Annotated in this window: 36 protein-coding genes and 1 pseudogene; 17 read left to right on the plus strand and 20 right to left on the minus strand. The window is 56.3% G+C overall.

Annotation, left to right across the window (positions count from 1 at the left end):
• Positions 1-7 precede the first annotated feature (7 nt).
• The 3 genes from URZ40_RS19885 to URZ40_RS19895 are packed head-to-tail and all read left to right on the plus strand — an operon-like array spanning position 8 to position 2,315.
• Positions 8-661, plus strand: a complete 654-nt coding sequence (locus URZ40_RS19885) for a hypothetical protein (RefSeq protein ID WP_407065518.1) — start codon at positions 8-10, stop codon at positions 659-661.
• 17 nt (positions 662-678) lie between these two features.
• Positions 679-936: a PAAR domain-containing protein gene (locus tag URZ40_RS19890; protein WP_039024331.1), complete on the plus strand. Its 258-nt coding sequence runs from the start codon at positions 679-681 to the stop codon at positions 934-936.
• Complete coding sequence (locus URZ40_RS19895) at positions 936-2,315, plus strand: hypothetical protein (RefSeq protein ID WP_320721030.1); 1,380 nt, start codon at positions 936-938, stop codon at positions 2,313-2,315. Before URZ40_RS19890 ends, URZ40_RS19895 begins: the two co-directional genes overlap by 1 nt.
• Positions 2,316-2,328: 13 nt before the next feature.
• On the opposite strand, the gene URZ40_RS19900 is transcribed toward URZ40_RS19895, so the two are convergent.
• Together URZ40_RS19900 and araC are read right to left on the minus strand one after the other, a co-directional pair.
• Entirely contained in the window at positions 2,329-3,096 is a 768-nt protein-coding gene (locus tag URZ40_RS19900) for a DedA family protein (protein WP_320721031.1), read from the minus strand.
• A gap of 128 nt (positions 3,097-3,224) precedes the next feature.
• Positions 3,225-4,070: an arabinose operon transcriptional regulator AraC gene (gene araC / locus URZ40_RS19905; RefSeq protein WP_116342460.1), complete on the minus strand. Its 846-nt coding sequence runs from the start codon at positions 4,068-4,070 to the stop codon at positions 3,225-3,227.
• Between the two features lie 337 nt (positions 4,071-4,407).
• On the opposite strand from araC, the gene araB reads away from it, so the two are divergent.
• The 6 genes from araB (at position 4,408) to rluA (ending at position 14,512) form a co-directional block, all read left to right on the plus strand.
• Positions 4,408-6,117 carry a ribulokinase gene (gene araB, locus URZ40_RS19910; protein WP_316379704.1) on the plus strand — a complete coding sequence of 570 codons (1,710 nt, stop codon included), beginning with the start codon at positions 4,408-4,410 and terminating at the stop codon, positions 6,115-6,117.
• Positions 6,118-6,127: 10 nt separating this feature from the next.
• The gene (gene araA / locus URZ40_RS19915; protein ID WP_045369353.1) at positions 6,128-7,630 is read left to right on the plus strand and encodes an L-arabinose isomerase; all 1,503 of its coding nucleotides are present in this window, start codon (positions 6,128-6,130) and stop codon (positions 7,628-7,630) included.
• A 47-nt stretch (positions 7,631-7,677) separates the two neighbouring features.
• Positions 7,678-8,373 carry an L-ribulose-5-phosphate 4-epimerase gene (gene araD / locus URZ40_RS19920; RefSeq protein WP_025758012.1) on the plus strand — a complete coding sequence of 232 codons (696 nt, stop codon included), beginning with the start codon at positions 7,678-7,680 and terminating at the stop codon, positions 8,371-8,373.
• Between the two features lie 74 nt (positions 8,374-8,447).
• Positions 8,448-10,805 carry a DNA polymerase II gene (gene polB, locus URZ40_RS19925; protein WP_320721032.1) on the plus strand — a complete coding sequence of 786 codons (2,358 nt, stop codon included), beginning with the start codon at positions 8,448-8,450 and terminating at the stop codon, positions 10,803-10,805.
• Positions 10,806-10,933: 128 nt separating this feature from the next.
• A complete protein-coding gene (gene rapA, locus URZ40_RS19930; RefSeq protein ID WP_166710094.1) occupies positions 10,934-13,840 on the plus strand; it encodes an RNA polymerase-associated protein RapA in 2,907 nt (968 codons plus the stop codon).
• Between the two features lie 12 nt (positions 13,841-13,852).
• Complete coding sequence (rluA, locus tag URZ40_RS19935; protein ID WP_192981975.1) at positions 13,853-14,512, plus strand: bifunctional tRNA pseudouridine(32) synthase/23S rRNA pseudouridine(746) synthase RluA; 660 nt, start codon at positions 13,853-13,855, stop codon at positions 14,510-14,512.
• Positions 14,513-14,542: 30 nt separating this feature from the next.
• Here rluA and djlA read toward each other — a convergent pair whose 3' ends face one another.
• Positions 14,543-15,358, minus strand: a complete 816-nt coding sequence (djlA, locus tag URZ40_RS19940) for a co-chaperone DjlA (protein WP_163330299.1) — start codon at positions 15,356-15,358, stop codon at positions 14,543-14,545.
• Positions 15,359-15,597: 239 nt separating this feature from the next.
• Between djlA and lptD the strand changes: the two genes are divergently transcribed.
• The 6 genes from lptD to apaH are packed head-to-tail and all read left to right on the plus strand — an operon-like array spanning position 15,598 to position 22,327.
• Complete coding sequence (gene lptD / locus URZ40_RS19945; RefSeq protein WP_166710090.1) at positions 15,598-17,949, plus strand: LPS assembly protein LptD; 2,352 nt, start codon at positions 15,598-15,600, stop codon at positions 17,947-17,949.
• Positions 17,950-18,002: 53 nt separating this feature from the next.
• The gene (gene surA / locus URZ40_RS19950) at positions 18,003-19,289 is read left to right on the plus strand and encodes a peptidylprolyl isomerase SurA (RefSeq protein WP_116342448.1); all 1,287 of its coding nucleotides are present in this window, start codon (positions 18,003-18,005) and stop codon (positions 19,287-19,289) included.
• A complete protein-coding gene (gene pdxA / locus URZ40_RS19955) occupies positions 19,289-20,275 on the plus strand; it encodes a 4-hydroxythreonine-4-phosphate dehydrogenase PdxA (protein WP_163330298.1) in 987 nt (328 codons plus the stop codon). The genes surA and pdxA overlap by 1 nt, the downstream gene beginning before the upstream one ends.
• Positions 20,272-21,093, plus strand: a complete 822-nt coding sequence (rsmA, locus tag URZ40_RS19960) for a 16S rRNA (adenine(1518)-N(6)/adenine(1519)-N(6))-dimethyltransferase RsmA (RefSeq protein ID WP_316379708.1) — start codon at positions 20,272-20,274, stop codon at positions 21,091-21,093. Before pdxA ends, rsmA begins: the two co-directional genes overlap by 4 nt.
• 3 nt (positions 21,094-21,096) lie before the next feature.
• Positions 21,097-21,474: a Co2+/Mg2+ efflux protein ApaG gene (apaG, locus tag URZ40_RS19965; protein WP_014882505.1), complete on the plus strand. Its 378-nt coding sequence runs from the start codon at positions 21,097-21,099 to the stop codon at positions 21,472-21,474.
• A gap of 4 nt (positions 21,475-21,478) precedes the next feature.
• Positions 21,479-22,327, plus strand: coding sequence for a bis(5'-nucleosyl)-tetraphosphatase (symmetrical) ApaH (gene apaH / locus URZ40_RS19970; protein ID WP_116342444.1), 849 nt, complete (start codon positions 21,479-21,481; stop codon positions 22,325-22,327).
• Between the two features lie 81 nt (positions 22,328-22,408).
• Here the strand turns inward: apaH and folA are convergent, their stop codons facing one another.
• From folA to URZ40_RS20035, 13 genes and pseudogenes are all read right to left on the minus strand, one after another.
• Positions 22,409-22,888, minus strand: a complete 480-nt coding sequence (gene folA / locus URZ40_RS19975; protein ID WP_008502023.1) for a type 3 dihydrofolate reductase — start codon at positions 22,886-22,888, stop codon at positions 22,409-22,411.
• Positions 22,889-23,002: 114 nt separating this feature from the next.
• Positions 23,003-24,868, minus strand: a complete 1,866-nt coding sequence (kefC, locus tag URZ40_RS19980; protein ID WP_192981971.1) for a glutathione-regulated potassium-efflux system protein KefC — start codon at positions 24,866-24,868, stop codon at positions 23,003-23,005.
• Positions 24,861-25,391 carry a glutathione-regulated potassium-efflux system oxidoreductase KefF gene (gene kefF / locus URZ40_RS19985; RefSeq protein ID WP_320721033.1) on the minus strand — a complete coding sequence of 177 codons (531 nt, stop codon included), beginning with the start codon at positions 25,389-25,391 and terminating at the stop codon, positions 24,861-24,863. The genes kefC and kefF overlap by 8 nt, the downstream gene beginning before the upstream one ends.
• Positions 25,392-25,494: 103 nt before the next feature.
• The gene (locus URZ40_RS19990; protein ID WP_116342438.1) at positions 25,495-25,728 is read right to left on the minus strand and encodes a YgdI/YgdR family lipoprotein; all 234 of its coding nucleotides are present in this window, start codon (positions 25,726-25,728) and stop codon (positions 25,495-25,497) included.
• A gap of 139 nt (positions 25,729-25,867) precedes the next feature.
• Positions 25,868-29,092 carry a carbamoyl-phosphate synthase large subunit gene (gene carB, locus URZ40_RS19995; protein ID WP_008502028.1) on the minus strand — a complete coding sequence of 1,075 codons (3,225 nt, stop codon included), beginning with the start codon at positions 29,090-29,092 and terminating at the stop codon, positions 25,868-25,870.
• 18 nt (positions 29,093-29,110) lie between these two features.
• Complete coding sequence (carA, locus tag URZ40_RS20000; RefSeq protein WP_010427050.1) at positions 29,111-30,259, minus strand: glutamine-hydrolyzing carbamoyl-phosphate synthase small subunit; 1,149 nt, start codon at positions 30,257-30,259, stop codon at positions 29,111-29,113.
• Positions 30,260-30,713: 454 nt separating this feature from the next.
• The gene (gene dapB, locus URZ40_RS20005; RefSeq protein WP_320721034.1) at positions 30,714-31,535 is read right to left on the minus strand and encodes a 4-hydroxy-tetrahydrodipicolinate reductase; all 822 of its coding nucleotides are present in this window, start codon (positions 31,533-31,535) and stop codon (positions 30,714-30,716) included.
• 205 nt (positions 31,536-31,740) lie between these two features.
• A complete protein-coding gene (gene ispH, locus URZ40_RS20010) occupies positions 31,741-32,691 on the minus strand; it encodes a 4-hydroxy-3-methylbut-2-enyl diphosphate reductase (protein ID WP_316379709.1) in 951 nt (316 codons plus the stop codon).
• 1 nt (position 32,692) lies between these two features.
• Positions 32,693-33,142, minus strand: coding sequence for an FKBP-type peptidyl-prolyl cis-trans isomerase (fkpB, locus tag URZ40_RS20015; protein WP_003856450.1), 450 nt, complete (start codon positions 33,140-33,142; stop codon positions 32,693-32,695).
• Positions 33,143-33,194: 52 nt separating this feature from the next.
• On the minus strand, positions 33,195-33,695 hold the full coding sequence (gene lspA, locus URZ40_RS20020; RefSeq protein ID WP_028015470.1) for a signal peptidase II: 501 nt from the start codon (positions 33,693-33,695) through the stop codon (positions 33,195-33,197).
• Positions 33,695-36,511, minus strand: a complete 2,817-nt coding sequence (gene ileS, locus URZ40_RS20025) for an isoleucine--tRNA ligase (RefSeq protein WP_320721035.1) — start codon at positions 36,509-36,511, stop codon at positions 33,695-33,697. Before ileS ends, lspA begins: the two co-directional genes overlap by 1 nt.
• A gap of 45 nt (positions 36,512-36,556) precedes the next feature.
• The gene (gene ribF / locus URZ40_RS20030; protein ID WP_116342430.1) at positions 36,557-37,483 is read right to left on the minus strand and encodes a bifunctional riboflavin kinase/FAD synthetase; all 927 of its coding nucleotides are present in this window, start codon (positions 37,481-37,483) and stop codon (positions 36,557-36,559) included.
• 7 nt (positions 37,484-37,490) lie between these two features.
• Positions 37,491-37,709, minus strand: a pseudogene (locus tag URZ40_RS20035) (DUF2575 domain-containing protein).
• Between the two features lie 101 nt (positions 37,710-37,810).
• Between URZ40_RS20035 and rpsT the strand changes: the two are divergent.
• Positions 37,811-38,074, plus strand: a complete 264-nt coding sequence (rpsT, locus tag URZ40_RS20040; RefSeq protein ID WP_003856458.1) for a 30S ribosomal protein S20 — start codon at positions 37,811-37,813, stop codon at positions 38,072-38,074.
• 57 nt (positions 38,075-38,131) lie between these two features.
• Here the strand turns inward: rpsT and nhaR are convergent, their stop codons facing one another.
• The 4 genes from nhaR to dnaK all read right to left on the minus strand — a co-directional run bounded on the left by nhaR (position 38,132) and on the right by dnaK (position 43,585).
• A complete protein-coding gene (nhaR, locus tag URZ40_RS20045) occupies positions 38,132-39,031 on the minus strand; it encodes a transcriptional activator NhaR (RefSeq protein WP_176608739.1) in 900 nt (299 codons plus the stop codon).
• Between the two features lie 58 nt (positions 39,032-39,089).
• Entirely contained in the window at positions 39,090-40,265 is a 1,176-nt protein-coding gene (nhaA, locus tag URZ40_RS20050) for a Na+/H+ antiporter NhaA (protein WP_116342428.1), read from the minus strand.
• 173 nt (positions 40,266-40,438) lie between these two features.
• The gene (gene dnaJ, locus URZ40_RS20055) at positions 40,439-41,584 is read right to left on the minus strand and encodes a molecular chaperone DnaJ (protein ID WP_008502040.1); all 1,146 of its coding nucleotides are present in this window, start codon (positions 41,582-41,584) and stop codon (positions 40,439-40,441) included.
• 87 nt (positions 41,585-41,671) lie between these two features.
• Positions 41,672-43,585: a molecular chaperone DnaK gene (dnaK, locus tag URZ40_RS20060; RefSeq protein WP_163330292.1), complete on the minus strand. Its 1,914-nt coding sequence runs from the start codon at positions 43,583-43,585 to the stop codon at positions 41,672-41,674.
• 296 nt (positions 43,586-43,881) lie between these two features.
• Here dnaK and satP point away from each other — a divergent pair, with 296 nt between their 5' ends.
• Positions 43,882-44,448: an acetate uptake transporter gene (gene satP, locus URZ40_RS20065; protein WP_061099280.1), complete on the plus strand. Its 567-nt coding sequence runs from the start codon at positions 43,882-43,884 to the stop codon at positions 44,446-44,448.
• The last annotated feature ends 108 nt before the right edge of the window (positions 44,449-44,556 follow it).

Below are 44,556 nucleotides of genomic sequence, written 5' to 3' on the forward strand. Positions count from 1 at the left end.
TGCTGTACTGATGGCTTCAGGCTGTCAGGCGAAAGAGCCGCCGACGCAGGTGGTTTATCGCTTTGATGACCATCGTTATCTGGAACTGAAAGGCTGGGACTGTGAAGGCGAGCTCTGGTACACCGATACGCAGCGGGGGATTCATTCTGAAGTGGTCAGTCAGTTCTATCGTATTTTTACTAAAAAATACGTCCATCCGTCAGAGCGCTATATAGCGATTCCGACCTGGCATTCCCCTGGCTCTATGGTATCAAAGGATTATGGCAAAACCTGGTATCCGTCCTCATTCTCGCCCGGCGAAAATGAACCTAATGGAGACAATGCCCCTCCCTATGACGACATTCTTTCTTTCACAGTAGTGAATGACCAGGGCTTTCTGCAGACAAAGCACCGCCTTTATATGTCCTCCAGGCCGTTTGATGACCCCCGTCTATTGCCCGGTGGTAAGGGTATTCATTACGAACTTCAGGATGGGGTGCAGGGCGATATTACAGCAGGAACGGGTGGCTGGGCGTGGGGAATGGTTTATATGACGAAGCAAGGCCTGAAGGACACCGTACAGTCATTGCAGACTAATTGGAAAGACCAACCCGATAAGGTCCCTGAAGTGAAAGGCTACACCGGCTGGGACCATATGCGCTGTGACATGGATGCGCGATAAACGACTAAGGATAAACAATGAACGGCGTAATTCGCTTAGACGATCCGCTGGCGAACGGTGGAAAAGTGACTTCAGCTTCAGGGGCCAATTTCATGGGTAAACCCGTGGCGCTAAAAGATGACATCGTTGAATGCCTGCTGCACAAAGGGAAATACCCGATTACAGAGTGCCATCCACGCTGGACGATGCTCGGACGAGGCGTGGTTGTCGACCGGTGTAAAGCGGCGTGCGGGTGTGAAATAAGGACAACGCTGCCAACGGCGGGGGCTATATAATGGAGTGGTGGTTATATTCGAAGCAGAAAGATGCCGACGTAAAAATGCCGACGCTAGCGATCGTTGCTGTGTATATCGTCGCTGTTGTCATGGGGATCATTCTTGAGATTTTTACCTGGCCTCAGAATAAACATGTGACGCTCTTTTTTTTCTTGCCGTCCGTACTGCTACCGCTCAGCCTGGTAACGTGTCTGGTATTTGCGCTGAAAATGATAATAAGTACCTCTGTAAACTATGCAGAAACTCGCAAATATATTGCAAAAGAGAGGGCTATCAGGCTCAAACGTTTTGCGCGTCAGAACATCACCATTGCAGCCTGGTCGGCCCTCTCTCCGGTCGATCAACTGGCGCTGAATATGCTAAAGCTTGAAGGTGAGTTTCCGCTGGCGCCCAAAACGCCGCTAAAAATTGAGGCAACCGAAGCGTTTGACCAGACTCCGGACGAAGCCGTCTTTTCGCGCCTGCTCGCGCCGATGGCCGATAAGCTCAAAATGAGTGCGTATCAGCGAAGGGATACATACGTCTGGGTTCGCGGGGGCGATGCGAACTGTGTTGAGGATCTGAGACGAGCGCTGGAAAATCTGAAGTTACACAGTGCGCACGGCGGCAAAATTCAGTTTATCAGCGAGTGCCCTGACTACTCGCTCATCGGGGAGTGGATAGCGGCAAGCGACAAATTCATCGTTAACAGGCTGCTGATCGTCGTCGATATCCATGGTGAAGACGGTGACAGTAAGAGAATGGAAAACGCCTGCGCTTTTCTCTTCACTAACCAATACGTGCATGCAGAAGGAGAGAAACCGGTTTATCTGTACCAACCGATGAGTAAGATCACGGACGTAGAAGAAACGATGCCGGTTTATCTGGATGTTGGCCCTGTGACGGCCCCAAAAGCGCTCTGGTACAGCGGATTATCCCGTACGGAAAAATATCCTTTGATGCAGGCGCTGGATGCTAAAAACGCTGTTATGGAAAGGCTGGAAATGGAATCCTCGCTCGGGGAAAAGAGCGAGGGATACAGATGGCTGGCGCTGGCGCTTGCTGCCGATGCGGTAAAGTATGCGCAGGGAGCTCAGCTGGTGGCGAATTCAGCAATGAATAAATTCTCCGTCACCGCCCTTTCCTCGCAGGAAATTCATGTACCCGAAATCTGCCGATGGGACGTTTGGCTGCTTCCTTTTGTTAATGGGGTAATGACGGGGCTATTTTTATTATTCTCGTTATTTTTCATTATGATGATAACAAATAAGCCCGGTGAGATGCCTTCCATACTGGCATTAGCGGCAAGCATAATACTCTCTGTTCTGGTTCCAGCGGTGACAGGCGCTTTCCTGTCTATCACCAGCTCAAACCGGGCTTACAGAGATATGGGGTTCTAGAGCGGGAAACAGATTAACGGCTTACCACCTTCAACAGGATCTCGCCGTACACCGGCATCAGCGGGTGACGAATCAGCGCGACCAGGGCCACCACCGCAACGCCCAGCGTCAGCGGGGCCAGCCACAAAAGACGAGAGCGCGGAAGAAAGCGCGTCAGGCGATCGACGCTGGCTTTCGCGCTGCGCCATAGCCGCCAGCAGAGCCAGGTCGCCAGCCACAGCAGCACAGCCGTGCCCAGCAGCAGCCACTTAAACTCACCGCTTTGCATGCCGTCAGGGATATCAATCGCCGCGCCGGCGAGGATCCCCGGCAGGAAGTAAAACGGCGGCCAGAAGACGCAGCCGATAATGTTCGGCACCACGAACTTCGCGACCGGAAGGTCCAGCATCCCCGCCACCATCGGCACCAGCGGACGCGTTGGCCCAACGAAGCGGCCTACCAGAATGGTAAACATGCTGTGCTGATGCAGGGCATGCTCGGTTTTATCCAGCAGCGCTTTGTTCTTTTTCATAAAAGACCAGCGGTGCAGCGGCTTCTTAAAGCGCCAGCCCAACCAGAAGGAGATCCAGTCCCCCATCAGGCAACCGATAATCCCGGCCAGCCACGCCTGCCAGAAATTAACCTCGCCGCTGCCGATCAGCGCGCCAAGCCCCGCCATCATCACGGTTCCGGGCAGGATCAACCCAACAAGCGCCAGCGATTCCAGAAACGCCACCAGCGCCACGGCGATGAGCGAGTACATAACGGACTGGGTAATAAAGTGTTCCAGCAATGCCTGCATAACTATTCCGGTCAGAAAACGAATCAGCGATTCTGCTTAGCGCCCCGCACCGCGTCAAGGCAACAATTGTCTGAATAGTTTACAGGTTGCTTTCCGCATTCACCTGCTTGTTTATCTTTTTTTACCGTTTATTCACATCCCGCGCGGAATTCGCTCGGGCTCGCGCCGGTGCATTTCTTAAACACGCGAGAGAAATAGAGCTGATCTTCAAATCCCACGTTGCGCCCAACGGTAGCAATCGGCATTCGGGTGGTGCTGAGCAGCAGCTTCGCCTGACTGATGCGCTGATCCTCACGCCAGCTCAGAACGCTGACGCCCAGCTGCTGGCGGAACAGATGCGACAGCCGCGACGGCGACAGACAGACGTGTTGGGCGACGCTGGCGATATCAAACTGGCTGTCGGCCAGATGGTCGCTAATGTACTGGCAGGCGTCGCGGACGCGGTTATCCAGCGGTGGGTTAAGCGATTCGTTGATGGCCTCCATGCGGCGCAGCAGCACCTGCTCAAGCAGGTTTATCGCCAGCAGTTCAGCATAGCGCCCGCCGGCCTGCCCCGCCTCAATAATCTGCGCGAACAGTTCGCGAAACTGCGCCAGATGAACCTCATCCGGGCGATAAAAGCCGGTATGCGCAAAAATAGCCGGCCACGAAAGCCACTCCTGCCAGTAGGCGCGCGGGCGAAAATAGACCCACTGGTGATACCACTCTTTAGCATCCGGATGACGCCCGTAGTGGTGGATCTCTCCCGGCGGAAACAGCAGGATATCGCCGGGACGGCAGACAAACTGCTGGTCACCGTTCTTGATGATCCCTTCCCCCCGCACGGTCAGGTTGAGAATATACCCTTTCATCCCGAGCGGTCGGTCGACGTAAAAATCGAGATATCCCTCAGCCTCGATAGGGGTCAGTCCCGCCACAAGGTGCGCGTTAAACGAGTATCCCGGCAACAGGGGATCGTTTTGCGTTTCGGCCATAGATTCAGTTCTCCCAAGGGTCCTGAAGGAAACCAATTGTCCATATCACTAAAAGCAGTATAAAAATGGCCTGCGAAAAGATCCAAAAAGCATCACGCCTCTTTTACGTCCGCCATGTTTCAGCCTTTCCCCCTGATTTCTCCGCCAGTACAGGCAGATAAGCAGTAACAAAAGTGTCTATAAGTGCGGCAGAAATGTCCACATTGAATATTTGCACGGCGTCACACTTTCCGTCGTAACAGCAATTTAGTCCATAAGATTAGCGGATCCTGCCTGACGATTTTCGCCCCCAGTCTCTAATGTTCTTCCATACCTGTTTTTTGGATGGAGCAACACCATGGCAATTGCAATTGGCCTCGATTTTGGCAGCGACTCGGTTCGCGCGCTGGCAGTGGACTGTACTTCCGGCCAGGAGATAGCAACCAGCGTTGAGTGGTACCCGCGCTGGCAGGAAGGGCGCTACTGCGATGCGGCGAACAACCAGTTCCGTCATCACCCGCGGGACTACATTGAGTCGATGGAAGCGGCAATCAAAACCGTACTGGCCGAACTGACGGACGCCCAGCGGGCCGAGGTCGTGGGGATTGGCGTCGACAGCACCGGCTCCACGCCTGCCCCGGTGGATGCCGAAGGCCGCGTGCTGGCACTGCGCCCGGAGTTTGCCGACAACCCGAACGCCATGTTCGTGCTGTGGAAAGACCATACTGCCGTGGAAGAGGCCGAAGCCATCACGCGCCTGTGCCATCAGCCGGGTAAAACAGACTACTCGCGCTACATCGGCGGGATTTACTCCAGCGAATGGTTCTGGGCCAAAATCCTCCACGTCACCCGCGCCGACGCAACCGTTGCGCAGGCCGCAGCGTCCTGGATTGAGTTGTGCGACTGGGTGCCTGCCCTGCTCTCCGGCACCACCCGGCCACAGGATATTCGCCGCGGGCGTTGCAGCGCCGGGCATAAATCCCTGTGGCATGAAAGCTGGGGCGGCCTGCCTCCGGCCGCGTTCTTTGATGAACTCGACCCAATCATCAACAAGAATCTCAAATACCCGCTGTTTACCGACACCTTCACCGCCGATATTCCGGTCGGCACGCTTTGTGAAGAGTGGGCGACGCGTCTCGGCCTGCCGCAGAACGTGACCATCTCCGGCGGCGCGTTTGACTGTCATATGGGCGCCGTGGGCGCGGGCGCGCAGCCCAACACCCTGGTAAAAGTTATCGGTACTTCGACCTGCGACATTCTGACGGCAGATAAAGCCAGCGTCGGCGACCGCGCGGTGAAAGGCATCTGCGGCCAGGTTGACGGCAGCGTGGTGCCGGACTTTATCGGCCTGGAAGCCGGTCAGTCCGCGTTTGGCGATATTTACGCCTGGTTTGGCCGCGTGCTGGGCTGGCCTCTGGACCAGCTGGCAGCGGCGCATCCAGAGCTGAAAACCCAGATTGCCGACAGCAAAAAGCAGCTCCTGCCGCAGCTCACCGAAGCCTGGGCCAAAAATCCGTCTCTCGATCACCTCCCGGTGGTGCTGGACTGGTTTAACGGTCGCCGCACGCCGTTTGCCAACCAGCGTCTGAAAGGGGTGATTACCGATCTCAACCTGGCGACAGACGCTCCAGCGCTGTTCGGCGGCCTGATTGCCGCAACGGCCTTCGGTGCCCGCGCCATTATGGAGTGCTTCACCGAGCAGGGCATCGACGTGAACAACGTGATGGCGCTGGGCGGCATCGCCCGTAAAAACCCGGTGATTATGCAGGCCTGCTGCGACGTGCTGAACCGTCCGCTGCAGATTGTGGCTTCCGATCAGTGCTGCGCGCTGGGCGCGGCGATTTTCGCTGCCGTGGCCGCAGGCGTGCATTCCGATATCCCGACCGCACAGCAGCATATGGCGAGCGCCGTCGAAAATACGCTCCAGCCGCGTGCCCGGCAGGCACAACGCTTTGAACAGCTTTATCAGCGCTACCAGCAATGGGCAAAAAGCGCCGAACTTCACTATCTCCCTGTCGCCGCCCCGGCCAAAAGCACCGCGGACACTACGGCAACCCTGACCCATTAAGGACACGATGATGACCATTTTTAATAACTATGAAGTGTGGTTTGTGATTGGCAGCCAGCATCTGTACGGACCGGAAGCGCTGCAGCAGGTGACGAAACACGCGGAGCACGTGGTTAATGCGCTGAACGCGGAAGCCAAACTGCCGTGCAAACTGGTACTGAAACCGCTGGGCACCACGCCGGACGAAATTACCCACATCTGCCGCGACGCGAACTACGACGATAAATGCGCAGGTCTGGTGGTGTGGCTGCATACCTTCTCTCCGGCCAAAATGTGGATCAACGGTCTGTCTATCCTCAACAAACCGCTGCTGCAGTTCCATACCCAGTTCAATGCCTCCCTGCCGTGGGACAGCATCGACATGGACTTCATGAACCTGAACCAGACCGCGCACGGCGGCCGTGAGTTTGGCTTCATCGGCGCGCGCATGCGCCAGCAGCACGCGGTGGTCACCGGCCACTGGCAGGATGGCAAGGCGCAACAACGTATCGGCTCCTGGATGCGACAGGCGGTCTCTAAGCAGGATACCCGCCACCTGAAAGTGGTGCGTTTCGGCGACAACATGCGTGAAGTGGCGGTCACCGACGGCGATAAAGTCGCTGCGCAGATCAAATTCGGCTTCTCCGTAAATACCTGGGCAGTGGGCGACCTGGTGCAGGTGGTAAACGACATTAGCGATGGCGACGTGAGCGCGCTGGTGGATGAATACGAAAGCAGCTACCGCCTGACCCCTGCGGCACAAATCAACGGCGACAAGCGCCAGAACGTGCTTGATGCGGCGCGCATCGAGCTGGGCATGAAGCGCTTCCTGGAACAGGGTGGCTTCCACGCTTTTACTACCACTTTTGAAGACCTCCACGGCCTGAAACAGCTGCCGGGCCTGGCGGTACAACGTCTGATGCAGCAGGGCTACGGCTTTGCAGGCGAAGGCGACTGGAAAACTGCCGCTCTGCTTCGCATCATGAAGGTGATGTCGACCGGTCTGCAGGGCGGCACCTCCTTTATGGAGGACTACACCTACCACTTCGAAAACGGCAACGACCTGGTGCTCGGCTCCCACATGCTGGAAGTGTGCCCTTCTATCGCCGTCGAAGAGAAACCGATCCTCGACGTGCAGTATCTCGGCATCGGCGGCAAAGCCGATCCGGCGCGTCTGATCTTCAACACCCGCACCGGCCCGGCCATCAACGCCAGCCTGATCGATCTGGGCGATCGTTTCCGCCTGCTGGTGAACTGCGTCGATGCGGTTGAAACGCCACATTCGCTGCCGAAACTGCCTGTCGCCAACGCCCTGTGGAAAGCGCAGCCGGACCTGCCGACCGCGTCAGAGGCGTGGATCCTGGCCGGCGGCGCGCACCACACGGTGTTCAGCCACGCGCTGGATCTGAACGACATGCGTCAGTTCGCCGAGCTGCACGATATCGAGCTGACCGTCATTGATAACGATACCCGCCTGCCTGCCTTTAAGGACGCGCTGCGCTGGAACGAAGTCTATTACGGTTCAAAACGCTAAGTACGGAATGCCCGGTGGCGCTACGCCCACCGGGCAGGGAGACAACAATGTTAGACGATCTCAAACGTCAGGTGCTCGAAGCCAACCTGGCGCTGCCGAAACATAACCTGGTGACCCTGACCTGGGGCAACGTCAGCGCCGTTGACCGGGAAAAAGGCGTGTTCGTGATCAAGCCTTCCGGCGTGGATTACACGGTGATGACCGCGGACGATATGGTGGTGGTCAGCATCGAGACGGGTGAAGTGGTGGAAGGTAACAAAAAACCGTCATCCGATACGCCCACTCACCGCCTGCTGTACCGGTCATTCCCGACCATCGGCGGCATTGTGCATACCCATTCTCGTCACGCGACCATCTGGGCGCAGGCGGGCCAGTCGATCCCGGCGACCGGCACCACCCACGCGGACTACTTTTACGGCACCATTCCCTGCACGCGTCTGATGACCGATGCAGAGATCAACGGTGAGTACGAGTGGGAAACGGGTAACGTAATTGTCGAAACCTTCGAAAAACAGGGAATCGACGCGGCACAGATGCCCGGCGTGCTGGTGCACTCCCACGGCCCGTTTGCCTGGGGTAAAAACGCGGAAGATGCGGTGCATAACGCGATCGTGCTCGAAGAGGTGGCCTATATGGGGATCTTCTGTCGCCAGCTCGCGCCGCAGCTGCCGGATATGCAGCAAACCCTGCTGGATAAACACTACCTGCGCAAGCACGGCGCGAAGGCCTATTACGGACAATAAACTGTATATATCTCCAGCATAAAACATTCAACCAGGCTATAATCAGGCCTGGTTTTGTTTTATGGGATAGCGGCGTGGCACAGGCGCAACAAGGCTTTTTACTGACCCGACACTGGCGGGATACCCCTCAGGGCACCGAGGTCGCGTTCTGGCTGGCGACGGACAACGGCCCGCTGCACGTTGCGCTGCCGCCGCAGGAGTCCGTGGCATTTATCCCTGAAACGCACGTCGAAAAGGTGAAGCAGCTGCTGCGCGACGAAAGCGGCTGGCGCATTACCCCGCTTGAACTGAAAGATTTCCACCGCCAGCCGGTTTACGGCCTTTACTGCCGCGCCCATCGTCAGCTGATGCGCTATGAAAAGCTGCTGCGCGAAGCGGGCGTGACGCTCTACGAAGCGGATATCCGCCCGCCGGAACGCTTTCTGATGGAGCGGTTTATAACCGCGCCCGTCTGGGTAGACGGCGCAGAGCAAAACGGCACCCTCATCAACGCTCGCCTGAAGCCGAATCCGCATTATCGTCCACCGCTGAAGTGGGTCTCCCTGGATATAGAAACCACCCGTCATGGCGAACTGTACTGCATCGGTCTTGAAGGCTGCGGGCAGCGGGTTGTGTATATGCTCGGGCCGCCGAACGGCGATGCGTCCGCGCTGGATTTTCAGCTTGAGTACGTCAGCAGCCGCCCGCAGCTGCTGGAGAAACTTAACCAGTGGTTTGCCGAGCACGACCCGGACGTGCTGATCGGCTGGAACGTGGTGCAGTTTGACCTGCGCGTGCTGCAAAAACACGCCGAGCGGTATCGCATCCCGCTGATGCTCGGGCGCGGAAATACGGAGCTGGAGTGGCGCGAGCACGGCTTTAAGAACGGCGTGTTCTTTGCGCAGGCCAACGGTCGACTGATTATCGACGGCATCGAGGCGCTGAAATCCGCTTTCTGGAATTTCTCCTCCTTCTCTCTGGAAGCGGTAGCGCAGGAATTGCTCGGTGAAGGCAAATCCATCGACAATCCGTGGGACCGCATGGACGAGATCGACCGGCGCTTCAACGAAGACAAACCCGCGCTCGCTACCTATAACCTGAAAGACTGCGAGCTGGTGACGCAGATTTTCCATAAAACCGAGATCATGCCGTTCCTGCTGGAGCGGGCGACGGTAAACGGCCTGGCGGCAGACAGGCACGGCGGCTCGGTAGCGGCCTTTAGCCACCTCTATTTCCCACGAATGCACCGTGCGGGCTATGTTGCGCCCAACCTCGGAGACGTGCCGCCGCAGGCCAGCCCCGGCGGCTACGTGATGGACTCCCGGCCTGGACTGTATGACTCGGTTCTGGTGCTGGACTACAAAAGCCTCTACCCGTCGATTATCCGCACCTTCCTGATCGATCCCGTCGGGCTGGTAGAAGGCATGGCGCAGCCGGACGACGCCCACAGCACCGACGGTTTCCTCGGCGCCCGTTTCTCGCGGGAAAAGCACTGCCTGCCTGAAATCGTGGGGAACATCTGGCACGGCCGCGATGAGGCCAAGCGCCACGGCAACAAGCCGCTCTCGCAGGCGCTGAAAATCATTATGAACGCCTTTTACGGCGTGCTGGGGACCAGCGCCTGCCGCTTCTTTGATCCCCGTCTGGCCTCGTCCATCACTATGCGCGGGCACGACATCATGCGCCAGACCAAAGCGCTGATTGAATCGCGGGGCTATGACGTTATCTACGGCGACACGGATTCCACCTTTGTGTGGCTTAAGAGCGCACGTACAGAAGAGGATGCCTCGCGAATCGGCAAAGAACTGGTCGCTTTCGTGAACGCCTGGTGGCAGGAACATTTGCAAAAAGAGCGGTTAACCAGCGCATTAGAACTGGAATTTGAAACCCATTTTGCCCGCTTTTTAATGCCCACCATTCGCGGTACCGATCAGGGCAGCAAGAAGCGCTACGCCGGGCTGATTCAGGAAGGAGATAAGCAGCGTATGGTCTTTAAAGGCCTGGAAACGGTGCGCACCGACTGGACGCCGCTGGCACAGCAGTTTCAGCAAACCCTTTACCTGCGGGTGTTTCGCAACGAGCCGTATCAGGATTACGTGCGTGAAACCATCGCCAGCCTGATGGCGGGCGAACTGGATAACCAGCTGGTCTACCGCAAACGCCTGCGCCGCCCGCTGGCGGAGTACCAGCGTAACGTTCCTCCACACGTGCGCGCCGCGCGTCTGGCGGATGAAGAAAACGTGCGCCGCGGACGTGCGCCACAGTATCAAAATCGGGGTACCATTAAGTACGTCTGGACGATTAACGGCCCGGAACCCGTTGATTACCAGCAGTCTCCGCTCGATTACGATCACTATCTTACGCGTCAGCTTCAGCCCGTCGCCGACGGAATTTTGCCCTTCATTGACGACGATTTTGCTACACTAGTGACAGGGCAACTTGGCCTATTTTGACGCGTGACGAAATGGCTGCCATCCAGTACCATAGCGCCCTTTCCATTCCCGGACCCATTTTTCGATGACCGTCTTTTTTGACGGGGGTCGAACTATTGCCTGCAATTAAAGATTAGAGCCGAACAACTATGCCTTTTACACTTGGTCAACGCTGGATCAGCGATACAGAAAGCGAACTTGGATTAGGAACCGTCGTTGCCGTTGATGCGCGCATGGTTACCCTCCTCTTCCCTGCCACCGGTGAAAACCGCCTGTACGCCCGCAATGACTCCCCTGTAACCCGCGTGATGTTTAATCCGGGTGACACCGTGACCAGCCACGACGGCTGGCAACTGAAGGTTGAAGACGTAAAAGAAGAGAATGGACTGCTCGCCTACATCGGGACGCGTCTTGATACCGACGAGACGAATGTCATCCTGCGTGAAGTGCTGCTCGACAGCAAACTGGTGTTCAGTAAGCCGCAGGACCGCCTGTTTGCCGGGCAAATTGACCGCATGGATCGTTTCTCCCTGCGCTACCGCGCGCGCAAGTTCCAGAGCGAGCAGTACCGTATGCCGTGGAGCGGCCTGCGCGGCCAGCGCACCAGCCTGATCCCCCACCAGCTGAATATCGCCCATGACGTGGGCCGTCGCCACGCGCCGCGCGTGCTACTGGCTGATGAAGTGGGCCTGGGTAAAACCATTGAAGCTGGCATGATCCTGCATCAACAGCTGCTTTCCGGCGCAGCCGAGCGCGTGCTGATCGTGGTGCCAGAAACCCTGCAGCACCAGTGGCTGGTCGAGATGCTGCGCCGCTTTAACCTGCGCTTCTCCCTGTTCGACGACGAGCGCTATGCCGAAGCGCAGCACGATGCCGACAATCCGTTTGAAACCGAACAGCTGGTGATCTGCTCCCTGGACTTCGTGCGCCGCAGCAAGCAGCGTCTTGAACACCTGTGTGACGCCGAGTGGGATCTGATGGTGGTCGATGAAGCGCACCATCTGGTCTGGAGCGAAGACGCGCCGAGCCGCGAATATATGGCGATTGAACAGCTTGCCGAGCGCGTGCCCGGCGTCCTGCTGCTGACCGCAACGCCGGAGCAGCTCGGTCTGGAAAGCCACTTCGCCCGCTTGCGCCTGCTCGATCCAAACCGTTTCCACGACTTCGCGCAGTTTGTGGAAGAGCAGAATAACTACCGTCCGGTTGCGGATGCCGTCGCGCTGCTGCTGGCGGGAAAACGTCTCTCAAACGACGAGCTCAACACCCTGAGCGATCTGATTGGCGAGCAGGATATTGAACCGCTGCTGCAGGCCGCGAACAGCGACAGCGAGAACGCGGAATCCGCGCGCAAAGAGCTGATCGACATGCTGATGGACCGCCACGGCACCAGCCGCGTGCTGTTCCGTAACACCCGTAACGGCGTGAAAGGGTTCCCGAAACGCGAGCTGCACACCATCAAGCTGCCGCTGCCAACCCAGTATCAAACGGCGATTAAAGTCTCCGGCATTATGGGCGCGCGCAAAACCCAGGAAGAGCGCGCCCGCGATATGCTCTACCCGGAACAGATTTACCAGGAATTTGAAGGCGATACCGGCACCTGGTGGAACTTCGATCCGCGCGTAGAGTGGCTGATGGGCTACCTGACCGCGCACCGCTCCCAGAAAGTGCTGGTGATCTGCGCCAAAGCGGCCACCGCGCTGCAGCTGGAGCAGGTCCTGCGCGAGCGCGAAGGCATTCGCGCCGCCGTGTTCCACGAAGGGATGTCCATCGTCGAGCGCGACCGCGCGGCGGCCTGGTTTGGCGAAGAGGACAGCGGCGCCCAGGTGATGCTGTGCTCTGAAATCGGCTCCGAAGGCCGTAACTTCCAGTTCGCCAGCAATCTGGTGATGTTCGATCTGCCGTTCAACCCGGATCTGCTGGAGCAGCGTATCGGCCGCCTGGATCGTATTGGTCAGGCGCATGATATTCAGATCCACGTCCCATATCTGGAAAAAACCGCCCAGTCCGTGCTGGTGCGCTGGTTCCACGAAGGTCTGGATGCGTTTGAACATACCTGTCCAACCGGCCGCACCATTTACGATCGGGTGCACGGCGATCTGATTGGCTTCCTGGCCGCGCCGGAAAACACCGACGGCTTTGACGATCTGATCAAGTCCTGCCGCGAGCAGCACGACGCGCTGAAAGCGCAGCTTGAGCAGGGCCGCGACCGCCTGCTGGAGATCCACTCCAACGGCGGTGAAAAAGCACAGGCGCTGGCTGAGAGCATTGAAGAACAGGATGACGACACTAGTCTGATTAGCTTCTCCATGAACCTCTTCGACATCGTCGGGATTAACCAGGACGATCGTGGCGAGAATCTGATTGTCCTTACCCCGTCAGACCACATGCTGGTCCCGGATTTCCCGGGCCTGCCGGAAGACGGCTGTACCATCACCTTCGAGCGTGATGTGGCGCTGTCCCGCGAAGATGCGCAGTTCATTACCTGGGAGCACCCGCTGATCCGCAACGGGCTGGATCTGATCCTCTCCGGCGATACCGGCAGCAGCACCATCTCCCTGTTGAAAAACAAGGCGCTGCCCGTAGGCACGCTGCTGCTGGAGCTGATCTACGTTGTGGAAGCGCAGGCGCCGAAACAGCTGCAGCTCAACCGCTTCCTGCCGCCAACGCCGGTGCGTCTGCTGCTGGATAAAAACGGTACGAATCTCGCAGGACAGGTTGAGTTCGAAAGCTTTAACCGTCAGCTGAGCGCGGTGAACCGCCATACCGGCAGCAAGCTGGTCAATGCGGTGCAGCAGGACGTGCACGCTATTCTTCAGCAGGGCGAAACCCAGATTGAAAAAGCGGCCCGAGAACTGATTGACGCTGCGCGCAATGAAGCCGACGAGAAACTGTCTGCCGAGCTGTCCCGTCTGGAAGCGTTAAAAGCGGTCAATCCGAACATCCGTGACGACGAGCTGGCGGCGATTGAAAGCAACCGTCAGCAGGTGCTGGAAAGCCTGAATCAGGCGGGCTGGCGCCTGGATGCCCTGCGTCTTATCGTTGTGACGCATCAGTAAACGGAGCGCAAGATGGTGATGGAGCCGTATAATCCGCCGCAGGATCCCTGGCTGGTCATTCTGTATCAGGATGAACACATCATGGTGGTCAACAAGCCGAGCGGCCTGTTGTCCGTGCCGGGGCGCCTGGACGAGCACAAGGACAGCGTGATGACGCGCATTCAGCGCGATTTTCCGCAGGCAGAGTCCGTCCATCGCCTGGATATGGCCACCAGCGGCGTGATTGTGGTGGCGCTGAATAAAGCGGCGGAGCGTGAGTTGAAGCGCCAGTTCCGCGAGCGCGAGCCGAAAAAGCAGTATGTCGCCCGCGTCTGGGGCCATCCGGCGCAGTCGGAAGGGCTGGTGGATTTGCCGCTGATATGCGACTGGCCGAACCGGCCAAAGCAGAAGGTGTGTTATGAAACCGGCAAGGCCGCGCAGACCGAATATGAAGTGCTGGAGTACGCGCCGGATAATACCGCGCGCGTCCTGCTTAAGCCGATTACCGGACGTTCGCACCAGCTGCGCGTGCATATGCTTGCGCTGGGTCATCCGATTCTGGGCGACCGGTTTTACGCCCCGCCGGAAGCGCTGGCGTTAGCGCCACGTCTGCAACTGCACGCGCAGACGCTCACCATCACCCACCCGGCCTTCGGTAACGCGATGACGTTTAAAGCCCCGGTGGACTTCTGAAAAAAAAGCCCGACGCTGTCGGGCTTTTGCTTATTTGAAACCTTTCTTCTCTTTAATCAGCTCGTACGCTTTCTGGATTTCCTGCGCTTTTTGCTTCGCCATCTCCATCATTTCCGGCGGTAAGCCTTTCGCGACCAGTTTGTCCGGGTGGTGTTCACTCATCAGCTTACGGTAGGCACGTTTAATTGTGGTTTGATCGTCCGTGGGCTTCACGCCAAGCACGTTGCAGGCATCTTCCAGCGTCGGGCCACGCTGCGCCTGCTGCCAGCCGCCACCGGACGACTGCTGGTGATAGCCGCCGCCAAACTGTGCCCCGCCCTGCATCATGCGCAGGAACTGGTCAAACTGCATACGGGAGATGCCCAGCTCTTCCGCAATGACGTACAGCACATCACGTTCATTAGGGTGAAGTGAACCGTCGGCAAATGCCGCCTGGATTTGGATTTCCAGAAACATCCGAATTAAATCAAAACGTCCGAAGCAGATGCTGCGGAACTGGCGCATCTTTTCACGCAGCGGATAGTTATCGGATTTACCGATGCGAAACGCATTTTGCGCAGCCACACGAGATTCACCGTGCAGATTCATGCGATCCATGAATACGCTGGCAATCTGAATATCGGCTTCTGTGACACGCCCTTTGGATTTGGTTAAGTGCCCCATAACCTCAAAGGTGGTGGAGAAAAAGAGTGACTGACGCTCGCGCTGATTGGCAAACCAAGCCATTTTGCGGCTGCGCGCCTTATCAAACATGTGGCCGATAATAAGCCCAAGCACAATCCCCCAGAACCCGGCACCCATGATGATGGCGAACGCAACGCCGATTATTTTACCCCAATACTGCATATACTCCCCGGATAGTCATATTCCTGGCCGACGCAACGTCATCATCACTGTGTTCAAGTCACGGTCAATTGAAGGACATCGCCTATAATTTGCTTTATCATACTCGTCATTCGATAGCGAGCCTAACACTCTGGCACGCAAACGGGCAGGATTAACGCTGGTACTGCGCAGATGAGTAAGATAGTCTCTGAGCGTTTGTAAGCCGTAGCCACTGATGACGGAACAATAAAATATAACGTATGAAAAAACGTATCCCCACCCTCCTGGCCACAATGATTGGCTCCGCCCTTTACAGTCAACAGGGGCTGGCGGCCGATCTCGCCTCGCAGTGTATGCTTGGCGTCCCAAGTTATAATCGCCCACTGGTGGAGGGCGATACAAATAGCTTGCCGGTAACCATTACTGCCGATAGCTCCAAAGGTACTTATCCTGACAATGCCACGTTTACGGGTAATGTGGATATTAACCAGGGCAATAGCCGCCTGCAGGCGGATGAAGTGCAGTTGCACCAGAAGCAGCCGGAAGGCGCGGCCGAGCCGGTACGAACGGTGGATGCGCTGGGTAATGTGCACTATGACGATAATCAGGTCATCCTGAAAGGTCCGAAAGCCTGGTCAAACCTGAATACCAAAGACACTAACGTCTGGGAAGGTGATTACCAGATGGTGGGTCGCCAGGGACGCGGTAAAGCGGACCTGATGAAGCAGCGCGGTGAAAACCGCTATACGATTCTGGAGAATGGCTCCTTTACATCCTGTCTGCCGGGTTCAAATACCTGGAGCGTGGTCGGGAGCGAAGTTATCCATGACCGTGAAGAACAGGTCGCGGAAATCTGGAACGCCCGCTTTAAGCTCGGCCCAGTTCCGGTTTTCTACAGCCCTTACCTGCAGCTTCCCGTGGGTGACAAGCGTCGCTCAGGTTTCCTGATCCCCAATGCCAAATACAGCACCTCGAATTACTTTGAGTTCTACCTGCCGTATTACTGGAACATCGCGCCCAACATGGACGCCACGATCACGCCGCACTATATCCACAAGCGCGGCAACATCATGTGGGAGAATGAGTTCCGCTATCTGACTCAGGCCGGGGCTGGCCTGATGGAGTTGGATTATCTGCCGTCAGATAAAGTGTTCCAGGATGAGCATCCAACGGAAGGTGATAAACACCGCTGGTTATTCTACTGGCAGCATGCCGGGGTGATGGATCAGGTGTGGCGCTTTAATATTGACTACACCAAAGTTAGCGACTCATCTTATTTTAACGATTTCTCGTCCAAATACGGTTCGAGCACGGATGGCTATGCCACGCAGAAGTTCAGCGTTGGCTACGCGGTGCAGAACTTTGATGCCACCGTCTCAACCAAGCAGTTCCAGGTATTCTCTGACCAGTCCACGCCTACCTATGGCGCAGAGCCGCAGCTGGACGTTAACTGGTATCAGAATAACGTAGGTCCATTCGACACCCGGGTTTACGCTCAGGCAGTACATTTCGTGAACACGGATTCGGATATGCCGGAAGCCACGCGTGTTCACCTTGAGCCGACGATCAATCTGCCGTGGTCTAACGACTGGGCAAGCCTGAATACCGAAGCCAAGCTGATGGCGACTCACTATCAACAAAAAAATGTTGATAATTACAATGCCACCCGAAATGCGCATCTGGAAGAGTCGGTAAACCGAACGCTCCCGCAGTTCAAAATGGACGGCAAGTTGATCTTCGAACGTGATATGGCCTTGCTGGCGGATGGTTATACCCAGACGCTTGAACCGCGTATGCAGTATTTGTACGTGCCGTATCGCGATCAGAGCAATATCCAGAACTACGACTCTTCTTTACTGCAGTCTGACTACAGCGGCCTGTTCCGTGACCGTACTTATGGCGGTCTGGACCGTATCGCATCCGCTAACCAGTTAACGACCGGCGTCACAACGCGCGTTTATGATGATGCCGCCGTTGAACGTTTTAACGTTTCTGTTGGTCAAATCTACTATTTCACCGAGTCACGTACCGGTGATGACAACATTAACTGGGAGAAAGACAACAAAACGGGATCGCTGGTTTGGGCAGGTGATACTTACTGGCGCATGACTGACCGCTGGGGTCTGCGCGGTGGTGTGCAGTATGACACTCGCCTCGATAATATCGCCACAAGTAGCGCGGCTATTGAGTACCGCCGCGATGAAGACCGGATGATGCAGTTGACGTATCGTTACGCCAGCCCGGAATATATTCAGGCAACATTGCCTTCCTATGCTGGCAATGAACAGTATAAAGACGGCATCTCGCAGGTGGGTGGCGCAGCAAGCTGGCCTATCGCCGACCGCTGGTCAATCGTAGGCGCTTACTACTTTGACACTAACGCGAATAAGCCAGCGGACCAGATGGTGGGTCTGCAATATAACTCCTGCTGTTACGCGCTGCGCGTCGGTTACGAGCGTAAGCTTAACGGCTGGGACAGTGAAAACAATCAGGGCAAATACGATAACGTGATTGGCTTTAATGTCGAACTGCGCGGCCTGAGCTCCAACTACGGCCTTGGCACGCATCAGATGCTGCGTTCGAACATTCTGCCGTACAGTAGCTCTTTGTAATGTGCTTGATTTACAACGTAATCCGCTTTGCGGTTAATTGAAATGGAAAAAGTATGAAGAACTGGAAAACGCTGCTGCTCGGTGTCGCTATGGTTGCGAATACCAGCTTCGCGGCCCCCCAGGTTGTTGATAAGGTCGCGGCTGTCGTTAACAACGGCGTCGTGCTCGAAAGTGACGTTGACGGTCTGATGAAATCCGTGAAGCTCAATTCGGGCGAAGCAGGCCAGCAGCTTCCGGATGATGCCACGCTGCGCCATCAGATCCTGGAGCGTCTGATCATGGATCAGATTATCCTGCAGATGGGTCAGAAAATGGGCGTGAAGGTGACTGACGAGCAGCTCGATCAGGCCATCGCTAACATTGCAAAGCAGAACAATATGACGCCAGATCAGATGCGCAGTCGTCTGGCTTATGACGGTATCAGCTACGCCACCTACCGCAACCAAATCCGTAAAGAGATGCTGATTTCGGAAGTGCGTAACAACGAAGTGCGCCGCCGCGTCACGATCCTGCCGCAGGAAGTAGACGCGCTGGCAAAGCAGGTGGGCAACCAGAACGATGCGAGCACAGAGCTGAACCTGAGCCACATTCTGATCCCACTGCCAGAGAACCCAACGTCCGATCAGGCTGCGGAAGCAGAAAGTCAGGCACGTTCTATTGTCGACCAGGCGCGTAACGGCAGCGACTTTGGCAAGCTGGCTATCACCTACTCCGCTGACCAGCAGGCGCTGAAAGGCGGCCAGATGGGCTGGGGACGTATTCAGGAGCTGCCTTCCATCTTTGCTCAGGCGCTGAGCACGGCGAAGAAAGGCGATATTGTGGGTCCAATCCGTTCAGGCGTTGGCTTCCACATTCTGAAAGTGAACGATCTGCGTGGTCAGAGCCAGAACATCTCCGTGACTGAGGTTCACGCTCGCCACATTCTGCTGAAGCCGTCACCGATTATGACTGACGATCAGGCGCGTGCGAAGCTGGAGCAGATTGCCGCGGACATTAAGAGCGGTAAAACCTCGTTTGCCAATGCAGCGAAGGAGTTCTCTCAGGATCCTGGCTCTGCGAACCAGGGCGGCGATCTGGGCTGGGCTGCTGCGGACATTTACGATCCTGCCTTCCGCGATGCGCTGATGAAGCTGAATAAGGGCCAGCTCAGCGCCCCGGTTCACTCTTCATTTGGCTGGCATCTAATCGAGCTGATGGACACACGCAACGTGGACAAAACGGATGCGGCGCAGAAAGACAGAGCCTACCGTATGCTGTTTAACCGTAAGTTCTCTGAAGAAGCGGCAACCTGGATGCAGGAACAACGCGCCAGTGCTTATGTGAAAGTGCTGAGCAACTAATGAAACAGCATCGTGTTGTTATCACGCCCGGCGAACCCGCCGGGATTGGGCCTGACCTCGTTGTCCAGCTCGCCCAGCGCAGCTGGCCGGTAGAACTGGTTGTCTGCGCTGATGCAACACTGTTACAAGACCGGGCGAAGCTGCTCGGTCTGCCTTTAACGCTCATCCCTTACGATGAAGGCCAACAGCCCGCACCACAGCAGGCCGGTACGCTCACGCTGCTCTCTGTCCCCCTTCGTACACCCGTTGTTCCAGGCCAGCTCAGCACGGAAAACGGCCATTACGTCGTTGACACCCTTGCTCGCGCCTGCGACGGTTGCCTGAAGGGCGAATTTGCCGCTCTGATCACCGGCCCCGTCCACAAAGGCGTCATCAACGAAGCGGGCATACCGTTTACCGGGCATACGGAGTTCTTCGAAGAGCGCTCGCACAGCCCGAAAGTGGTGATGATGCTGGCGACGGAAGCGATGCGCGTTGCGCTGGTGACAACCCATCTGCCGATCAAAGCCATTCCTGACGCGATCACCCCTGAACTCCTGCGCGAGATCATCGGGATTTTGCACCACGATCTGCAGACAAAATTTGGGATCCCGCAGCCCCACGTGCTGGTCTGCGGCCTGAATCCGCACGCCGGAGAAGGCGGGCACATGGGCACCGAAGAGATCGACACCATTATTCCGGTGCTCAATGAAATGCGGGCGAAGGGGATGAATCTCAGTGGACCGCTGCCTGCGGACACCCTTTTCCAGCCGAAATACCTGGATAATGCCGACGCCGTGCTCGCGATGTACCACGATCAGGGCCTGCCCGTGCTAAAATACCAGGGCTTTGGCCGCGGGGTGAATATCACCCTCGGTTTACCCTTTATTCGAACATCCGTTGACCACGGCACTGCGCTGGATCTGGCAGGCCAGGGGAAAGCGGATGTCGGCAGTTTTATTACGGCGCTTAATCTCGCCATCAAAATGATTGTTAATACTCAATGACTAATCGAGTCCATCAGGGCCACTTAGCCCGTAAACGCTTCGGGCAAAACTTTCTCAACGATCAGTTCGTGATCGACAGCATCGTGTCTGCTATTAATCCGCAGAAAGGTCAGGCTATGGTCGAAATCGGCCCGGGTCTTGCCGCGCTGACCGAGCCGGTAGGCGAACGCCTCGACGAGCTGACCGTTATCGAACTGGACCGCGACCTGGCCGCACGCCTGCAAACGCACCCGTTCCTCGGACCAAAGCTGACCATCTACCAGCAGGATGCCATGACCATGAACTTTGGCGAACTGTCGGAAAAAATGGGCCAGCCGCTGCGCGTGTTCGGCAACCTGCCGTATAACATCTCCACGCCGCTAATGTTCCACCTCTTTAGCTATACTGATGCCATTGCCGACATGCACTTCATGTTGCAAAAAGAGGTTGTTAACCGTCTGGTTGCAGGGCCGAACAGTAAAGCGTATGGTCGTTTAAGCGTGATGGCACAATATTACTGCAACGTGATCCCGGTACTCGAAGTACCGCCGTCCGCGTTTACGCCACCGCCGAAAGTAGATTCTGCGGTTGTGCGCCTGGTGCCGCACAAAATAAAACCTTATCCGGTTAAAGATCTGCGCGTACTCAGCCGCATCACAACAGAAGCGTTCAACCAGCGCCGTAAAACGATCCGTAACAGCCTGAGCAATTCGTTTACCGTTGAGGTGTTAGCAGAGCTGGGGATCGACCCGGCAATGCGTGCGGAAAACATTTCCGTAGAGCAGTACTGCAAGCTGGCTAATTACATCAGCGAAAATGCGCCGCCGAAGGAGAGTTAAGCCATGATTGATTCGCCCCGCGTATGTGTCCATGTACAAAGCGTCTATGTTGAATCGCAATCCTCGCCGGATGAAGAGCGTTTTGTCTTTGCCTACACCGTGACCATTCGCAATCTGGGGCGGATGCCCGTGCAGCTGCGCGGGCGCTACTGGCTTATCACTAACGGCAATGGCCGCGAAATTGAAGTTCAGGGTGAAGGCGTGGTCGGTGAGCAGCCCCACATCGCCCCTGGCGAAGAGTACCAGTACACCAGCGGCGCGGTGATTGAAACGCCGCTGGGTACCATGCAAGGCCATTACGAAATGGTCGACGTCGATGGCAACGTGTTCCGCGTTGCTATTCCTGTGTTCCGTCTCGCCGTAACCACACTCATTCATTAATCTAATGTCTACATATCTGATTGGCGACGTTCACGGTTGCTACGATGAACTGATCGCATTGTTAAAACAGGTCGACTTTACGCCAGGACAGGACACGCTCTGGCTGACGGGCGATTTAGTCGCGCGCGGCCCGGGATCGCTTGAGGTTTTACGTTTCGTCAAATCGCTGGGCGACAGCGTTCGCATGGTGCTGGGCAATCACGATCTTCACCTGCTGGCCGTATTTGCCGGGATCAGCCGCAACAAACCTAAAGATCGCCTCTCTCCCCTGCTGGATGCGCCAGACGCGGACGAACTGATTAACTGGCTGCGCCGTCAGCCCTTACTTCAGGTCGACGAGGAGAAAAAGCTGGTCATGGCCCATGCCGGGATCACGCCACAATGGGATCTTGAGACAGCGAAAACCTGCGCACGTGACGTAGAGGCGGTGCTGGCGAGCGACTCGTACCCTTTCTTCCTTGATGCCATGTACGGCGATATGCCGAACCACTGGAGCGAGGATCTCAGCGGTCTGGCCCGCCTGCGCTTTATCACCAATGCGTTCACCCGCATGCGTTTCTGCTTCCCGAACGGGCAGCTGGACATGTATTCCAAAGAGACACCGGAAAGCGCGCCTGCCCCGCTCAAACCGTGGTTTGCTATTCCTGGACCGGTGACAAGCGAGTATAGCGTGGTATTTGGTCACTGGGCTGCGCTGGAAGGAAAAGGCACGCCGGACGGGATCTACGGTCTGGATACCGGATGCTGCTGGGGCGGAGAGTTAACCTGCTTACGCTGGGAAGATAAAGCTTACTTTGTGCAGCCGTCCAACCGACAGCTGGACTTAGGGGAAAGTGAGGCCGTTGCCTCCTGACTATTGCCTCCCTCCCCAAAAGACCGCACCGAACAGTCCCCTCTCCCCTTTGGGAAGAGGGGAGAGGGGTAGGAAAATCACTTAACGACGCTCCAGAATCTCGAAGCAGTAGCTGTGGGAGTTCTGCGCATCGGCGTCGTGGAATTCGCTGAACACAGATTCCCATTCGTCCGGATCGTAATCCGGGAAATGGGTATCCCCTTCCACTTCTGCATCAATGTGGGTCAGATACAGCTTCTGCGCTTTTGGCAGGAACTGTTCATACACACGACCGCCACCGATCACCATGATCTCTTCGGCATTGCCGCATGCAGCAATCGCCTCGTCTACTGATTTTACCCATTCGACGCGATCGTCAGTGCCCGGCTGGCTGCTGATAACGATATTCTTACGGCCCGGCAATGGACGACCAATCGACTCCCAGGTCAGGCGGCCCATCACTACCGGCTTGTTTAACGTAGTACGTTTAAACCATGCGAGATCGGCAGGCAGGTTCCACGGCATGGCATTTTCCATACCGATAACGCGGTCCACCGCCAGCGCTGCAATCAGACTGATCATTGAAAATTTCCCGGATGCAAAAAATTGCCGCCACTATACGGAAAGCTTAATCTTTCGTCGACTGGCGGCAGAGTAAAGATACAGAAATTTTTTATTATTGCTGGCAACTCCACTTCACGCGGAAGGTTTACTCTCGGGCTCGTCAGCCGGATCGCCGGTATGCTTGCCCTCTTCCGTGCCCTGCCAGCCGTGACGCTGGATCAGCGACAGGTGATTGCGGTCCTCGTTAATGATTTCCGTCAGCATCGCGCTGGTGCGTTTAAACACCGCTGCACGCTCCGTAGCCGTGCTGCCTGCCATCGCCGCCATCTCTTCCACCATCCCGGTGTTAAAGCGGCGGAACAGATCCGCACGTTCGCGCGCCTCATACGCGCCGAGCCCCAGATTTTCCAGCGCCATCCGGCCGGACTTCAGCGCGCCTTCGAATGTCTCACGTTCCGGCGCCTCAACCCCTGCCTGCCGCAGCCGGATGTAATGATCCACATCGCGCGCGCGGGAAATTATCGTCAGCGCAGGGAAATGCTCTTTTACCAGCTCCACCATCTGCATGCTGGTCTCCGGATCGTCAATGGCGTTAATCAACACCTCTGCTTTTGCCGCCCCGGCGGATTCCAGCAAGTCGACGCGGGTCGCATCGCCGTAAAACACCTTCATATCAAATTTACGCAGGGTATCAACATGGTCGGGGTCGTGATCGAGGATGACCATCTTCACCCCGCTCGACAGCAGTAAACGCCCCACGATCTGCCCGTAGCGGCCAAATCCGGCGATGATAACGCGCGGCTGCTCCTCGTCGATCTCGTCGGCTTCGCGCTCCTGCTCGCTACCCGATTTTTCAAGGCGCGTCAGAACCACCAGCAGAACAGGCGTCGCCGCCATCGACAGCGCGACCGCCAGCGTCAACGCTTTCGCCCACTCGGGATCGAGCACGTTTGCCATCTGCGCGGCGCCAAACACCACGAACGCAAATTCGCTTCCCTGACCCAGCAGCACGGCAAACCAGCGGCGCTGCTTGTTCGGCACCTTCAATGGGCGCGCAATCAGCCACAGCATCACCATTTTAATGACGAGGAAACCGACGAGCAGGATGACAATCCGCAGCGGGTGCGTGACCAGCGTGCCGAAGTCGACGGACATCCCCACCCCGATGAAAAACAGCCCCAGCAGCAACCCTTTGAACGGCTCGATATCGCTTTCCAGCGCGTGACGGTATTCAGAGCTCGCCAGCAGAACGCCTGCGAGGAAGGCCCCCATCGCCATCGACAATCCGGCTTCCTCAAGCAGCAAACCAAAGCCAAACACCAGGAACAGCGCCACGGCGCTGAACACTTCGCGCAGGCCCGAGCGGGCAACAAACCGCAGTAACGGACGGGTCACGTAACGCCCCAGCAGGACCACCAGCGCCAGCGCCCCCACGACTTTTAATGCCGAAAGTGCGAACGCACCCAGCGTCGTGGACGAGCCGCTTGCCGCCAGCAGCGGAATCATCGCCACCAGCGGAATAGCGGCAATATCCTGAAACAGCAGCACCGAGAACGCGCTGCGTCCCATCTGGGATACCGTCAGATTTCGCTCGTTCATCGCCTGCATGGCAATGGCCGTTGAGGAGAGCGCCAGCGTCATGCCGATAAGCTCTGCCACTTTCCAGTCCATACCCAACAGGATACAGAACCCGCCGAGCAGCAGGCCGCAGGCCACCATCTGCAGCGCGCCTCCGCCAAATACCGAGGCGCGAAGCTTCCATAATCTCTGCGGATCCAGCTCCAGGCCAATCACAAACAGCATCAGCACAACGCCAATTTCAGCGAAATGGAGGATCGCCTCCGCATCCGTGACCAGTCGAAATCCCCACGGCCCAATGACGCAGCCCGCAATCAGGTAGCCGAGAACAGAGCCCAGCCCCAGACGTACCGCCACGGGCACAATCAGTGCCGCCGCGCCGAGATAAATCAGCGCCTGTATCAGCGTATGGCTATCCATGGTGCGTCTCCTGCCACTCAAGTAAGCGTTGTTTATAATGGCGAGCCTGCGCCTGCAGCGTTTCATCGTCGCAAACAAAGGTGCAGTGCATCGCAAACGGCGGGAGCCAGTTCAGTCCACAGTAAAGCGCAGTAGCCTGCAGCGGCTGCGCCAGCACGTCAAACCCCGGAAAGGAACCAATATCAAAGTGGCTTTCCCCACCGCCGGTAGTGACCGCCCACATCAGGCTTTTGCCTTTCAGCGCATGGCCGTTGTGACCATACGCCCAGCCGTGGGAGAAGACTTTATCAATCCACAGCTTCAGGAGCGGGGGCGTGCTGTACCACTGCATGGGATGCTGCCAGATAATCAGATCGGCACGGCAAAGCGCCTCCTGTTCGGCAGCGATATCGATATTAAAATCGGGATAGAGTTCATAGAGGGAACGTATCTCTACGTTATCAAGCGTCCTTACCTGCTCAAGCATCCGCTTATTCGCATGCGAATGGTGCGGATAAGGGTGGGCATAAATTATCAGAATCATTGATTAGCCTGTTGTTACTGCTTTCTTTTAACAAAAGAGTGTAGTCAGTAATTCAACAGGCTAATAGTGAATATTATTGACGGGCTTACGTCAGAATTCTGAATTAGTTATCCAGTTCGCCCATCGATTTAACCTGGTCACGGTTAATCTGCTCAGTTTGGCCGGTTTCAGCGTTTTTGTAAGACACCAGACCGGTATCGTCATCCACCTGCGGTTTGCCGTCGGTGACAATGGTTCTGCCATCGGTGGTTTTTACGGCCTGATTAGACGAACAGCCCGCAACGGTAAACATTGTCGTGGCAGCCAGAACGGAAGCGATCAGTAATTTATTTTGCATGGTGTTTTCCCCTGCTCTCAGATGAATTTCGTTATCGACCTAACCATTTTAGGCTAACTGACTGAAAGCGGATGAAAAACCAGAAGTTTCTGAAGAGAGGAAGAATGCCCGGTTACCGAACGGCACCGGGCAATTTGTCTTACTTGCTAATCTGCGCGTGCATTTCCTGCACCGAAATCACCTTCTCGGTGGCGTCCGCGTTCAGCGCCATGGCCGTCGCGAAACCGCCGTTCAGGGTGGTGTCGTAGTGCACTTTGTACTGCAGCGCGCTGCGGCGAATCAGCTTGGAGTCTTCAATCGCCTGGCGGCCTGCGGTGGTGTTGATGATGTAGGTATATTCGCCATTCTTGATACGATCCTGAATGTGCGGACGACCTTCATGCACCTTGTTCACAAGACGCGGGTTGATGCCGGCTTCGCCCAACACAATCGCCGTACCGTGGGTTGCATCCAGCTCGAAGCCCTGTTTCAGCAGCTTGGCGGCCAGGTCAACCACGCGTTCTTTGTCACCTTCACGAACGGAGAGCAGCGCACGGCCTGATTTTCTCATGGTGGAGCTACTGCCCAGCTGCGCCTTCGCGAACGCTTCTGCGAAGGTGCGGCCCACGCCCATCACTTCCCCGGTAGAGCGCATTTCTGGCCCTAACAGCGGGTCAACGCCCGGGAATTTGTTGAACGGCAGCACCACTTCTTTCACCGAGTAGTACGGTGGGATGATCTCTTTTGTCACGCCCTGTTGAGCCAGCGTCTGGCCTGCCATCACGCGTGCCGCCACTTTCGCCAGCGGAATACCGGTGGCTTTGGAGACGAACGGTACGGTACGTGCCGCACGCGGGTTCACTTCAATCAGGTAAACTTCGTTGTCTTTTACCGCGAACTGAACGTTCATCAGGCCGCGGACCTGCAGTTCGAAGGCCAGCTTTTGCACCTGCTGACGCATCACGTCCTGAATCTCCTGGCTCAGCGTGTACGCTGGCAGAGAACAAGCGGAGTCGCCGGAGTGTACGCCAGCCTGCTCGATGTGCTCCATGATGCCGCCAATCAGCACCATTTCGCCATCGCAGATGGCGTCAACGTCCACTTCTACCGCGTCGTCGAGGAAGCGGTCGAGCAGCACAGGCGCATCGTTGGAGACGCTCACCGCGGTCTGGAAGTAGCGTCGCAGGTCGGCTTCGTCATAAACGATTTCCATCGCGCGGCCGCCCAGTACGTAGGAAGGACGCACCACCAGCGGGTAGCCAATCTCTTTCGCCTTCTCGACAGCCTGTTCGATAGCGGTCACGGTGGCGTTCGCCGGCTGTTTCAGCTTCAGACGGTCAACCGCCTGCTGGAAACGCTCGCGGTCCTCCGCACGGTCAATCGCATCCGGACTGGTGCCGATAACCGGCACGCCTGCCGCTTCCAGCGCGCGCGCCAGCTTCAGCGGGGTCTGGCCGCCGTACTGCACGATAACACCTTTTGGCTTCTCGATGCGCACGATTTCCAGCACGTCTTCCAGGGTAACCGGCTCGAAGTAGAGACGGTCAGAGGTGTCGTAGTCGGTGGAGACGGTTTCCGGGTTACAGTTGACCATGATGGTCTCGTAACCGTCTTCGCGCAGCGCCAGCGAGGCGTGTACGCAGCAGTAGTCAAACTCGATGCCCTGGCCGATACGGTTTGGACCGCCGCCCAGCACCATAATCTTGTCGCGGTCGACGGACGGATTCGCTTCGCACTCGTCTTCATAGGTGGAGTACATGTACGCGGTGTCGGTAGAAAACTCTGCCGCACAGGTGTCGACGCGCTTGTAAACCGGGTGCAGGTCATACTGGTCGCGCAGCTTACGGATTTCCGCTTCGCGCACGCCCGCCAGCTTAGCCAGACGCGCGTCGGCGAAGCCTTTACGCTTCAGCATGCGCAGGAAGTCTGCGTCCAGGCCGTTGATGCCCAGCTCTGCCACTTTCTCTTCCAGACGCACCAGCTCTTCAATCTGCACCAGGAACCAGCGGTCGATGTTGGTCAGGTTGAACACGCCGTCGACGGACAGGCCAGCACGGAAGGCATCGGCGATGTACCAGATGCGCTCCGCGCCCGCGTCTTTCAGCTCGCGGCGGATTTTGGTCAGCGCTTCCGGGTCGTCCAGGCTCACTTTCGGGTCAAAGCCGGTCGCGCCCACTTCGAGGCCGCGCAGCGCTTTCTGCAGGGATTCCTGCTGCGTGCGGCCAATCGCCATCACTTCACCGACGGATTTCATCTGGGTGGTCAGACGGTCGTTCGCGCCTGCGAACTTCTCGAAGTTAAAGCGAGGAATTTTAGTCACAACGTAGTCGATGGACGGCTCGAAGGACGCAGGGGTTCGGCCACCGGTGATGTCGTTCATCAGCTCGTCGAGGGTATAACCCACCGCCAGTTTCGCCGCCACTTTCGCAATCGGGAAGCCGGTCGCTTTGGAGGCCAGCGCGGAGGAGCGGGACACACGCGGGTTCATTTCGATAACAATCAGACGGCCAGTTTTCGGGTTCACGGAGAACTGCACGTTAGAGCCGCCGGTTTCCACGCCGATTTCACGCAGTACCGCCATCGAGGCGTTACGCATGATTTGATACTCTTTGTCGGTCAGCGTCTGGGCTGGCGCAACGGTGATGGAATCGCCGGTGTGGATACCCATCGCATCGAAGTTTTCGATGGAGCAGACGATGATGCAGTTGTCGTTTTTATCACGCACTACTTCCATCTCGTACTCTTTCCAGCCAATCAACGATTCATCAATCAGCAGCTCTTTGGTTGGGGAAAGATCCAGACCGCGTTCGCAAATCTCTTCGAACTCTTCGCGGTTGTAGGCAATACCGCCGCCGGTGCCGCCCATGGTGAAGGAAGGACGGATGATGCATGGATAACCCACTTCAGCCGCAACGGCCAGCGCCTCTTCCATGTTGTGCGCAATACCGGAACGCGCGGTGTCGAGGCCGATTTTCTTCATCGCCACGTCGAAGCGGCGACGGTCTTCTGCTTTATCAATCGCGTCGGCGGTCGCACCAATCATGGTTACGCCGAACTCGGCCAGCACGCCCTGACGCTCAAGCTCCAGCGCACAGTTCAGCGCCGTCTGGCCGCCCATGGTTGGCAGGACCGCGTCCGGACGCTCTTTCTCGATGATTTTACGCACCACTTCCCAGTGAATCGGCTCGATGTAGGTTGCATCGGCCATTTCCGGGTCGGTCATGATGGTTGCCGGGTTAGAGTTCACCAGGATAACGCGGTAGCCCTCTTCACGCAGGGCTTTACACGCCTGAGCGCCGGAGTAGTCGAATTCACAGGCCTGGCCGATGACAATCGGGCCAGCGCCAAGGATCAGGATGCTTTTTATGTCTGTACGTTTTGGCATGGTCTTCTCGGCTCCTGATTATTTAGCGGTCTTACGGTATTGCTCGATAAGTTCGATGAAGTGATCGAACAGCGGCGCGGCGTCGTGCGGGCCCGGGCTGGCTTCCGGGTGACCCTGGAAGCTGAATGCTGGCTTATCGGTGCGATGAATCCCCTGCAGGGTGCCATCGAACAGCGACTTATGGGTCACGCGCAGGTTAGCCGGCATTGAGGCTTCATCGACGGCAAAGCCGTGGTTCTGCGCGGTGATCATTACCGTGTTGTTATCGATGTCTTTCACCGGGTGGTTACCACCGTGGTGGCCGAACTTCATCTTAACGGTGTTCGCACCGCTCGCCAGCGCCAGCAGCTGATGGCCGAGGCAGATGCCGAATACCGGGATGTCGGTTTCCAGGAAGGACTTAATGGCGGCGATGGCGTAATCGCACGGTGCCGGGTCGCCAGGACCGTTGGACAGGAAAATACCGTCCGGATTCATCTTCAATACGTCTTCGGCAGAGGTCTGAGCCGGCACCACCGTCAGGCGGCAGCCGCGGTCAACCAGCATGCGCAGAATGTTGCGCTTGGCGCCAAAATCGTAGGCCACCACGTGGAACGGCAGCTCGCTCTCTTTTTTCGCTTCCGGCAGGTCGCCTTCCAGCGTCCAGCTACCCTGTGTCCAGCTGTAGGCTTCCGCGGTCGTCACTTCTTTCGCCAGGTCCATGCCGTTCAGGCCCGGGAAGGCTTTCGCTTTTTCCAGCGCCAGCGTCGCATCGAGGTTATCACCCGCGATGATGCAGCCGTTCTGTGCACCCTTCTCGCGCAGCAGACGCGTTAACTTACGGGTATCAATATCGGCAATCGCCACGATGTTATGGCGCTTCAGGTAAGAAGAGAGGTCTTCGGTATTGCGGAAGTTGCTGGCAATCAGCGGCAGGTCGCGAATGACCAGGCCTTGCGCATGTACCTGAGAAGATTCTTCGTCAGCCGCGTTGGTGCCGACATTGCCGATATGAGGATAAGTAAGAGTAACGATTTGGCGAGAATAGGAAGGATCAGTGAGGATTTCTTGATAACCGGTCATTGAAGTATTGAAAACGACTTCCCCAACCGCCGAACCCGTTGCCCCTATGGCCCGACCGATAAACTGGGTTCCGTCTTCCAGAACCAATAGCGCTGACTTAATCAAAACACCCTCCAGAGAATATTCACTCACTTTATTTGCATATTAATTCATAACCATGTCATGGATCAATGCAAATGTGTTGCCAGCGGATTTTTGGCAAACGGCGGCATTCTGGAGATTTGGTGGGTAAAAGTCAACTTAAAACGGATATTTTGTTTAGTCTTTTGCGCATCTGGTGAGGCGAGTGAAGCTTAAGCGACAAAAAGATCAGGTAAATCACTGCGGAAAACGCTTGCGCGCCGAATTTAATGAAAAATGAGTCGACACAGCATCAAAAAGTGGACCAAATGGTCAAAATTTACATTTCTGTAACGAAAACCAGGAAGAATAGTTGTGTTTTCATGGCTCAAAAAACAAAACAAGAGCTAAACAGGTAAAATATAAGGGCAATAAAATATTGCCCTATGCAATCAAAGAATTACGACTGCAATAACCACATCACGATGGGTAATAATACTTACAAATTGTTGAGATCGAGTACATCTCGCATATCAAAAAGTCCATCTTTCTTGTTTTTAAGCCACAAAGCGGAACGTACCGCGCCGTTGGCAAACGTCATGCGGCTTGAGGCTTTATGAGTAATCTCCACGCGTTCACCAATATCGGCGAACATCGCCGTATGTTCGCCGACGATGTCACCCGCACGTACCGTTGCGAAACCAATAGTGCCCGGTACGCGTTCGCCAGTGTGACCTTCGCGGGCATAGACCGCGCAGTCTTTTAAATCTTTATCGAGTGCATGAGCAATCGCCTCGCCCATCGCCAGCGCCGTGCCTGACGGCGCATCTACCTTGTAGCGGTGGTGGGCTTCGACAATTTCAATATCGGTATAGTCGCCCATGACCTTCGCTGCTTTCTCCAGCAGCTTGAGCATGACGTTAACGCCCACGCTAAAGTTCGCCGCGAAGACAATCGCGATCTCTTTTGATGCGTCCTGGATGGCCTGCTTACCCGCGTCGTCAAAACCGGTGGTGCCGATCACCATCCCCTTGCCGTGCTGGCGGCAAAATGCCAGGTGCGTCAACGTACCTTCCGGGCGGGTAAAGTCGATAAACACATCGAAGTCATCTTTAACCGCATCCAGGCTGCTCTGGACAGTAACGCCCGTCTTTCCTGCGCCCGCCAGTTCACCTGCGTCGGAACCCAAAAGCGATGAGCCTTCACGCTCCAGCGCCGCGCCCAGCGCTACGCCATCCATCTGAAGTGCCGCCTGAATCAGCTGACGGCCCATACGTCCACCCGCGCCCGCAATGGCGACACGGATCTGTGCATCATGCATAGTTATTCTCTTACGTTAAAATGATGTAAATCGTTTTCAGATTAACCAGCCTTCGCGGAGGCTGCCAACTGAAAACACCAATAATTAGAATTTAACGTGAAACCGACTTAAATATCAGTAAAAGACATGATTTTGTGGTCACGATAAAGTACGGGGCAAAAAAAAAGCCAGCACATGAGATGCTGGCCTTTTCGCTGTTTAGGGGTTATTCCACTTCGCGGGCGTCGATACGCAGCTCTTTCGGCACTTCGAAGACGATATTCTCTTCGCGTCCTTCCAGCGGAACCGCTTCGCCACCGCCCAGCTCCTGCAGACGGGTTATCACGTTCTGCACCAGGATATCCGGCGCGGAAGCGCCTGCGGTAACGCCAACGCAGACCGCATTTTTAACCCACGCTTCCTGGATGTCCGCCGCGTCGTCGATCAGGAACGCCGCTTTACCCATGCGCTGCGCCAGTTCGGCCAGACGGTTGGAGTTAGACGAGTTTTTGGAGCCGACCACCAGCACCACGTCCGCCTGTTCAGCCAGCGCACGCACCGCTTCCTGGCGGTTGGTGGTCGCGTAGCAGATGTCATCCTTACGCGGCCCGACGATTTTCGGGAAGCGCTGGCGCAGGGCGTCAATCACATCCGAGGTATCATCAACCGAGAGCGTCGTCTGGGTCATAAACGACAGACGGGCTTCATTTTTTACGTTCAGCGTAAAGACATCTTCCGGCGACTCAACCAGATACATTCCCCCTTCCGGATTGCTGTACTGGCCCATGGTACCTTCGACTTCCGGATGACCCGCATGGCCAATCAGAATCGACTCTTCACCGCGACGGCTGGCACGCGCCACTTCCATATGCACTTTCGTCACTAATGGGCAGGTTGCGTCGAAAACGGTTAAATCGCGGCTTTTCGCTTCGTTACGCACCGCCTGAGAGACGCCGTGCGCGGAGAAGATCAGGATCGCACCGTCCGGCACTTCGCTGATCTGCTCGATGAAAATAGCGCCGCGCTCGCGCAGGCTGTCCACCACGTAGCGGTTATGCACCACTTCGTGACGCACGTAAATTGGCGCGCCGTAAATCTCCAGCGCATTTTCAACAATGCTGATAGCGCGGTCTACACCGGCGCAGAAGCCGCGCGGGTTAGCCAACAGGATCTGCATTTCAGGCCTCCAGTGCCGGATCGATCTCCAGCACTTCAACATCAAAATGAACGGTACGCCCGGCAAGCGGATGGTTGAAGTCAACGGTGATAGAGTCGCCGTTAATCTCGCGGATCACGCCAGGCATTTCGCTGCCGTCCATAGCGGTAAAGAGCATAATCGCCCCGATTTCCGGTTCGCCCGCGTCCATAAACTCGCGGCGCGAGAAATACTGGATCAGGTCCGGGCTTGGCACGCCAAACGCGGCATCCGGCTCCAGCGAGAACGCTTTTTTCTCCCCCTCTTTCAGGCCCAGGAGCTGCTGCTCAAGACCTTCAGACAGGGAGGTATCGCCGAGACGAAACAGGGCAGGTTTGCCGTTATTGCGGGTGGATTCGGCGGTGGAGCCGTCATCCAGCTTCAGCGTGAAGTGAACGAGAACCGCGCTGTTGCTCTGTACGGATTTAGACATGCAAATTGCTCGCTTGTTTTGCCCGGTGGCATTACACCACCGGGCGAGTGTGTTACGCCTGCTCTTTCGCGGCCGGTTTAGGCAAGAAGCCTTCCAGCACGATTAACGCCGCACCGATGCAAATTGCGGTATCGGCCAGGTTAAAGGTCGCGAAGTGCCAGTCGCCGACGTAGAAGTCGATCATATCGACCACAAAGCCGTGCCACAGGCGGTCAAACAGGTTGCCCAGCGCGCCGCCAATGATCAGCGCGTAGGCAATGTTATTCAGCTTTTGCGTGGCCTTTGAGCGGTACATCAGCACGGCCAGCACCACGCAGATACCGAGAGCGATACCCGCAAAGAACCAGCGCTGCCAGCCACCGCTGTCGGCAAGGAAGCTAAACGCCGCGCCGTAGTTGCGTGCATAGTGCAGGTTAAGCGACGGGAACAGCGAAACCGTCTCCCCCAGAGCAAAATTCTGGAGGATCAGGAACTTGCTGCCCAGATCGATAATCAGCACCACCACAACCAGCCACAGCCAGCGCAGCCCTGTTGAACAGAGAGTTTTACTCATCAGGCAAACTTACGTTTTTCGCCGTCACCGGCGACATTGCTTACACAGCGTCCGCAGATGTCTGCGTGTTCCGCCACCTGGCCGATATCGGTAGTGTAATGCCAGCAGCGCGGGCACTTCTCACCTTCGGCTTTGCTCAGCGCGACTTTCAGCCCTTTGAGCAGCTCGCTCTGCTGCGCATCAGCAGAAGCCTCGGCATAATCCGCAACTTTTGCACCGGAGGTCAACAGGACAAATCGCAATTCATCGCCCAGCGCGGTCAGCTTCGCCGCCAGCTCAGGTTCGGCGTACAGAGTCACTGCCGCTTCCAGAGAGCCACCAACTTTCTTATCAGCACGCGCCTGCTCGATCACCTTGTTCACTTCGCCACGCACTTTCAGCAGCTCGTCCCAGAAGGCATCGTTCATTGCTTCGGTGCTGGAGAGATCGAACAGACCTTCATACCACTCGCCGGTGAAGACATATTTCTCACGGTCGCCAGGCAGATAGCCCCAGATTTCATCTGCGGTGAAGGACATGATCGGCGCCATCCAGCGCACCAGCGCTTCTGCGATATGGAACAGCGCGGACTGGCAGCTACGGCGCGCCACGCTGTCCGCCTTCGCGGTGTACTGGCGGTCTTTGATGATGTCGAGGTAGAACGAGCCCATCTCGATGGAGCAGAAGCGCATCAGGCGCTGCACCACTTCGTGGAAGTCGTAGGACTCATACGCCTTAACGATGTCTTCCTGCGCCGCTTTCGCGCAGCCTACCGCCCAGCGGTCCAGCACGACCATCTCTTCCGGTTTCACCATGTCTTTCACTGGATCAAAACCGTTCAGGTTCGCCAGCAGGAAGCGCGCGGTGTTACGGATACGACGATAGCTGTCAGCAGCACGCTTCAGGATCTCGTCAGATACAGCCATTTCGCCGGTGTAGTCGGTAGAGGCTACCCACAGGCGCAGGATATCCGCGCCCAGCTTGTTCATCACGTCCTGCGGAGAAACGGTGTTACCGATGGATTTGGACATCTTACGGCCCTGTCCATCCACGGTGAAGCCGTGAGTCAGTACCTGACGGTAAGGCGCTTTACCCTTCATCGCGGTGGAGATCATCAAAGATGACATGAACCAGCCGCGGTGTTGGTCAGAGCCTTCCAGATACATATCGGCAGCGTGGCCGGCAAACTCCGGACGCACATCGACCACGGAGGCGTGAGTAGACCCGGAGTCGAACCACACGTCCAGGGTATCCGGCACTTTCTCGTAATTGTCCGCGTCCGCGCCCAGGATGTCACGGGCGTCGAGATCCCACCACGCCTGAATGCCGTCAACTTCAACGCGCTTCGCCACTTCTTCCATCAGTTCCAGGGTGTTCGGATGCAGTTCCTGCGTCTCTTTATGTACGAACAGAGACATCGGCACGCCCCAGGTACGCTGACGGGAGATACACCAGTCAGGGCGGTTAGCCACCATGGATTCGATACGCGCCTGGCCCCAGTCCGGGATCCACTGCACGCCTTTGATCTCTTTCAGAGACTGCTCGCGCAGGCCTTTCTGATCCATGCTAACGAACCACTGCGGGGTCGCACGGAAGATGATTGGCGTCTTGTGACGCCAGCAGCACGGATAGCTGTGCTGCATTTTCTCAACGTGCAGCAGCGCGCCGCTGGTGCGCAGCATGTCAACGATAATGTCGTTCGCTTTGAAGACGTTGATGCCGTCCAGCGCCGGATAGGTGCCAGGCAGGTAAGAACCGTCCGGGCCAACCGGATTGGCGATTTCAAGACCGTACTTCAGGCTGATGTTGTAGTCGTCAGGACCGTGGCCACCGGCGGTATGCACCGCACCGGTACCCGCGTCCAGCGTCACGTGGTCGCCCAGGATCGCCGGAACGTCGAAGCCCAGGAACGGGTGTTTGAAGCGCATCAGCTCCAGCGCGTCGCCTTTTACGGTACCCAGCACGGTGTAGTCGGTGATATTCGCGCGTTTCAGCACGCTTTCAACCAGATCTTTCGCCAGGATAACCGCGCGGCCATCAATCTGCACCAGCGCGTATTCGAACTCGCCGGAGAGCGAGATTGCACGGTTGGCTGGCAGCGTCCATGGGGTAGTTGTCCAGATCACCAGAGAGATCGGGCCGCTAACGCCAGGCAGACCGAATTTACCTTTAATGGCATCCTGATCGACCGCTTCGAAGGCCACATCGATAGAAGGTGAAGTTTTGTCGTAATACTCCACTTCCGCTTCTGCCAGCGCAGAGCGGCAGTCCACGCACCAGTGCACCGGCTTCGCGCCTTTGTGCAGGTGACCGTTACCGATGATTTTGCCCAGCGCACGGATGATATTGGCTTCGGTTTTGAAGTCCATGGTCAGGTACGGGTGCGACCAGTCGCCCAACACGCCCAGACGGATAAAGTCAGCGCGCTGGCCATCAACCTGGGTGGCAGCGTATTCGCGGCACTTCGCGCGGAACTCTGCAGCGGTAAACTTCTCGCCAGGCTTGCCAAACTCTTGCTCCACTTTCAGCTCAATGGGCAGACCGTGGCAGTCCCAGCCCGGAACGTAAGGCGAGTCATATCCCGCGAGTCCTTTGGACTTCACGATAATGTCTTTCAGAATCTTGTTTACAGAGTGACCAATATGAATGCTGCCATTCGCATATGGAGGGCCATCATGCAGAATGAAGGTTTTTTTGCCTTTTTTAGCTGCACGAATGATGCCGTACAGGTCATCATCGGTCCAACGCGCCAGCATTCCCGGTTCGCGCTTGGCGAGATCGCCGCGCATCGGGAACCCTGTTTCCGGCAAATTCAGGGTTGATTTATAGTCACTCATCAGATTCTCGGTTCCGTATTTATCACGTAGGCAGTTAAGCCGGTTCTATAGCCCAAAATACTCGCGGGCCGTCAATTCATCTCGCGCGATTTGCGCCTTAAGTTCATCCAGCGAAGCAAATCGCTGCTCGTTGCGTATTTTTTTACGCAGTATCACATCTATATGGCGACCATAAAGGTCCATTACAACGTCCAGCAGGTGCACTTCTAGCTGTTGACGCACACCGGCAACGGTCGGACGCGTGCCAATGTTGGCAACGCCGTAAAACGGCTTATCGCCAAGTCCTGCTACTTCCACCGCATAGACCCCTTTAACCGGGGAAACCTGACGACGCAGCGGTATATTCGCCGTCGGGAAACCTATCGTGCGGCCCAGCGCGTCGCCATGGACCACGCGGCCAGAGATGGTAAATGGATGTCCCAGCAGAGTTTCTGCCGTCTCCAGTTCATCATTAGCCAGCGCCTGACGCACCGCCGTGCTGCTGACGCGCACGCCGCCTTCACAGAAGGTCATCGCGCTGGTGACGTCAAAACCGTACTCCAGACCAGCCTTCTGTAATAGCAAGAAATCGCCCTGACGACCAGCGCCAAAGCGGAAATCATCCCCCACGGCGAGAAACTGTACGCCAAGACGCTTAACCAGCAGGTCGCTGACGAAATTTTGTGCTGTCAGTGCGGCAAAGCGACGATCGAAACGCACGCACAATACGTAGTCCACGCCGGACTCTGCCAGGTAGCGCAACTTTTCGCGCAGGCGAGTGAGGCGGGCGGGAGATTTATCGCCCGCGAACAGCTCCAGCGGCTGTGGCTCGAAAATCATCACCACAACGGGCAGGCCACGGGCCTCCCCTTCTTTACGCAATCCCTGCAACAGCGCCTGATGACCACGATGCACGCCGTCGAAATTACCAATAGTCAGCACGCACCCGTGTGGGGCTCTGCTGAGATTATGTATGCCGCGTATCAGCTTCATGTCTGGCTCAAAACAGTGAAAATCGCCAAAGTATACCTTGTACAGCGGTTAAGGTTAACCGGCGATTGTTCGCGCAAAACAGAAAGCCGTAATGATTTCATCAGGCTGACCTTTCACAGCGAAAAAATCTGCCCGTGAACTGCGATTTTTACGCCGAAAGGCTGTATTCACGAAAGACAAGCTGGTAGAATCCTGCGCCATCACTACGTAACGTAGCGTCGCTAATTAACGGCGCTTATTTGCACAAATCCATTGACAAAAGAAGGCAAAGAGGGCATATTCCTCGGCCTTTGAATTGTCCACATAGAACATATTTGGGAGTTGGACTTGGCTAATATCAAATCAGCTAAGAAACGTGCCGTTCAGTCTGAAAAGGCTCGTAAGCACAACGCAAGCCGTCGCTCTATGATGCGTACTTTCATCAAGAAAGTATACGCAGCAATCGAAGCTGGCGACAAAGCTGCAGCGCAGAACGCATTTAACGAAATGCAACCAATCGTGGATCGTCAGGCTGCTAAAGGTCTGATCCACAAAAACAAAGCAGCGCGTCATAAAGCAAACCTGACCGCGCAGATCAACAAACTGGCTTAATCGCCACTTGTTGTTGCTTGTTTAAAGAACCCGCTTAACGCGGGTTTTTTTATGTCTTCAGAATGCCGGTGGCGTAAATAGCGACGAGTAGTCACGGTTGCAGATTCGCTGCACCGCCGGATGCTGAATCATCCTTTCGGCGAATATGGCGTGGTACTCTTCCATCACGTTATCTACCCTGCCAATCTCCGTAATCTTATCGTCTGAATAGAGATCGTGCGCATAGAGCGTTGGTGCCACGAAGATCGCATTATGCGCTTCGCCGAAGGCTTTCATCAGCGCCGCATCGTCAAACTCACCGAGGATCTCCACGTTCAGCCCCTGTGAGTTAAACCAGTTCAGCAGCTTGCGTCCCAGCATGGAACGCCTTCCCGGCACCAGCAGGCGACGCTCTTCGAGACAGGCCGGGAAAGGTTTCTCCGGCGGTGGATTGATGCACCAGAAGCTCACGCCGCATTCGCCAATTTTCACCGAGAACAGCCCCTCCTGCTGTGTGGAGTCGATGGGGCAATCCGAGATAATCATGTCCAGCTTATGCTGGCTCAGCTGCTCCAGCAGCATCTCGTGGGTGGATTCAAAGCAGCGCAGGTGGATTTGTTCATCCTCTACCACGGCGGCATCCAGCACGCCGCTCACCAGCCGTTTGGAGAGCGCATCCGCCACGCCCACGTCAAAGAGCAGGTTCGACTCTTTGCGGTAGTTGACGATATCCAGCATCTCCTGGCTCAGGGTGAACATTTTGTCCGCATAGCGGAAAACCAGTTCACCCAGCTCGCTCGGCTCAATCCCACGGCCCTTTCGCTTGAAGAGCTTGCCCTGCAGACGTTCTTCCAGGGCTTTAATTTGCCCGGTGATGGTTTGCGGCGTCAGGTAAAGCGCCTCTGCGGCCCCCACGACCGAGCCCTGTTTATAGACGTGCCAGAAGTAGTACAGATGGTTGTAATTTAAATGAGACATCGCGTCTTCTCTCCCTGAGTGTGTATCGGGAGAAGGATCGCCTCCTCCCGGTGTTCCGCTATGCCTGGACGGCCTGTCCGGACAACTTCACCTTCAACAAGGTATAGCCAATCACTGCGGCCAGTAATGACCCGATGAGAATGCCGAGCTTCGCCCAGACGATGAGCTCAGGCGCGTTTGCGCCAAACGCCAGCGTCGAGATAAAGATCGACATGGTAAATCCAATGCCGCACAGCACGCCGACGGCCATAATCTGACCAAAGCTTGTACCGTTCGGCAACGACGCCAGCTTCATCTTCAGCGCCAGCCAGCAGAAGAGGCTGATCCCCAGTGGCTTACCGATAAACAGCCCGGCAATAATGCCCAGCGGCAGGACAGACGTCAGCCCGTCCAGCGTAACGCCCTGCAGGGAAACGCCCGCATTGGCAAACGCAAACAGCGGCAGGATCATAAAGGCGACCCACGGATGTAGTACGTGTTCCAGCTGTTTAGCGGGAGACTTTCCGTCCTGCGGCTTAAGCGGCACGAAGAAGCCGACAATCACGCCTGCCAGCGTGGCGTGCACGCCGGATTTCAGCACTGCCGTCCACAGCACCATCCCCACCAGAATATAGATACCGATGCGGCGAACATTGAAGATGTTCAGCAGCGCCAGCACTGCAATCGCCCCGGCGGCCACGCTCAGGGACAGGATCGACAGATCGCTGGTGTAGAACAGCGCGATAATCACAATGGCGCCCAGGTCATCAATAATCGCCAGCGCCATCAGGAAGATTTTCAGCGCAACCGGAACGCGGCTACCGAGCAGGGCTAAGACACCGAGCGCAAAGGCGATATCCGTTGCGGCCGGGATAGCCCAGCCGTCACGCGCGACAGGATCCTGCCAGGTAAATGCGAGAAAGAGCAGCGCCGGAACGACCATCCCGCCAATGGCAGCGATCACCGGAAACGCCGCGCGCTGGCGGCTGGCGAGCGAGCCGAGCACCAGCTCGCGCTTAACTTCCAGTCCTACCAACAGGAAGAACACCGCCATCAGCGCATCGTTGATCCACAGCAGCATGTTCTTGTTAATTTCCAGCGCCCCGACCTTCAGCTCGACGGGTGTTTCCAGAAATGCGTGATAGAGATCGCGGGTCATGCCCAGGTTAGCCAGCCCCATCGCGGCCGCCGCGGCAATAATCAGGATCACACCACCGGACGCCTCACTGCTAAAGAAACGGTGTAGTAATTTCATTTATGTTCTCTCTTTTACAACAATACCTCGATAAAACCATAATACCAAGCCAAATAGCTCGGCAAAAACAGATTAATATTGAGTATAGACTCAGTTTTACCGATCGATATCGGCAAATAAAAAAAGCCCGGAATCGCTTCCGGGCTTTTTGAAGATGAACACCAGCTAACGAACTAGCGGGTCAAATCATCGAAGAATTTTTTGACGCCATCAAAGAAGCTTTTGGAGCGCGGGCTGTTTTTCTCGCCCGTTGGGCCGCCAAAGCTCTCCTGAAGCTCTTTCAACAGCTGTTTCTGCTTGTCGTTCAGGCCAACCGGCGTTTCCACGACGACGCGGCACAGCAGGTCGCCCTGAGCACCACCGCGAACGGATTTCACGCCTTTGCCGCGCATGCGGAACAGCTTGCCGGTCTGGGTTTCGCCAGGGATTTTCAGATTGACGCGACCGTCCAGCGTCGGCACTTCGATTTCACCGCCGAGAGCCGCCATCGCGAAGTTGATCGGCACTTCACAGTACAGGTTGTTGCCTTCACGCTCGAAGATGGCGTGCTGTTTCACCTGAACCTGAACGTACAGATCGCCTGCCGGCGCGCCGTGCTCGCCTGCTTCACCTTCACCCGCCAGACGGATGCGGTCGCCCGTATCAACGCCAGCCGGGATCTTAACGGACAGGGTCTTGGTTTTCTCAACGCGACCATGGCCGTGACACTTGGTGCACGGATCTTTAATCAGCGTACCGCGACCGTGACAGTGCGGACAGGCCTGCTGTACCGCGAAGAAGCCCTGACGCATCTGTACCTGGCCGGAGCCGTGACAGGTTGGACAGGTCTGTGGCTGGGTACCCGCCTTCGCGCCGCTGCCGTGGCAAACATCACACTCTTCCAGCGTCGGAATACGGATCTCTTTCGTGACGCCACGAACGGCCTCTTCGAGAGTGAGATCCATGTTGTAGCGCAGGTCTGCGCCGCGCGCCGCGCGCTGACGACCACGACCGCCGCCAAAGATATCGCCGAACACATCGCCAAAGATGTCGCTGAAATCCGCACCGCCGCCAAAGCCGCCGCCACCGAATCCACCGCCGCCCATGCCGCCCTGTTCAAAGGCTGCGTGGCCGTACTGGTCATAGGCCGCACGTTTTTGTGCATCGGTCAGGACTTCGTAGGCTTCTTTGATCTCTTTAAATTTTGCTTCAGCCTCTTTGTCACCCTGGTTACGGTCCGGGTGGAATTTCATGGCCAGGCGCTTATACGCCTTTTTGATTTCACGCTCTTCCGCAGTTTTCGGAACGCCTAAAATCTCGTAATAGTCTTGCTTTGCCATTGGTTTTTTTAAGCCCCTTAACATGCGAGCACGGGCGTGGAGAGTTCTCCTACGCCCGTGCCGATTAATTACCCTGCATCAGGGCGATTATTTTTTGTCTTTAACTTCTTCGAACTCAGCGTCGACAACGTCGTCGTCTTTCGCGTTGTTCGCAGAAGCGTCAGCGCCCGCCTGCTGCTGTGCGTGCTGCTGCTGAGCGATTTCCATCAGCTTCTGGGAAGCCTGTGCCAGCTCCTGCATCTTCGCTTCGATATCCGCTTTGTCTTCGCCTTTCAGAGACGTTTCCAGCGCGCTCAGTGCAGCTTCGATAGCAGTTTTGTCTTCCGCTGGCAGTTTATCGCCCGCTTCTTCAACCTGCTTACGGGTGCTGTGCAGCAGATGGTCACCCTGGTTACGGGTCTGAACCAGCTCTTCGAACTTACGGTCGGATTCCGCGTTAGCTTCGGCATCACGAACCATTTTTTCGATTTCCGCTTCGTTCAGGCCAGAAGATGCCTTGATGGTGATCTTCTGCTCTTTACCGCTGTTTTTGTCTTTCGCAGACACGTGCAGGATACCGTCAGCATCGATATCGAAGGTGACTTCGATCTGCGGCATGCCGCGCGGTGCCGGGTTAATACCATCCAGGTTGAACTGACCCAGAGATTTGTTATCAGACGCACGTTTACGCTCACCCTGCAGCACATGGATGGTTACCGCAGACTGGTTGTCTTCAGCGGTAGAGAACACCTGGCTGTGCTTTGTTGGGATGGTGGTGTTTTTGTTGATGAGCGCAGTCATCACGCCGCCCATGGTTTCGATACCCAGAGACAGCGGGGTAACGTCCAGCAGCAGTACGTCTTTCACTTCACCGGTCAGAACGCCACCCTGAACCGCAGCACCGATAGCAACCGCTTCGTCCGGGTTCACGTCTTTACGTGGCTCTTTACCAAAGAATTCAGCCACTTTCTTCTGAACCATTGGCATACGAGTCTGACCACCCACCAGGATAACGTCCTGGATATCAGATACAGACAGGCCAGCATCCTGCAGTGCAACTTTCAGCGGCTCGATAGAACGGTTCACCAGGTCTTCTACCAGGCTTTCCAGTTTCGCACGGGTCACTTTGATGTTCATGTGTTTAGGACCGGTCGCGTCTGCAGTGATGTACGGCAGGTTCACGTCGGTCTGCTGAGCGGAAGACAGTTCGATCTTCGCTTTCTCAGCGGCTTCTTTCAGGCGCTGCATTGCCAGCGGATCGTTACGCAGGTCAATGCCCTGATCTTTCTTGAACTCGTCAACGAGGTAGTTGATCAGACGGGTATCGAAGTCTTCACCACCCAGGTGGGTATCACCGTTGGTTGCCAGAACTTCGAAGGTTTTTTCGCCGTCAACTTCGTCGATTTCGATAATAGAGATATCGAAGGTACCACCACCCAGGTCGTAAACCGCGATAGTACGGTTGCCGACTTCTTTATCCAGACCGTAAGCCAGCGCAGCCGCGGTTGGTTCGTTGATGATACGTTTTACTTCCAGACCTGCGATACGGCCAGCATCTTTAGTTGCCTGACGCTGAGCATCGTTGAAGTAAGCAGGAACGGTAATAACAGCTTCAGTTACCGGCTCACCCAGATAATCTTCAGCGGTTTTCTTCATTTTTTTCAGCACTTCAGCAGAGATCTGCGGTGGTGCCGTTTTGGTGCCTTTCACATCAAGCCACGCATCGCCGTTATCTGCCGCGATGATTTTGTAAGGCATGATAGAAACGTCACGCTGAACTTCTTCGTCCTGGAAGCGGCGGCCAATCAGGCGTTTGATCGCAAACAGGGTGTTTTGCGGGTTTGTCACTGCCTGACGTTTAGCCGGCTGACCAACCAGAGTTTCACCATCCTGGGTATAAGCAATGATAGAAGGCGTGGTGCGATCGCCCTCGGCGTTCTCCAGCACGCGTGCAGTAGTGCCGTCCATAATAGCTACACAAGAGTTGGTAGTACCCAGGTCGATACCAATAATTTTACCCATCTAAACGTCTCCACTAAAAATTCAGTCAACATGTGGTTGTGTACCTGTAATAAGGGCAGAACGTGCTTTTTCAACTGCCCAGATTTGATTTTTTTCAGGTCCACACACTGCGGTTGACTACAAGATGGGGTCGCGACGGCATCCATCAAGGGGGAACGATAAAAAAAATTTTAATTTCACCCTGATGAGATCATAGACGGCGTCGATGCCGCCCATTATGATGCCGCGCCCCGTCAGGGAGAATTGACGCGGGTTTAACCATTTCACCATATTAATGATGATTTTTTTGAGGACTTATGGGCAACACTAAGTTGGCTAATCCGGCTCCGCTGGGCCTGATGGGTTTTGGCATGACCACCATTCTGCTGAACCTGCACAACATCGGGATGTTCCCGATGGACGGCATTATCCTGGCGATGGGCATTTTTTACGGCGGTATCGCGCAAATCTTCGCGGGCCTGCTGGAATATAAGAAAGGCAACACCTTCGGCTTAACCGCCTTCACCTCTTACGGCTCGTTCTGGCTGACCCTGGTCGCCATCCTGCTGATGCCTAAAATGGGCCTGGCAGACGCGGCAAACGCCCACTTCCTGGGCGTCTACCTGGGCCTGTGGGGCGTCTTCACCCTGTTCATGTTCTTCGGCACCCTGAAAGGCAACCGCGCACTGCAGTTCGTCTTCCTGAGCCTGACCGTGCTGTTCGCCCTGCTGGCGATTGGCCACCTGGCGGATAACGAAGGCATCGTTCACGTAGCAGGCTGGATTGGCCTGGTGTGCGGCGCAAGCGCTATTTACCTGGCAATGGGTGAAGTGCTGAACGAACAGTTTGACCGCACCATTTTACCGATTGGTGAAAAACACTGATCCCTCTGTCGGGGGGCGGGCCGCCCCGCGGCGGGCCCCACCGCCCCCCCCCCACCCCCCCCCACAAAACCACCCCCACCCCCCCGCCGCGCGCACACAAAAACCCCC

It is taken from the genome of Enterobacter sp. 296B2 (genome assembly GCF_034106185.1).
Classification (GTDB): Bacteria; Pseudomonadota; Gammaproteobacteria; order Enterobacterales; family Enterobacteriaceae; genus Enterobacter; species Enterobacter cloacae_N.

What these genes read in the sequence shown, in the direction of transcription:
- URZ40_RS19890 (WP_039024331.1), top strand. Translation starts at nt 679, where the DNA reads ATGAACGGCGTAATTCGCTTAGACGATCCGCTGGCGAACGGTGGAAAA.
- URZ40_RS19895 (WP_320721030.1), top strand. Translation starts at nt 936, where the DNA reads ATGGAGTGGTGGTTATATTCGAAGCAGAAAGATGCCGACGTAAAAATG.
- URZ40_RS19900 (WP_320721031.1), bottom strand. Translation starts at nt 3,096, where the DNA reads ATGCAGGCATTGCTGGAACACTTTATTACCCAGTCCGTTATGTACTCG.
- araC (WP_116342460.1), bottom strand. Translation starts at nt 4,070, where the DNA reads ATGGCCGAAACGCAAAACGATCCCCTGTTGCCGGGATACTCGTTTAAC.
- araB (WP_316379704.1), top strand. Translation starts at nt 4,408, where the DNA reads ATGGCAATTGCAATTGGCCTCGATTTTGGCAGCGACTCGGTTCGCGCG.
- araA (WP_045369353.1), top strand. Translation starts at nt 6,128, where the DNA reads ATGACCATTTTTAATAACTATGAAGTGTGGTTTGTGATTGGCAGCCAG.
- araD (WP_025758012.1), top strand. Translation starts at nt 7,678, where the DNA reads ATGTTAGACGATCTCAAACGTCAGGTGCTCGAAGCCAACCTGGCGCTG.
- rapA (WP_166710094.1), top strand. Translation starts at nt 10,934, where the DNA reads ATGCCTTTTACACTTGGTCAACGCTGGATCAGCGATACAGAAAGCGAA.
- rluA (WP_192981975.1), top strand. Translation starts at nt 13,853, where the DNA reads ATGGTGATGGAGCCGTATAATCCGCCGCAGGATCCCTGGCTGGTCATT.
- djlA (WP_163330299.1), bottom strand. Translation starts at nt 15,358, where the DNA reads ATGCAGTATTGGGGTAAAATAATCGGCGTTGCGTTCGCCATCATCATG.
- lptD (WP_166710090.1), top strand. Translation starts at nt 15,598, where the DNA reads ATGAAAAAACGTATCCCCACCCTCCTGGCCACAATGATTGGCTCCGCC.
- surA (WP_116342448.1), top strand. Translation starts at nt 18,003, where the DNA reads ATGAAGAACTGGAAAACGCTGCTGCTCGGTGTCGCTATGGTTGCGAAT.
- pdxA (WP_163330298.1), top strand. Translation starts at nt 19,289, where the DNA reads ATGAAACAGCATCGTGTTGTTATCACGCCCGGCGAACCCGCCGGGATT.
- rsmA (WP_316379708.1), top strand. Translation starts at nt 20,272, where the DNA reads ATGACTAATCGAGTCCATCAGGGCCACTTAGCCCGTAAACGCTTCGGG.
- apaG (WP_014882505.1), top strand. Translation starts at nt 21,097, where the DNA reads ATGATTGATTCGCCCCGCGTATGTGTCCATGTACAAAGCGTCTATGTT.
- apaH (WP_116342444.1), top strand. Translation starts at nt 21,479, where the DNA reads ATGTCTACATATCTGATTGGCGACGTTCACGGTTGCTACGATGAACTG.
- folA (WP_008502023.1), bottom strand. Translation starts at nt 22,888, where the DNA reads ATGATCAGTCTGATTGCAGCGCTGGCGGTGGACCGCGTTATCGGTATG.
- kefC (WP_192981971.1), bottom strand. Translation starts at nt 24,868, where the DNA reads ATGGATAGCCATACGCTGATACAGGCGCTGATTTATCTCGGCGCGGCG.
- kefF (WP_320721033.1), bottom strand. Translation starts at nt 25,391, where the DNA reads ATGATTCTGATAATTTATGCCCACCCTTATCCGCACCATTCGCATGCG.
- URZ40_RS19990 (WP_116342438.1), bottom strand. Translation starts at nt 25,728, where the DNA reads ATGCAAAATAAATTACTGATCGCTTCCGTTCTGGCTGCCACGACAATG.
- carB (WP_008502028.1), bottom strand. Translation starts at nt 29,092, where the DNA reads ATGCCAAAACGTACAGACATAAAAAGCATCCTGATCCTTGGCGCTGGC.
- dapB (WP_320721034.1), bottom strand. Translation starts at nt 31,535, where the DNA reads ATGCATGATGCACAGATCCGTGTCGCCATTGCGGGCGCGGGTGGACGT.
- ispH (WP_316379709.1), bottom strand. Translation starts at nt 32,691, where the DNA reads ATGCAGATCCTGTTGGCTAACCCGCGCGGCTTCTGCGCCGGTGTAGAC.
- fkpB (WP_003856450.1), bottom strand. Translation starts at nt 33,142, where the DNA reads ATGTCTAAATCCGTACAGAGCAACAGCGCGGTTCTCGTTCACTTCACG.
- lspA (WP_028015470.1), bottom strand. Translation starts at nt 33,695, where the DNA reads ATGAGTAAAACTCTCTGTTCAACAGGGCTGCGCTGGCTGTGGCTGGTT.
- ileS (WP_320721035.1), bottom strand. Translation starts at nt 36,511, where the DNA reads ATGAGTGACTATAAATCAACCCTGAATTTGCCGGAAACAGGGTTCCCG.
- ribF (WP_116342430.1), bottom strand. Translation starts at nt 37,483, where the DNA reads ATGAAGCTGATACGCGGCATACATAATCTCAGCAGAGCCCCACACGGG.
- nhaR (WP_176608739.1), bottom strand. Translation starts at nt 39,031, where the DNA reads ATGTCTCATTTAAATTACAACCATCTGTACTACTTCTGGCACGTCTAT.
- nhaA (WP_116342428.1), bottom strand. Translation starts at nt 40,265, where the DNA reads ATGAAATTACTACACCGTTTCTTTAGCAGTGAGGCGTCCGGTGGTGTG.
- dnaJ (WP_008502040.1), bottom strand. Translation starts at nt 41,584, where the DNA reads ATGGCAAAGCAAGACTATTACGAGATTTTAGGCGTTCCGAAAACTGCG.
- dnaK (WP_163330292.1), bottom strand. Translation starts at nt 43,585, where the DNA reads ATGGGTAAAATTATTGGTATCGACCTGGGTACTACCAACTCTTGTGTA.
- satP (WP_061099280.1), top strand. Translation starts at nt 43,882, where the DNA reads ATGGGCAACACTAAGTTGGCTAATCCGGCTCCGCTGGGCCTGATGGGT.